General features: G+C 72.5%; 58 protein-coding genes (1 of these 58 cut by a window edge). 27 read left to right on the top strand and 31 right to left on the bottom strand.

The window, feature by feature from the left end; genetic code table 11:
* On the bottom strand, positions 1-1,056 hold the 5' portion of the coding sequence (locus AB0H81_RS08860; protein WP_358371241.1) for an MFS transporter. Its footprint begins 153 nt before the window's first position; 1,056 of the gene's 1,209 nt are visible here — the first part of the coding sequence; the start codon lies at positions 1,054-1,056; its stop codon lies beyond the left edge, outside the window.
* A gap of 65 nt (positions 1,057-1,121) precedes the next feature.
* On the opposite strand from AB0H81_RS08860, the gene AB0H81_RS08855 reads away from it, so the two are divergent.
* The 5 genes from AB0H81_RS08855 (at position 1,122) to AB0H81_RS08835 (ending at position 4,563) form a co-directional block, all read left to right on the top strand.
* Complete coding sequence (locus AB0H81_RS08855) at positions 1,122-1,493, top strand: MerR family transcriptional regulator (protein ID WP_358371238.1); 372 nt, start codon at positions 1,122-1,124, stop codon at positions 1,491-1,493.
* 63 nt (positions 1,494-1,556) lie between these two features.
* Positions 1,557-2,321, top strand: a complete 765-nt coding sequence (locus tag AB0H81_RS08850) for a protein kinase (RefSeq protein ID WP_358371235.1) — start codon at positions 1,557-1,559, stop codon at positions 2,319-2,321.
* A gap of 66 nt (positions 2,322-2,387) precedes the next feature.
* Entirely contained in the window at positions 2,388-2,606 is a 219-nt protein-coding gene (locus tag AB0H81_RS08845) for a hypothetical protein (protein WP_358371232.1), read from the top strand.
* A gap of 66 nt (positions 2,607-2,672) precedes the next feature.
* A complete protein-coding gene (locus tag AB0H81_RS08840; protein ID WP_358371229.1) occupies positions 2,673-3,443 on the top strand; it encodes an alpha/beta hydrolase in 771 nt (256 codons plus the stop codon).
* A 106-nt stretch (positions 3,444-3,549) separates the two neighbouring features.
* Positions 3,550-4,563 (top strand): zinc-binding alcohol dehydrogenase family protein, encoded by a 1,014-nt coding sequence (locus AB0H81_RS08835; protein ID WP_358371226.1) that lies wholly within the window; start codon positions 3,550-3,552, stop codon positions 4,561-4,563.
* 45 nt (positions 4,564-4,608) lie between these two features.
* Here the strand turns inward: AB0H81_RS08835 and AB0H81_RS08830 are convergent, their stop codons facing one another.
* The 3 genes from AB0H81_RS08830 to AB0H81_RS08820 all read right to left on the bottom strand — a co-directional run bounded on the left by AB0H81_RS08830 (position 4,609) and on the right by AB0H81_RS08820 (position 6,804).
* Positions 4,609-5,703 (bottom strand): YbdK family carboxylate-amine ligase, encoded by a 1,095-nt coding sequence (locus tag AB0H81_RS08830; RefSeq protein WP_358371223.1) that lies wholly within the window; start codon positions 5,701-5,703, stop codon positions 4,609-4,611.
* Positions 5,704-5,848: 145 nt separating this feature from the next.
* Entirely contained in the window at positions 5,849-6,103 is a 255-nt protein-coding gene (locus tag AB0H81_RS08825) for a hypothetical protein (protein WP_358371220.1), read from the bottom strand.
* A gap of 89 nt (positions 6,104-6,192) precedes the next feature.
* Positions 6,193-6,804, bottom strand: coding sequence for a DUF305 domain-containing protein (locus tag AB0H81_RS08820; protein ID WP_358371217.1), 612 nt, complete (start codon positions 6,802-6,804; stop codon positions 6,193-6,195).
* A 183-nt stretch (positions 6,805-6,987) separates the two neighbouring features.
* Here AB0H81_RS08820 and AB0H81_RS08815 point away from each other — a divergent pair, with 183 nt between their 5' ends.
* Positions 6,988-8,661 carry a VanW family protein gene (locus tag AB0H81_RS08815; protein ID WP_358371214.1) on the top strand — a complete coding sequence of 558 codons (1,674 nt, stop codon included), beginning with the start codon at positions 6,988-6,990 and terminating at the stop codon, positions 8,659-8,661.
* 80 nt (positions 8,662-8,741) lie between these two features.
* On the opposite strand, the gene AB0H81_RS08810 is transcribed toward AB0H81_RS08815, so the two are convergent.
* The 4 genes from AB0H81_RS08810 to AB0H81_RS08795 are packed head-to-tail and all read right to left on the bottom strand — an operon-like array spanning position 8,742 to position 12,594.
* A complete protein-coding gene (locus tag AB0H81_RS08810) occupies positions 8,742-11,015 on the bottom strand; it encodes a heavy metal translocating P-type ATPase (protein ID WP_358371211.1) in 2,274 nt (757 codons plus the stop codon).
* A gap of 27 nt (positions 11,016-11,042) precedes the next feature.
* Positions 11,043-12,050 carry a hypothetical protein gene (locus AB0H81_RS08805; protein ID WP_358371208.1) on the bottom strand — a complete coding sequence of 336 codons (1,008 nt, stop codon included), beginning with the start codon at positions 12,048-12,050 and terminating at the stop codon, positions 11,043-11,045.
* Positions 12,047-12,262: a cation transporter gene (locus tag AB0H81_RS08800; RefSeq protein ID WP_358371205.1), complete on the bottom strand. Its 216-nt coding sequence runs from the start codon at positions 12,260-12,262 to the stop codon at positions 12,047-12,049. The genes AB0H81_RS08805 and AB0H81_RS08800 overlap by 4 nt, the downstream gene beginning before the upstream one ends.
* A gap of 50 nt (positions 12,263-12,312) precedes the next feature.
* Complete coding sequence (locus AB0H81_RS08795; RefSeq protein ID WP_358371202.1) at positions 12,313-12,594, bottom strand: metal-sensitive transcriptional regulator; 282 nt, start codon at positions 12,592-12,594, stop codon at positions 12,313-12,315.
* A 161-nt stretch (positions 12,595-12,755) separates the two neighbouring features.
* On the opposite strand from AB0H81_RS08795, the gene AB0H81_RS08790 reads away from it, so the two are divergent.
* Genes AB0H81_RS08790 through crcB form a run of 3 tightly spaced genes read left to right on the top strand, consistent with a single transcriptional unit; the run spans position 12,756 to position 14,019 of the window.
* A complete protein-coding gene (locus tag AB0H81_RS08790) occupies positions 12,756-13,262 on the top strand; it encodes a CrcB family protein (RefSeq protein WP_358371199.1) in 507 nt (168 codons plus the stop codon).
* On the top strand, positions 13,259-13,660 hold the full coding sequence (locus tag AB0H81_RS08785) for a DUF190 domain-containing protein (protein ID WP_358371196.1): 402 nt from the start codon (positions 13,259-13,261) through the stop codon (positions 13,658-13,660). The genes AB0H81_RS08790 and AB0H81_RS08785 overlap by 4 nt, the downstream gene beginning before the upstream one ends.
* On the top strand, positions 13,657-14,019 hold the full coding sequence (gene crcB, locus AB0H81_RS08780; protein ID WP_358371192.1) for a fluoride efflux transporter CrcB: 363 nt from the start codon (positions 13,657-13,659) through the stop codon (positions 14,017-14,019). Before AB0H81_RS08785 ends, crcB begins: the two co-directional genes overlap by 4 nt.
* Before the next feature lie 9 nt (positions 14,020-14,028).
* Here crcB and AB0H81_RS08775 read toward each other — a convergent pair whose 3' ends face one another.
* The 3 genes from AB0H81_RS08775 to AB0H81_RS08765 all read right to left on the bottom strand — a co-directional run bounded on the left by AB0H81_RS08775 (position 14,029) and on the right by AB0H81_RS08765 (position 15,210).
* Positions 14,029-14,454, bottom strand: coding sequence for a hypothetical protein (locus tag AB0H81_RS08775; RefSeq protein ID WP_358371189.1), 426 nt, complete (start codon positions 14,452-14,454; stop codon positions 14,029-14,031).
* A gap of 136 nt (positions 14,455-14,590) precedes the next feature.
* On the bottom strand, positions 14,591-14,830 hold the full coding sequence (locus AB0H81_RS08770; RefSeq protein WP_358371186.1) for a TetR/AcrR family transcriptional regulator C-terminal ligand-binding domain-containing protein: 240 nt from the start codon (positions 14,828-14,830) through the stop codon (positions 14,591-14,593).
* Entirely contained in the window at positions 14,830-15,210 is a 381-nt protein-coding gene (locus tag AB0H81_RS08765) for a hypothetical protein (RefSeq protein WP_358371183.1), read from the bottom strand. The genes AB0H81_RS08770 and AB0H81_RS08765 overlap by 1 nt, the downstream gene beginning before the upstream one ends.
* 74 nt (positions 15,211-15,284) lie before the next feature.
* Here AB0H81_RS08765 and AB0H81_RS08760 point away from each other — a divergent pair, with 74 nt between their 5' ends.
* Complete coding sequence (locus AB0H81_RS08760; protein ID WP_358371180.1) at positions 15,285-16,853, top strand: hypothetical protein; 1,569 nt, start codon at positions 15,285-15,287, stop codon at positions 16,851-16,853.
* 32 nt (positions 16,854-16,885) lie between these two features.
* Here AB0H81_RS08760 and AB0H81_RS08755 read toward each other — a convergent pair whose 3' ends face one another.
* The 5 genes from AB0H81_RS08755 to AB0H81_RS08735 all read right to left on the bottom strand — a co-directional run bounded on the left by AB0H81_RS08755 (position 16,886) and on the right by AB0H81_RS08735 (position 23,267).
* Positions 16,886-18,034: a hypothetical protein gene (locus tag AB0H81_RS08755; protein ID WP_358371177.1), complete on the bottom strand. Its 1,149-nt coding sequence runs from the start codon at positions 18,032-18,034 to the stop codon at positions 16,886-16,888.
* 139 nt (positions 18,035-18,173) lie between these two features.
* A complete protein-coding gene (locus tag AB0H81_RS08750) occupies positions 18,174-20,153 on the bottom strand; it encodes a beta-galactosidase (RefSeq protein WP_358371174.1) in 1,980 nt (659 codons plus the stop codon).
* A gap of 23 nt (positions 20,154-20,176) precedes the next feature.
* Positions 20,177-21,058 carry a carbohydrate ABC transporter permease gene (locus AB0H81_RS08745; protein WP_358371171.1) on the bottom strand — a complete coding sequence of 294 codons (882 nt, stop codon included), beginning with the start codon at positions 21,056-21,058 and terminating at the stop codon, positions 20,177-20,179.
* Positions 21,058-21,954, bottom strand: coding sequence for a sugar ABC transporter permease (locus tag AB0H81_RS08740; protein WP_358371168.1), 897 nt, complete (start codon positions 21,952-21,954; stop codon positions 21,058-21,060). The genes AB0H81_RS08745 and AB0H81_RS08740 overlap by 1 nt, the downstream gene beginning before the upstream one ends.
* The gene (locus tag AB0H81_RS08735) at positions 21,951-23,267 is read right to left on the bottom strand and encodes an extracellular solute-binding protein (protein WP_358371165.1); all 1,317 of its coding nucleotides are present in this window, start codon (positions 23,265-23,267) and stop codon (positions 21,951-21,953) included. Before AB0H81_RS08735 ends, AB0H81_RS08740 begins: the two co-directional genes overlap by 4 nt.
* Positions 23,268-23,444: 177 nt before the next feature.
* On the opposite strand from AB0H81_RS08735, the gene AB0H81_RS08730 reads away from it, so the two are divergent.
* Together AB0H81_RS08730 and AB0H81_RS08725 are read left to right on the top strand one after the other, a co-directional pair.
* Positions 23,445-24,443, top strand: coding sequence for a LacI family DNA-binding transcriptional regulator (locus AB0H81_RS08730; protein WP_358371162.1), 999 nt, complete (start codon positions 23,445-23,447; stop codon positions 24,441-24,443).
* Positions 24,444-24,843: 400 nt separating this feature from the next.
* On the top strand, positions 24,844-25,239 hold the full coding sequence (locus AB0H81_RS08725; protein WP_358371159.1) for a hypothetical protein: 396 nt from the start codon (positions 24,844-24,846) through the stop codon (positions 25,237-25,239).
* 42 nt (positions 25,240-25,281) lie between these two features.
* Here the strand turns inward: AB0H81_RS08725 and AB0H81_RS08720 are convergent, their stop codons facing one another.
* Positions 25,282-27,165, bottom strand: a complete 1,884-nt coding sequence (locus AB0H81_RS08720; RefSeq protein WP_358371156.1) for an alkyl sulfatase dimerization domain-containing protein — start codon at positions 27,163-27,165, stop codon at positions 25,282-25,284.
* 147 nt (positions 27,166-27,312) lie between these two features.
* On the opposite strand from AB0H81_RS08720, the gene AB0H81_RS08715 reads away from it, so the two are divergent.
* The 4 genes from AB0H81_RS08715 (at position 27,313) to prs (ending at position 31,129) form a co-directional block, all read left to right on the top strand.
* Entirely contained in the window at positions 27,313-27,942 is a 630-nt protein-coding gene (locus AB0H81_RS08715) for an HAD family phosphatase (RefSeq protein WP_358371152.1), read from the top strand.
* A 61-nt stretch (positions 27,943-28,003) separates the two neighbouring features.
* A complete protein-coding gene (locus AB0H81_RS08710; RefSeq protein ID WP_358371150.1) occupies positions 28,004-29,449 on the top strand; it encodes a serine hydrolase in 1,446 nt (481 codons plus the stop codon).
* Positions 29,450-29,647: 198 nt separating this feature from the next.
* A complete protein-coding gene (locus AB0H81_RS08705) occupies positions 29,648-30,151 on the top strand; it encodes a GNAT family N-acetyltransferase (RefSeq protein WP_358371147.1) in 504 nt (167 codons plus the stop codon).
* Positions 30,152-30,190: 39 nt separating this feature from the next.
* Positions 30,191-31,129, top strand: a complete 939-nt coding sequence (gene prs / locus AB0H81_RS08700) for a ribose-phosphate diphosphokinase (protein WP_358371144.1) — start codon at positions 30,191-30,193, stop codon at positions 31,127-31,129.
* Between the two features lie 25 nt (positions 31,130-31,154).
* On the opposite strand, the gene add is transcribed toward prs, so the two are convergent.
* Together add and AB0H81_RS08690 are read right to left on the bottom strand one after the other, a co-directional pair.
* Positions 31,155-32,141, bottom strand: a complete 987-nt coding sequence (gene add, locus AB0H81_RS08695) for an adenosine deaminase (protein ID WP_358371141.1) — start codon at positions 32,139-32,141, stop codon at positions 31,155-31,157.
* Positions 32,138-33,124, bottom strand: a complete 987-nt coding sequence (locus tag AB0H81_RS08690; RefSeq protein ID WP_358371138.1) for a nucleoside hydrolase — start codon at positions 33,122-33,124, stop codon at positions 32,138-32,140. The genes add and AB0H81_RS08690 overlap by 4 nt, the downstream gene beginning before the upstream one ends.
* Before the next feature lie 80 nt (positions 33,125-33,204).
* Here AB0H81_RS08690 and AB0H81_RS08685 point away from each other — a divergent pair, with 80 nt between their 5' ends.
* Both AB0H81_RS08685 and AB0H81_RS08680 read left to right on the top strand, forming a co-directional pair.
* A complete protein-coding gene (locus AB0H81_RS08685; protein ID WP_358371135.1) occupies positions 33,205-34,209 on the top strand; it encodes a LacI family DNA-binding transcriptional regulator in 1,005 nt (334 codons plus the stop codon).
* Positions 34,210-34,250: 41 nt separating this feature from the next.
* Positions 34,251-35,030, top strand: coding sequence for an SDR family oxidoreductase (locus AB0H81_RS08680; RefSeq protein WP_358371132.1), 780 nt, complete (start codon positions 34,251-34,253; stop codon positions 35,028-35,030).
* A 78-nt stretch (positions 35,031-35,108) separates the two neighbouring features.
* Here the strand turns inward: AB0H81_RS08680 and AB0H81_RS08675 are convergent, their stop codons facing one another.
* Positions 35,109-35,477, bottom strand: coding sequence for a hypothetical protein (locus AB0H81_RS08675; protein ID WP_358371130.1), 369 nt, complete (start codon positions 35,475-35,477; stop codon positions 35,109-35,111).
* 117 nt (positions 35,478-35,594) lie between these two features.
* Here AB0H81_RS08675 and sigJ point away from each other — a divergent pair, with 117 nt between their 5' ends.
* Entirely contained in the window at positions 35,595-36,623 is a 1,029-nt protein-coding gene (gene sigJ, locus AB0H81_RS08670; protein ID WP_358371127.1) for an RNA polymerase sigma factor SigJ, read from the top strand.
* 22 nt (positions 36,624-36,645) lie between these two features.
* Here sigJ and AB0H81_RS08665 read toward each other — a convergent pair whose 3' ends face one another.
* Positions 36,646-37,191 carry a helix-turn-helix domain-containing protein gene (locus tag AB0H81_RS08665; protein WP_358371125.1) on the bottom strand — a complete coding sequence of 182 codons (546 nt, stop codon included), beginning with the start codon at positions 37,189-37,191 and terminating at the stop codon, positions 36,646-36,648.
* 79 nt (positions 37,192-37,270) lie between these two features.
* On the opposite strand from AB0H81_RS08665, the gene AB0H81_RS08660 reads away from it, so the two are divergent.
* The 4 genes from AB0H81_RS08660 to AB0H81_RS08645 are packed head-to-tail and all read left to right on the top strand — an operon-like array spanning position 37,271 to position 39,582.
* A complete protein-coding gene (locus AB0H81_RS08660; protein ID WP_358371122.1) occupies positions 37,271-38,008 on the top strand; it encodes an NAD(P)H-dependent oxidoreductase in 738 nt (245 codons plus the stop codon).
* On the top strand, positions 38,005-38,319 hold the full coding sequence (locus AB0H81_RS08655; RefSeq protein ID WP_358371119.1) for a multidrug efflux SMR transporter: 315 nt from the start codon (positions 38,005-38,007) through the stop codon (positions 38,317-38,319). Before AB0H81_RS08660 ends, AB0H81_RS08655 begins: the two co-directional genes overlap by 4 nt.
* A gap of 20 nt (positions 38,320-38,339) precedes the next feature.
* Positions 38,340-38,999, top strand: coding sequence for a maleylpyruvate isomerase N-terminal domain-containing protein (locus AB0H81_RS08650; RefSeq protein WP_358371116.1), 660 nt, complete (start codon positions 38,340-38,342; stop codon positions 38,997-38,999).
* A 58-nt stretch (positions 39,000-39,057) separates the two neighbouring features.
* Positions 39,058-39,582, top strand: a complete 525-nt coding sequence (locus tag AB0H81_RS08645) for an NUDIX hydrolase (protein WP_358371113.1) — start codon at positions 39,058-39,060, stop codon at positions 39,580-39,582.
* A gap of 72 nt (positions 39,583-39,654) precedes the next feature.
* Here the strand turns inward: AB0H81_RS08645 and AB0H81_RS08640 are convergent, their stop codons facing one another.
* Positions 39,655-40,029 carry a GrpB family protein gene (locus tag AB0H81_RS08640; protein WP_358371110.1) on the bottom strand — a complete coding sequence of 125 codons (375 nt, stop codon included), beginning with the start codon at positions 40,027-40,029 and terminating at the stop codon, positions 39,655-39,657.
* Between the two features lie 440 nt (positions 40,030-40,469).
* Here AB0H81_RS08640 and AB0H81_RS08635 point away from each other — a divergent pair, with 440 nt between their 5' ends.
* Positions 40,470-42,173, top strand: a complete 1,704-nt coding sequence (locus tag AB0H81_RS08635) for an ABC transporter ATP-binding protein (RefSeq protein WP_358371107.1) — start codon at positions 40,470-40,472, stop codon at positions 42,171-42,173.
* Entirely contained in the window at positions 42,170-43,885 is a 1,716-nt protein-coding gene (locus tag AB0H81_RS08630) for an ABC transporter ATP-binding protein (protein ID WP_358371104.1), read from the top strand. The genes AB0H81_RS08635 and AB0H81_RS08630 overlap by 4 nt, the downstream gene beginning before the upstream one ends.
* A 238-nt stretch (positions 43,886-44,123) precedes the next feature.
* On the opposite strand, the gene AB0H81_RS08625 is transcribed toward AB0H81_RS08630, so the two are convergent.
* The 5 genes from AB0H81_RS08625 to AB0H81_RS08605 form a co-directional block, all read right to left on the bottom strand.
* The gene (locus AB0H81_RS08625; RefSeq protein WP_358371101.1) at positions 44,124-44,516 is read right to left on the bottom strand and encodes a hypothetical protein; all 393 of its coding nucleotides are present in this window, start codon (positions 44,514-44,516) and stop codon (positions 44,124-44,126) included.
* Between the two features lie 39 nt (positions 44,517-44,555).
* On the bottom strand, positions 44,556-45,875 hold the full coding sequence (locus tag AB0H81_RS08620) for a hypothetical protein (protein WP_358371098.1): 1,320 nt from the start codon (positions 45,873-45,875) through the stop codon (positions 44,556-44,558).
* Positions 45,872-46,933 carry a hypothetical protein gene (locus AB0H81_RS08615; RefSeq protein ID WP_358371095.1) on the bottom strand — a complete coding sequence of 354 codons (1,062 nt, stop codon included), beginning with the start codon at positions 46,931-46,933 and terminating at the stop codon, positions 45,872-45,874. The genes AB0H81_RS08620 and AB0H81_RS08615 overlap by 4 nt, the downstream gene beginning before the upstream one ends.
* Before the next feature lie 294 nt (positions 46,934-47,227).
* Positions 47,228-47,767, bottom strand: coding sequence for a GNAT family N-acetyltransferase (locus tag AB0H81_RS08610; protein WP_358371092.1), 540 nt, complete (start codon positions 47,765-47,767; stop codon positions 47,228-47,230).
* 137 nt (positions 47,768-47,904) lie between these two features.
* The gene (locus AB0H81_RS08605; protein WP_358371089.1) at positions 47,905-48,471 is read right to left on the bottom strand and encodes a TetR/AcrR family transcriptional regulator; all 567 of its coding nucleotides are present in this window, start codon (positions 48,469-48,471) and stop codon (positions 47,905-47,907) included.
* A gap of 73 nt (positions 48,472-48,544) precedes the next feature.
* Here AB0H81_RS08605 and AB0H81_RS08600 point away from each other — a divergent pair, with 73 nt between their 5' ends.
* Entirely contained in the window at positions 48,545-49,744 is a 1,200-nt protein-coding gene (locus AB0H81_RS08600; RefSeq protein ID WP_358371086.1) for an FAD-dependent monooxygenase, read from the top strand.
* Between the two features lie 68 nt (positions 49,745-49,812).
* Positions 49,813-50,658: an NAD(P)H-binding protein gene (locus tag AB0H81_RS08595; protein WP_358371083.1), complete on the top strand. Its 846-nt coding sequence runs from the start codon at positions 49,813-49,815 to the stop codon at positions 50,656-50,658.
* Between the two features lie 16 nt (positions 50,659-50,674).
* Here the strand turns inward: AB0H81_RS08595 and AB0H81_RS08590 are convergent, their stop codons facing one another.
* From AB0H81_RS08590 to AB0H81_RS08575, 4 genes are all read right to left on the bottom strand, one after another.
* Positions 50,675-51,628: an ABC transporter ATP-binding protein gene (locus AB0H81_RS08590; RefSeq protein ID WP_358371393.1), complete on the bottom strand. Its 954-nt coding sequence runs from the start codon at positions 51,626-51,628 to the stop codon at positions 50,675-50,677.
* Positions 51,629-51,704: 76 nt separating this feature from the next.
* Positions 51,705-52,703, bottom strand: coding sequence for an ABC transporter ATP-binding protein (locus tag AB0H81_RS08585; protein ID WP_358371080.1), 999 nt, complete (start codon positions 52,701-52,703; stop codon positions 51,705-51,707).
* Positions 52,703-53,599: an ABC transporter permease gene (locus tag AB0H81_RS08580; RefSeq protein ID WP_358371077.1), complete on the bottom strand. Its 897-nt coding sequence runs from the start codon at positions 53,597-53,599 to the stop codon at positions 52,703-52,705. Before AB0H81_RS08580 ends, AB0H81_RS08585 begins: the two co-directional genes overlap by 1 nt.
* Positions 53,596-54,661 (bottom strand): ABC transporter permease (locus AB0H81_RS08575; protein ID WP_358371074.1); only part of this gene is annotated, 1,066 nt, incomplete at its 5' end. The genes AB0H81_RS08580 and AB0H81_RS08575, both read right to left, overlap by 4 nt.

Here is a 54,661-nt window from a genome sequence, read left to right as displayed (position 1 = left end):
GGCGTTCCACAGTGTGACCAGCGCCGCCTGCGCCGTGTCGGCCGCCTCCCCGCCCGCGTCGCCCGCCGCGGTCTGGAGGAGCGTGGGGACTCCGCCCCAGCCGAGCCCCCACAGTCCCGCCGCCGCGTACACCAGCACGGGGTTGCGCGCGGCCACCGCCAGCACGGCCGCCGCCACGGCGACGAGGACGACGGCGGCGATCGTCAGGGGGCGCAGGCGGCGGTCGATGTGCGCCCCGACGAGCCAGATGCTCGCCAGCGAGGCGACGCCGAAGATCAGCAGGACGAGGTCGACGGCCTCGCCCATGCCGTTCGCGTTCAGGAGCGTCGCGACGTACGTGTAGAGGATCGTCTGCGCCAGCACGAACAGCAGGGTCACGAGCAGCACCGGCGCGACGCCCGGCACGGTGAGCGTGCGCAGCAGCGGGGGACGGCCCCCGGCCCGCTGACCGGGATGGTCGGGGACGAGCGCGGCGATCCAGGCGAGCAGGACGGCGGCGATCGCCGTCATGGCCCAGAACGTCACCCGCCACCCGAGTGCCCCGCCCGCGAACGTGCCCGCCGGCACACCCAGCGACAGCGCCGCCGGTATGCCCGCCATGACGATCGCCATGGCCTTGCCCTGGAGGTGGGCGGGGGCCAGGCGGCGGGCGTACCCGGCGAGCAGCGCCCAGACGACCCCGGCGGCCACCCCGGCGACGAACCGCGCCACGAGCGTCAGCGGGAAGGACGCCGACACGGCCGTGACGGTGTTGGCAACGGCGAACCCCGCCACGCCGCTCAGCAGCAGGCGCTTGCGCGGCCAGCCCGCCGTGGCGGCGGACAGGGGGATGGCGGAGACGGCGGTGCCGATCGCGTAGACGGTCACGAGCTGTCCGGTCGCGGACTCGCTCACGCCTAGTCCGGCGCTCATGGCGGGCAGGACGCCGGCGGGCAGGGTCTCGGTCAGTACGGTGATGAAGGCGGCCGTGGCCAGCGCCAGCAGCGCTCCCAGGGGCAGGCGCTCCCCGGGGATCGCGGTGCGGGGCGGGACGGGCCGCGTGGTGCGGTCGCTCATGCTGCGTATGCTCGAACCATCACATAGATGTGAGGGTCAAAGCGACGAGGTGTGAGGTCGGTCACGTGCGGATCGGAGAGCTGTCGGAGCGCACCGGCACGCCGCGGCGGCTGCTGCGCTACTACGAGGAGCAGGCGCTGATCACGCCCACCCGGTGCGCGAACGGCTACCGCGACTACGACGAGCGGTTCGTGGACCGGGTCGTGCAGATCCGGGGCCTGCTCGACGCCGGGCTGCCCACGCGGATCATCAGACAGATCCTGCCCTGCCTGGACAAGCCCCATGTGATCCACTTCCCGGACGCCACCCCGGAGATGCTCGCCACCCTGGAGGGTGAGCTGGACCGCATGAACCACCGCATCGCCTGCCTGACCCGCAACCGCGACGCGATCGAGGACTATCTGGAGGTCGTGCGGCAGGCCAAGGCTCCGGCCTAGGCGGGCGCGCGAACGCGCGATCACGCCTGCGGAACCGGCGCGGCATCCGGCACAATCGGATCCATGCCGCCGCTGCGACCGCTCCGGTCCACGGACCCTCGCGAGATCGCCGGGTACGTGCTGCACGGCCGGCTGGGCGAGGGCGGGCAGGGCACCGTGTTCTTCGGCACGTCGCCGGCCGGGGTGAAGGTGGCCGTCAAGCTGCTGCACGACGGGTTCGGGTCCGGCTCCGACGTGCGGCGTTTCTTCGACCGGGAGCTCGCGGCGCTCCAGCGGGTGGCGCCGTTCTGCACGGCCCGCGTCCTGGCCGCCGATCCGGGCGCCGATCCGCCGTACGTGGTCAGCGAGTACGTCGAGGGGCCGTCGGTGCTGCAGGCCGTGCGCGAGCGGGGCGTGCTGACGGGGGCCGACCTCGACCGGCTGGCCATCGCGACGGCCACGGCGCTGGGCGCCATCCACGCGGCCGGCGTGGTGCACCGCGACTTCAAGCCCGCGAACGTGCTGCTCGCCGCCGACGGCGGCAAGGTCGCCGACCACCCCTGTTTCCGGCCGGGCACCGGTATCGCCGACTACGAGTACGGCTCCGGCCGGCTGTACCTGAACAACGAGGGCCACAACTATCTGGTCGGCACCCGCGTCTCCCACCAGTCCGGCACCCAGGACAAGGTCTTCGTCTCCCGGTTCTTCCGCGACCAGGTGGACACGGCGGTGGCGGACCAGCGGCGGGACGTCTACCTGACCGTGTTCCGCGACCTCGACGGCGACGGGACGTTCAAGCGGGCCGGCGAGGGCGAGTACGAGTACCTGATTCTGCATTTCCCCACCTGACGCGCGTGCGCCGTCGTGTCCGGGGTAGCGGGGCGGCATGCCGCGAGTGGACAGGATCGCCGAGCCGTGGGCCACGCGCACGCCGTACGGCGCCGGGGAGACGTGGCCGGTACGCCTGGACCGCTTCCTCCAGGAGAGCCGGCGGGCGAGTCCACGGCGGCCGAGCGGGTCCGGGAGAAGGCCGCCGAGTGGCTGGCCGAGCGGTGCCATCCGCAGACGCTGCGGCAGGTGCGGTGGGCGAACGTCCGGCTGAAGGAGTCGGCCACCCAGGCCCTCGTGAGCTGAGCAGGTGGGGAACGGCCGGTTCGGCCCCGGCGTTGACAGGAGGAAGGACGGGACACGGACGAGTGGGTGAAGGCTTTGGGGCGGGTACACGTGGACGAGCGCTGGGACGGCGCCGGCGGGCCGCGGGTGCGCAGCCTCGAAACGGGACGGGAGAACCCCGACCGCCGGACCGTCGTCCTCGTCCCCGGGTTGGGCGCCCTCGGCTACCTGTTCGACACGCTGGCCGGGTGCGGCCCGTGGGCGCGCTCGTTCCTGCTGGACGTGCCGGGGTTCGGGCGCCGCGCGCCGTGGTCGTGCGCGCCTGAGCTGCCCGCCGTCACCGCGCTGGTCACCCGGTGGCTGGAGTCCGTGCCGGCCGGGCCGGTGGTGCTGGCCGGGCACTCCACCGGGGCGCAGGTCGCGCTCCGGGTGGCGGCCGAGCGGCCCGACCTCGTCCGGGCGCTGGTCCTGCTCGGGCCGACGTTCCCGCCGAGGCTGCGCACGGATTCAGCCCTGCTGGCCTCGTACGTCCGGACGACCGTGCACGAACCCGCTGGCCTGCTCACCTCGACGCTGCCGTACTACCGGCGGGCGGGGCTGAAGACGCTGACCCGTTTCGTGCGGACGGCGCAGGAGGACGAGCCGGAGAAGCTGGCGCCGGCTGTGTCGTGCCCGATGCTCGTCGCCCGGGGTGTCCACGACGCGGTCGCCACCCAGTCGTGGGCCGACCGGCTGGCCGCGTCGGCCGCCGACGGGCGTTCGGTGACCGTGCCGGGGGCGCACGCGTTCCCGTACCGGCACGGCGGCCTGACCGCCGCGCTCATCAACGGGGCGGCCAGGCGGGCAGGAATCCTCTGAACTCGGGCGGCACGTGGCGGTGGAAGCCCGCCCCTGCGGAGGCTCCTTCCTCGTGACGTCGGCACCGCGCAGTGAGGCGCGGGGCCGGGCGTGTGACCATGGGGGGATGGCGGAGACGATGACGGCGTGGGTGGTGGCGCGGCCGGGGCCCATGGCCGGTGACCCCCTGGAACGGGTGCGCCTCCCCGTCCCCGAGCCCGGCCCCGGCGAGGTGCTGGTCAAGGTCGAGGTGTGCGCCGTCTGCCGTACCGATCTCCACCTGGCGGAGGGCGACCTGACCCCGCGCCGGCCCCGCACCGTCCCCGGGCACGAGGTCGTGGGCCGGGTCGCGGGCCGCGGCCCCGGCGCGGACCTGCCCGACGGCGCCCGCGTCGGCGTGGCGTGGCTCCGCTCGACCTGCGGCGTCTGCCGCTACTGCCGCCGCGGCGCCGAGAACCTGTGCCCGGACTCCCGCTACACCGGCTGGGACGCCGACGGCGGCTACGCCGAGTACCTGACCGTCCCTCAGGACTTCGTCCACCCGCTGCCCGCCGATCCGCCGGCCGAGAAGCTGGCGCCGCTGCTCTGCGCGGGCATCATCGGCTACCGGGCGCTGCTCCGCGCCGAGCTGCCGCCGGGCGGGCGCCTCGGCGTGTACGGGTTCGGCGCCTCGGCGCACCTGACCGCCCAGGTGGCCATCGCCCAGGGCGCGACCGTGCACGTGCTGACCCGCGCCCCGGAGGCCCGGCGGCTGGCGCTCGACCTGGGCGCCGCCTCGGCGGGCGACGCCTACGACGCCCCGCCGGAGCCGCTGGACGCCGCCATCCTGTTCGCGCCCGTGGGCGACCTCGTGCCGGTGGCGCTGGCCGCCCTGGACCGGGGCGGCACGCTGGCCGTGGCCGGGATCCACCTGACCGACGTCCCGTCCCTGAACTACCGGCAGCACCTGTTCCAGGAGCGCACGCTGCGCAGCGTCACCGCCAACACGCGCGCCGACGGCCGCGCCCTGCTGGAGCACGCCGCCCGCAGCCCGCTGCGCGTCACGACCGTGCCGTACGGGCTGGACGAGGCCGGGCAGGCCCTGGCCGACCTGGCCGCCGACCGGATCACCGGCGCGGCCGTCCTGCACATGGACGCCTGACACATGGACGCCTGAGCACGCCGGTCCCGCGAGGCTCGGCGGGGCTCACGAGACCGTTGCCTCCGCCAGCAGGCGGGCGAACTCCTGAGGCGTCTCGGCCGCCGCCCACAGCACCCGCTGCCGCGCGGCGCCCGTCCCCCGTTCCCGGGCGCGCTGGAGCAGTCCCGCGATCAGGTCGGCGTCCGGGGCGCGGTCCAGCAGCGTGGCCAGCATCCGCTCGTGGTTCACCACCCGGCCCGTGTACGGGTCGCGGGTGGGGGCGGCCAGGCCGTGGTGGGCGGCGGCGTTCAGCGCGGCGGCCACCCGTACGTCGCCGATGCGCCTGATCGGCACGCCGGCCCGCAGCTCGGCGATGGCCAGCCCCACCACGGCCCGCGCCAGGCTGGTGATCAGGACGGTGTCGTCCACGGACAGGCAGGCGTCCATGATGCGCAGCTCGATCGTCGGGTAGCGGGACGACAGCCGGGCGTGGAAGTACACGCCGCGCTCGTCGATCGCGTGCCCCCGGCGGATCAGCCTGCTCACGGCCGCGTCGTAGTCGCCGACCGACCGCCACGCCCGGGGAGCCGTGGCCGAGGGCCAGCGGGCCCAGCGCCGGTACCGCTTGCTCTGCCACCCGCTGTCGCGGCCGTTCGCGATCGGCGAGTTGGCGCTGACGGCGAGCAGCGTGGCCAGCCACGGCCGCACCCGCGTCAGCACCTGGACGCCCAGCTCGCGCGAGGGCATGCCGACGTGGACGTGACAGCCGCAGGTGCCGGTGCAGGCCAGCAGCGGGCCGAAGCGCCTGGCCAGCTCCCGGTAGCGGGGGTCGGGTGTCACGGCGTCCGCGCCGGGCATGCGGTGCGGGGCGACGCCGGAGGCGACGAGGTGGCAGCCGTTCTCGGCCGCGGCCTGGGCCGCCCGGCGGCGGAGCGCCCGGAGCTGGCTCCCCGCCTCCTCCGGGCATCCGCACACGCAGGTGACGGTCTCCAGCTGGTAGCGCATGGCCTCGGGCTTGACATGGTCGTCGCCCATGAGGTCGATGAGCTGGGGCGCTGTCAGCGCCAGTTCGCCGTCGGCGCGGTTCATGAGGAGGAACTCCTCCTCCACGCCCACGGTGAGCGTCCGGCCCGCGGCCTGGACCGCCGCGCTGGTGACCATGGCGCCACCTCCTCGCCCGTCACGTCCGATGCGCCGGAGGGAGCGCCCGCCTGTGGTAACTACCCTCTCCGGCGGCTTCTCACGCGACGTTTTCGCAGGTCATCCCCGGGACGACGGGCTTTCGAGCGGCTGGCCGCCGGGTGCGTCACGACGCGACGACCCGTACGGACGTGACGGCCGGGTCCACGGAGTCCGGGACGACCATGCCCGCGTCCACCCCCGAACGCAGGTACTTCAGCACCTCGTACGTCAGCCGCTCCCCCGGCACCACGGCCGGGATGCCCGGCGGGTACGGCGTGAGCATCTCCGCCGAGATCCGTCCGGACGCCTGCTCCACCGGCACCTGCTCCGTCTCGGCGAAGAACGCGTCGCGGGGCGGCATGACTTGCTCCAGATCCATCCTCAACGGCTCCTCCCAGTGGTCCCTCGACGCCGGGCGGTCCTCTTTCCGGGCCGTCAACGGCCACACCACAGGTCAGCGGTGGAGAGTCAGAGGCGGTCGAGGATGCGCCCCATCTGGTCGATCTCGTCCCGCTGCGACGTCTCGATGCTCTTGGCGAGCCCTTTGGCCTCGGCGCTCTCCCCCTCCCGCTGCTCCCTCTGGGCCATCGCGACCGCCCCCTCGTGGTGGTCGATCATCATCCGGGTGAACTGCTTGTCGAAGATGTCGCCGCTGAACGCTTCGAGATCCGCCATGTCGTCGGCGGACAGCGTGCCGGGCATGCCGTGCCTCATGTGCCCGCGCGTGGACTCGGGCGCTCCCCACGCCTTGAGCCAGCCGCGCATGGCGGCGATCTCCGGCTCCTGAGCCGCCCTGATGCGCTCGGCCAGCTTCTTCACCTCGGGGTCCTCGGCGCGCGTGGCGGCCAGTTCGGCCATCTCGACGGCCTGGAGGTGGTGCGGGATCATCATCCGCGCGAACAGGACGTCGGCGTCGTTGTGCGCGCCCGGGGGCTGGGCCTCCGTCTGGCGTACGGCGGGGGCGTCGGGCATCTCGCCGGTGGCCGGGACATCGCCACCGGTCCCGCCGCAGGCGGTGAGCAGGCCGAGGACCCCGGCAGCGGCGATCATGATGCGGGCGGTCGTACGGTGCGCGAGCATGATGATGTGACTCCTGGTGACGGTACGGGTGTTGACCGTAATCGTGGAATCGACCGGCCCGCGCGCGCGTCACCGACACGCGGGCCCCTGCGGCGGGCTGCTGATTCGGCCGCCGGCGGGCCCGCCCGCGTATCTCCCATCGGCGCCGGCACAGGGGCGGCGCCCCGGGCAGGAGGCACACGCATGGTCGCACGGCGCAGGATCGGTCGCCCCAGGGCGGGCCGGCGGTGGTACGCCGTCCTCGCCGCCGTCCCTCTCCTCGCGTACGGGGTGCCGGCGGTGGTGCTGGCCGGCGAGGTGCCGCCGCGCACGACGGCCGCGGGCGTGGACATCGGCGGGCTCTCCCCGGCGCGGGCGCGGGCCCGGCTGGAGGAGGCGTTCGCCCGCACGGGCCGGATCGCGCTGGCCGCGGCGGGCAGGACCGTCACCATGGCGCCCGCCGACCTGGGCCTCACGCTCGACGCCGCGGCCACGGTCGCGGCCGCCATGGACGGCGTCACCACGCCCGCCGGGGTGGCCCGCGGCCTGCTCGGCAGCCGCGTGCTGGCTCCGCGGGCCCGGGTGGACGAGGGGCTGCTGACCCGGAAGGTCGCGGCTCTGGCCCGGGCCGTGGACCGCGCGCCGCGGGAGGGCGGCGTCCGCTACGAAGGGCTGGAGCCGCGGCCGGTGCTGCCCGGGGCTGGACGCTCTCTCGACCGGGCCGCGGCGGCGCGGGCGATCCGCGACGCCTTCCTCGCCCGCCGGGCGAGGGTCACGCTGCCGGTCCGGCCGCTCGCCCCGTCGGTGACGGCGGAGAAGACGCGCGCCGCCGCCCGCTCCACCGCCCGCGCGGCCGTGGCGGCGCCGCTGACGCTGACGGCGGGCGGGCGGCGGGCCACCCTGTCACGGTCGCGGCTGGCGGCCCACCTGCGGTTCGTGGCGGACGGCCGGGGCGGGCTGCGGCCGTCGTTCGACGCCCGCGAGGTCGCGGCCGAGCTGCGGGACGAGCTGGTCCCGGCCGCGGAACGCCCCGAGGACGCCGGGTTCACGATCGCCAAGGGCCGCCCCGCGGTCGTGCCGGGCCGGACGGGCAGCGGCCTCGCCCCCACCGCGGTGAGCGCCGCCGTGTCGGCCGCCCTCACGTCGGGGACCCGTACGGCCGGGATCGCCCTCACGCGGGTCGAGCCGGCCCTGACCACCGAGCGGGCGCGCGCGCTGGGCATCAGGGAGAAGGTCAGCTCCTTCACCACGCGGCACCCGTGCTGCGCGCCCCGCGTCACGAACATCCACCGCATCGCCGACCTGGTGGACGGCCACGTGGTCCGGCCGGGCGCGACGTTCTCGCTCAACGGCCTGGTGGGCCGGCGCGACCGGGAGCGCGGCTTCGTGGAGGCGCCGATGATCCTGAACGGCCGGTTCGTCAACGACGTGGGCGGAGGCGTGTCGCAGTTCGCGACCACGATGTTCAACGCGGTGTTCTTCGGCGGGTTCGAGGACGTGCGGCACACGCCGCACCAGTTCTTCATCTCCCGGTATGCGGCGGGCCGCGAGTCCACGGTGTCGTTCCCACAGCCGGACTTCCGCTGGCGCAACGACTCGCCGTACGGGGTGCTGATCAGGACGTCGTACACGAAGACGTCCGTCACGGTCGAGTTCTGGAGCACCAGGCGGTACGACGTCGAATCCCGCAGCTCCGCCCGCTACGCCGTCAAGGACTTCCCCACGCTGACGGACTCGGGCCCGGACTGCCTGCCGATGGGCGGAGTGGAGGGCTTCGCGATCGACGTGTGGCGGATCTTCAGGAAGGACGGCGAGGTGGTCCGCAGGCAGAGGTTCCACACCGTGTACGCCCCCGAGCCGCGCCTCACCTGCGCCTGAGCGGGAGACGAAGGAGCCGAGGCGGCCGGGACCCTCTCGTCACCGGCCGCCTCGGCCGCTCTCGGGCGGCTGCGCGCGGATCACTTGAACCCGCGCAGCCGCAGGCTGTTGCTGACCACGAAGACGCTGGAGAACGCCATCGCGGCACCGGCGATCATGGGGTTGAGCAGCCCCATGGCGGCCAGCGGCAGGGCGGCCACGTTGTAGGCGAACGCCCAGAACAGGTTCCCCTTGATCGTACGCAACGTCCGGCGCGACAGGCGGATGGCGTCGGCCGCCACGCGGAGGTCACCCCGCACGAGCGTCAGGTCGGACGCCTCGATGGCCACGTCGGTGCCGGTGCCCATGGCCAGGCCCAGGTCGGCCTGGGCGAGCGCGGCGGCGTCGTTGACCCCGTCGCCGACCATGGCCACCGACCTGCCCTCGGACTGGAGCCGCTTGACCACGTCCACCTTGTCCTGGGGCAGCACCTCGGCGATCACCTCGTCGATGCCGACCTCGGCGGCCACGCTCCGGGCGACCGCCTCGTTGTCGCCGGTGAGCAGCACCGGGGTCAGGCCGAGCGCGCGCAGCCGCCGGATGGCCTCGGCCGAGGTGGGCTTGACCACGTCGGCCACGACCAGCACGGCGCGGGCCTCGCCGTCCCAGCCGACGGCGACGGCCGTGCGGCCGGCGTTCTGCGCCTCGTCCAGCGCCCGCTCCAGGTCGGCGGGCAGGTGCTGCGACCACTCGGCCAGCAGCTTGGGCCGGCCGACGAGCACCGCGTGCCCGTCCACGACGCCCTGCACGCCGAGCCCTTCGACGTTGGCGAAGTCCTCGGGCGTGGGCAGCTCGCCGGCCCGCTCGGCCGCGCCGCGGGCGACGGCCCGGGCGATGGGGTGCTCGGAGGCGTTCTCCAGGGCCCCGGCCAGGCGCAGCACCTCGACGGGGTCCTCGCCCTCGGCCACGTGCGTCTCGACCAGCGTCATGCGGCCCTCGGTGACGGTGCCGGTCTTGTCCAGCACGACGGTGTCCACCCGGCGGGTCGACTCCAGCACCTCCGGCCCCTTGATGAGGATGCCGAGCTGGGCGCCGCGGCCCGTGCCGACCAGCAGCGCGGTGGGCGTGGCCAGGCCGAGCGCGCAGGGGCAGGCGATGATGAGCACGGCCACCGCGGCGGTGAAGGCCGCCGCCGGGCCCGCGCCCGCGCCGAGCCAGAAGCCGAGCGTGCCCAGCGACAGCGCGATCACGATGGGCACGAACACACCCGAGATCCGGTCGGCCAGCCGCTGCACCTGCGCCTTGCCGGTCTGCGCCTCCTCCACGAGCCTGGCCATCTGGGCGAGCTGCGTGTCGGAGCCGACGCGGGTGGCGCGTACGACCAGCCGGCCGCCCGCGTTGACGGTGGCGCCGGTGACCGCGTCGCCCGGCCGCACCTCGACCGGCACGGACTCGCCCGTCAGCATCGAGGCGTCGACCGCGGAGGTGCCCTCCTCGACCACGCCGTCCGTGGCGATCTTCTCGCCGGGCCGGACGACGAACCGGTCGCCCACGGCCAGCCGGGAGATCGGCACGCGGACCTCGGCGCCGTCACGCAGGACGGCGACGTCCTTGGCGCCCAGCTCCATCAGCGCCCGCAGGGCCGCGCCCGCCCGCCGCTTGGAGCGGGCCTCGAAGTAGCGTCCGGCCAGGATGAACGCGGTCACTCCGGCGGCGGCCTCCAGGTAGATGTTGCCCGAGCCGTCCGTGCGGGCGATCGTCAGCTCGAACGGGTGGGTCATGCCGGGCGTGCCGGCCGTGCCGAGGAACAGCGCCCACAGCGACCAGCCGAGCGCGGCGATCGTGCCGAGCGAGACCAGCGTGTCCATGGTCGCCGCGCCGTGGCGCAGGTTGGTCCAGGCGGCCTTGTGGAACGGCCATCCGGCGTAGACCACGACCGGCGCGGCCAGCGTGAGCGACAGCCACTGCCAGGACGTGAACTGCAGCGCCGGCACCATCGCCATCGCGATCACCGGGACGCTCAGCACCACGGCCGTGATCAGCCGGGAGCGCAGCGGCCCCAGCTCGTCCGGCCCCTCCCCGCGCTCGCCACGCTCGTCCCCGGGCTCCCGCTCGGGCGCGGGCGGCTCGGGCAGGGCGGCGCTGTAGCCGGCCTTCTCGACCTCGGTGACCAGAACCAGCGGGTCGAGCCCCTCGGGGAAGGTCACCTTGGCCTTCTCCGTGGCGTAGTTGACGGTGGCCGTGACGCCGTCGAGCTTGTTCAGCTTGCGCTCGATGCGGTTGGCGCAGGACGCGCAGGTCATGCCGCCGATCGCCAGCTCGACCGCGCCGTGCGGCCTCTCACCGGCGACGGTGGTCTCCTTGATGGGGGACATCACCTCTCCTTTCGTCGCGTCCCGCGATCAGTGGGCGTGCGCGCCCTGATCGTCGTGACCACCGGGCTCGGCGCTCGGTGTGCCGGCGGGCGTGCCGCTCGGCACCGGCGTCGCGCCGGGCGAGCCGGCGTGGACGGTGAAGGCGGCGGTGCGGACCTTCCCCTGGTGCTGGAAGTCCAGGAAGAGACGGTAGTCGCCGCCGCTCGGCGCCTCGGCGTAGAAGACGATCTCGGGACCGGCCGTGGTGACGCCGTCGCCGGGCGTGCCGTCCGGGTGGACGTGCAGGTACGCCAGGTCGCCGCCGCGCAGGGCGACGAGGTGCCCGTACGCACCGAGATACGGCTGCAGGTCGGTGACCGGTTCGCCGTCCTTGCTCACCTTGAGCGCCAGACGGCTCGACCGGCCGGGGACGAGGTCGCCGTCCAGCTCGACCGTGTAGCCGTCCACGCTCGCCGTGCGGGCGGCCACGGGCAGCGGGCGGGGGGTGTAGCCGCCCGCGACGAGCACGTCGGCCCCGAGCGTCAGCGCGGGACCGCCGGTCGCCGCGAAGTCGGCGAAGGCCCGGTAGGCGCCCGCCTCGGGCAGCGTCAGCCTGACCGTCCATACGCCGTCGGCGGACATCTCCGGGTGGACGTGCTGGAACGTCGTCAGGTCGCGCGAGGTGAGAATGAGGTGGAGCTTCTTGTCATGACGGGTCTGGAAATCGGTGATGTTGCCCCCGCCTGGGCCGGTCACGGCGAAGCGGAAGTCGGCGGGCTCACCGGGCTTGATCGCGCCGGTGAGCGGGACGAACGTGTAGTCGTTCTCTGACACCTGGAGCCCCCCCGGGGTATCTTCGGAGCCGACCTGTGCCGCGTCGCCGTGGCTCTGGGTGGCCTGCTCGGTGTGGGTGCCGGACGTCGCGTGGGCGCCGGGAGCCTTGGTCCCGGCGATCACCGCGCCGCTGTCGCCCAGCGCGTTGCCGGCGCCGAGCGCCCCGCCGAACACCACGGCCAGCCCCAGGGCGTACAGCCCGAGCCTGCCTGCCGTGTTCACGACGCGCTCTCCACGGTGTAACCGGCCTCCTCGACGGCGGCCACGATCCGCGCCTGCTCGACCGGCTGCTCGCTGGCGACGGTCAGCAACCCGCTCTGCAGGTCGACCTCGACGCCGGTGACGCCCGGCACCTCGCCGACCTCCTCCTTCACGGAGCTGACGCAGTGGCCGCAGGTCATGCCCTTGACGGTGTAGGTAGCGGTGGTGGCCATACCGATCACTCCTCGAAACAGCGTTAACGGAACGGAACTCAAAGCGGGGGTCACGAGCGCACGAGCCGCGCGATCGCGTCGGAGGCCTCCTTGACCTTGGCCTGCGCCTCGGGCCCGCCCTCGCGGGCGGCCTCGGCGACGCAGTGGGCCAGGTGCTCCTCCAGCAGGGACAGGGCGAACGACTGCAGGGCGCTGGTGGCCGCCGACACCTGGGTCAGGACGTCGATGCAGTACTTGTCGTCCTCGATCATGCGCTCGAGCCCGCGGACCTGCCCCTCGATCCGGCGCAGCCGGCGGCTGTGGTCGTCCTTGCGTGCGGAGTATCCCGCCATCGCCGACCTCCTCTCCCTTGCCGTGTACCCACCCTAACACGGTACCCCCCTACGGTATTTCCGACCCGCCGGATTTTTCCGGGCGAGCGCCCGGGCCGGGGCGGGACCGCAGGCCGGGGCGGGGTAGCGTCGCTATCAGAGGCACCGCCGGTAGGAGGGACATGTCCGACGCCCGCCGCACGTCCAGCGCGCGCCGCCCGGCCGGCCCGGACGCGGGCCCGCGCTCCGCGCCGCCGCGCGAGCCGTGGGTGCGGCGCGTCCCCTGGGCCACGCTGGGCGCGATCTCCCTCGGCGGGGCGCTGGGCGCGCTGGCCCGCTACGGCGTCACGCTGGCCCTCCCTCACCCGCCGGGCGGGTTCGCCTGGGCCACATGGCTGGTCAACGTGACGGGGTGCCTGCTGATCGGCCTGCTCATGGTCGCCGTCACCGAGGCGTGGCAGGTCCACCGGCTGGTGCGGCCCTTCCTCGGCATCGGCGTGCTCGGCGGCTACACCACGTTCTCGACGTACGTGGTGGACGCGCAGAAGGCGCTGGAGGCGGGCGCGGCGCGCACGGCGCTGGCCTACCTGGGGGGCACGCTGGTCGCCGCGCTGCTGGCGACCCACGCGGGTGAGCGCCTGGGCCGCCTGGTGTTCATCACCTGGCGCTCGCGGGGGGAGGAACGATGAGACTCAAGGGCCCGGCCCTGCGCCTGACCGTCTACGTCGAGGAGGACGCGGCCTGGCGCCACAAGCCGCTCTACCACGAGATCGTGCACCGCGCCCGGCAGGCGGGACTGGCGGGGGCGAGCGTGATCCGGGGCATCGAGGGCTACGGCGCCTCCAGCGAGATCCACACCACCCGGATCCTGTCGCTGTCGGAGGACCTGCCGCTGGCGATCGTGATCGTGGACACGGCGGAGCGGGTCCGCGCCTTCCTGCCGCAGCTCGACGAGCTGGTCACCGAGGGGCTGGTGATGGTCGACGAGGTCGAGGTGATCCGCTACGCGGGCCGCACCGCCGGGGACTCCGCCCCAGGCGGTGCGGACGACGCCGGGCCGGTCGACGCGGGCGGGCGCGACTCGTGACCGTGCTGCTCGTCGTGCTCGGGGCCGCCGTGGGGGCTCCGCTGCGCTACCTGGTCGACCGGCTCGTGCAGGCGCGGCACGACTCCGTGTTCCCCTGGGGCACGATGACGGTCAACGTGATCGGCTCGGCGGTCCTGGGTTTCCTCGCCGCCGCGGCCGTGTCCGGGCCGGTCATGACCCTGCTGGGCACCGGCTTCTGCGGCGCGCTGACCACGTACTCGACGTTCGGGTACGAGACCGTGCGGCTGGCCCGTACCGGCGCCACGACGTACGCGCTGCTCAACGCGCTGGGCAGCGTGGCGGCCGGGCTGGGCGCGGCGTGGTGCGGCATGGCCGTCGCGCTGGCCCTGACACCGTGACCGCCGGCCTCACATGAAGGCGTAGCACTCCACCTCGGAACGCCGGTAGGTCAGCCCGTTGGCGACCGAGTCCCGGACGCAGGCGCGTTCGGAGGTGCTCAGCATGAGCCTCCCGCACACGGTCACACCGGAGTAGGCGCGGCAGTCGAGCGACGGGTCGGCGGCGCCGATGCGGTAGGTCTGCCTGACATCGGTGCGGCACCGTGTGCGCGCGGCGACCGTGTTCGCGTACGAGCACTGGTGGAGCAGGATGCGGTACTGGCGTCTGCTGACGTCCTGGCCATCGCCGCCGGCGCCCGCCGAGGCCGGGCCGCGGTTGTCGCCGTCGGCGCTCGCCGACCCCAGATCGCGCAGGTCACCGTCGGCCCGCGCCGAGGAGGCGCACAGGCCCAGCATGACCACCACCCCGAGACCAGCGGCAACGATCTTGTTCATGGCTACCCCCACAAGCGGGATACCGCCCGCAATACCCCCCAAAACCCCACATTTCGCCTTCCCCGAAGGGGCTCGGCGTGTCGCGCCGCGAGCCTACCGGGCGGGCCGGGGAGCGCAGGGAACGATGGTGCCCCTGTTACGCCCGGGGCCGGTAGCCGGTCTGGCGGAGCATGGCGACCAGGTAGGACTTGACCTCTCCGGCGGTCACCGTGTCCGGAAAGGCCCCGAGGTGATGCAGGACGGCTCCCCCGAGGATCTGCTGGAGGGCGTCGAGGTCGGCCTCGGCAGGCAGCTCGCCGCGCTCGCGCGAGCGGTCCAGCGCGGCCCGCTCGGCCGCCGCCCGGCGCGCCCCGTGCGACTCGCGGTACGCGCGCATCAGCTCCGGATGGGCGACCCCCGCGTCGTGCCCGACCTGATCGCCAAGACCGAGGCGACGGTCGAGGAGCTGCGCCGGGGCCTGGCCGGCACGTCGGGCGACGCGCTGTTCGCGTACATCCTGAAGGACCGCGACGTCATCGCCGACCTCACTTTCGACCCGCGCAGCGTGGCGGCGGCGCTCATCGGCATCCAGTCGGTGAACTGGGTCAACAAGCACATGGCGGAGTGGCTGGGCGTCCAGAACGCGGCCGACGCCGTCTCGCAGTCCGCCGACCACAACGTGGTGGCCGCGACGGGCCTCGACCTGCTGGCGGTCTCCGACGTGGTCCGGAAGCACCCGGCCGTGGTCGCGTACCTGGAGACGGCCGGGCGCGACACGTTCTTCTCCGGGCTCGCCGGGGTGGCCGGCGGCGAGGTGGTCCGCCGGCGAGGACTACCTGCGCGCGTACGGCATGCACGGCCAGGGCGACATCGACATCACCCGGACGCGGTGGAGCGAGGACCCCACGCTGCTCGTCCCGCTGACCCTGACCAACGTCCGGACCCTCGCCCCCGGCGAGCGCGAGCGCAAGGCCGAGCGGGGACGCGCCGAGGCCGAACGCGCGATGAACGACCTGCTGGAGCGGATCAGGAAGCTGCCCGGAGGCGGCCGCAAGGCCAGGCGGGCGGCCCGCAGGATGCGCCTGATCCGGCACTTCATCGGCTACCGCGAGTACTCCAAGCACGCCCTGCTCCAGCGCTACGAGCTGTACAAGGGGGCGATGCTCGCCGAGGCCGGTCGGCTGGCCCGGCAGGGCGTGATCAAGGAGCCCGAGGACGTGTACTTCCTGTCCTTCGAGGAGCTGCGGCAGGTCGTGAACACCGGGCGACTACACGATCATCACCGAGCGGCGCGACGCGCACGAGACGTACCGGAAGATGACGCCGCCCCGCGTCATCACCTCCGAAGGCGAGCTGATCGACGGCGGGCGCGACCCGGCGCATCCGCGACGGCCGGCGCATCCGCGTCAACGGCTCCGAGGGATATGTGGAGGTGTTGCCTGACGAGGCGTGAGGCGGGCAGGGTGGAGCGTGTGAGCAGCGATGAGACGCGCGACGGTGTGCCGCTGACCAACCTGGACCAGCCGTTGTTCGACGGGTCCGGCACGACGAAACGGAACCTGGTCGACTACCTCGACGCCGTGAGCGACCGCGTCCTGCCCGTCCTGCGCGAGCGTCCGCTGTCGGTCGTGCGGGTCCGCCCCGGCCAGCCGGCCTTCATGCAGAAGAACGTGCCCAAGTACGCCCCGTCGTGGGTGCGCACGGTCTCCGTCTGGGCCGAGGCGTCACGCCGGCAGGTGTCGTACGCGCTGTGCGACGACCGCCGCACGCTGCTGTGGTTCGCCAACCAGCGGGCGGTCGAGTACCACCCGGCGCTGGCCCCCGCCGGCGGCGACCCCACCCACCTGGTGCTCGACCTCGACCCGCCCGAGGGCGGGTCGTTCGACCTCGCCGTGCGGGCGGCCCTGCTCGTACGGCGGGCGCTCGGCGACGCCGGCCTGGCCGGGGCGGTCAAGACCAGCGGCGCCAAGGGCACGCACGTGTTCGTGCCCGTGGAGCCGGGCGTCCCGGTCGAGGACCTGGCGGCGGCCACCCGCGCCCTCGGCGCCCGGGCCGCCCGCCTCGATCCCGGCCTCGCGACGACGGCGTTCATCCGGGAGGACCGCGAGGGCAAGGTGTTCATCGACTCGACCCGGGCGGGCGGGGCGACGGTGGTGGCGGCCTACAGCCCGCGGGTCCGGCCGGGCGTGCCGGTGTCGTTCCCCGTGGCGTGGGACGACCTCGGCGCGGTGAGCCCGGGCGACTTCACCGTCCACACCGTGCCGGCGCTGCTGGACGGCCGCGACCCGTGGGCGGAGCTGATGCCGCCGCCGCAGCGGCTGCCCGCCGACCTGGTCGAGGAGGGGCACACGATCCCGGTGGCGCGGGTGCAGGCCATGCACGAGGGCAAGCGCCGGGCCCGCGCCCGCCGCGGCGAGTAGGTCTCCGCGGCGGGCGATGCCGGAACCCGGACCTACTGGAGCCGCTCGAACGGGGTCGGGGTCTGGCCGGTCCAGCGGTGGAGCTGGGCGACGCCGGTCTGCTTGGTCACTCCGCCCTCCGTGATCTTGCCGTCCTTGGCCAGGTAGAAACGGCCGTCGTCGAGCGAGACCAGGCCGTACTGGCCGCTCGACTCCCAGCCCCAGACGTCGGTCGCGTCGTGGTGCAGGCCCTGGCGGAGCAGCGGCAGCAGGGTGCCCCGCTCCGGCTGCGGCTGCCCCTCGACCGGGCCCTCGACCGGCCGGGCGGAGCCGTCCACGACGAACAGCGAGTAGTTCGGGAACTGCGGCTTGACGCCCTTGTAGACGGCCATCAGCCAGTTGCCCGACCGCTTGTCGTACTCAAGGTTCTGCACGCCGTAGGTGGTGTTGCCGGTGCGGACGAAGTACTTGCCGGACGCCTTGTCCGGGCCGGCCGTGTGCGGCTGGGACTGGGTGAGCGGGCGCTCGTACTTGCGCCAGTCGCGGATGTCGTACTGCAGGAGGACCTGGTGGTCGTTGTCCGTCCGGGTGGCGTTGGCGTAGACGCCGTAGGCGACGGTCAGCTTCTGCTGTCCGCCGCGCCGGCCGAACGCCGGGCCGAAGGCGACGCCGTCGATGCCGCTGCAGCCGTAGCGGTGATCGGGGGTGTTGGCGACGTTGCCGTCGAAGACGCCGTCGCCGTTCATGTCGGCGACGTAGTCGTCCACCACGTCCTTGAGGTAGACGGCGGTCACCACGTCCGACCCCTCGGCGTTCATGTCGAGGCTGGTGATCCGGCCGACGTCGAAGATCGCGATGTAGAACGCCTTCGCGTCCTTGTACTCCAGGGAGCCGTAGACGCGGCCGTCCTTCTCGTTGAAGTCGAGGTCGCCCAGGTGACCGGTGAACCCGGTGACCGAGCCCACCGGGTTGCCCTTGAGGTCGGTCTTGACGAGGAGGTTGGTGAAGGAGAAGTACATGTACCCCTTCTTCCGGTCCAGGGCCATGCCCTGCACGTGGCCCGACGGCCAGGCGCCGCCGTTCACCTCCGCGGGGAGGTCGACCGGCCTCGTCTCCGCCCGCGCCATGGCGGGGCCGGAGCCGGGAGCGATGGTGAGGCCAGTGGTGAGAGCGGCCGTGAGCAGTACGTGTGCGACCCGCATGTTCTTCCGTGTGCCTTCCGAGGGGGAAAAGGTACTCCGGAAGATCCTTACAGAGGTTGTCCGGCGCGTCCATGGACGGCGGTCAAACGCCGCGCGACGCGCGCCGGAACGATTCGGCCACCCTTCAGAGGGTCTCCTCTCAGAACGTCTCCTCGCGGACGACCGCGACGCCGCCGCCGGGCACCTCGCCGGTGAAGGGGGCACCGGTCAGCAGGTCGGCGCCGCTCACCCCAGGCACGGACACCGGACCGGGGCCGTGGTTGATGAGGAAGACGTGCGCGCCCCGCCGTACGAGCTCCAGGGTGTCGGGCAGGTCGCGCGGCCGGGTGACGCCCGCGAGGTCGGCCAGCCCGGCGAGCAGCGGGCGCAGGCCGGCCGCGGACAGCCCGGCGGACAGGTACCGGGCGGTGCCGCCGCCGAAGGCGTTGACGGTGTAGGCGGGGTGCCCGGCGTCGGGCCCGTCGGCGAAGCGCAGCTCGGCGCGGGCCCGCTCCAGGATCACCCGCTCGGACCAGATCCGGCCGCTCGCCCCGCCGGTCAGGGTCACGCTCTCGTGCTCGCGCAGCGGGTGGAACTCCTCCACGCGCAGGCCGAGCAGCTCGCGCAGCGCGCCCGGGCAGGGCCCGTCGTGGACGGTGTCGTTCTCGTCCACGACGCCGGAGAAGTACGACACGAGCAGGTGGCCGCCCGCCTCGACGTAGCGCTGGAGGTTCTTGGCCGACGCCTCGGTCAGCAGGTACGAGCTGGGCAGCACCACCAGCTTGTACGCCGACAGGTCGGCCGACGGGTGGACCAGGTCGGTGGTGACGTGCTCCCGCCACAGCGCCTCGTAGAAGGCGTCGACCCGCTCGCGGAACGCCAGGTCGCCCGAGGGCCGCCACTCCAGCTCCAGCGCCCAGTACGCCTCCCAGTCCCAGGCGATCGCCACCTCGGCGGCCACCCGCGCGCCCCGGACCGGGGCCAGGCGGCGCACGTCCCGCCCCAGCGCCACCACGTCGCTCCACATCTGGGAGCCGGTGCCGGCGTGCGGCACCATCGCCGAGTGCCACTTCTCCGCGCCGTGCCGGGAGGCCCGCCACTGGAAGAACAGCACCGCGTCGGCGCCCCTGGCCACGTGGGCGAGGCTGTTGCGGCGCATCTCGCCGGGCCGCTTGGCGATGCCGCGCCGCTGCCAGCTCGTCGCGCCGGTCGAGTGCTCCATGAGCATCCACGGCGCGCCGCCCGCCAGCGAGCGGCTGAGGTCGGCGGACATGGACAGGCGGATGTGGTTGGCCGGGTCCTCGGCGTCCAGGTAGTGGTCGTTGGCGACCACGTCCAGCTCGGGGGCCCAGCGCCACAGGTCCATGGACTTGCAGTTGACGGTGCCGGCGAAGTTGGTGGTGACCGGCTTGCCGGTGCGGCGCAGGACGTCGCGTTGCAGCCGGTAGTGCCCGAGGTGCTCCTCGTTGGCGAAGCGGGCGTAGTCGAGGCGCTGGGCCGGGTTGACGGCCGTGTGACTCCAGCGGGGCGCGTCGATCTCCTCCCACTCGCCGTACGTCTGCCCCCAGAACGTGGTGCCCCAGGCGGCGTTGAGCGCGTCGAGGCTGCCGTGGCGCCGCCGCAGCCACTCGCGCCAGGCGGCCGTGCTGGCCGGGCAGTAGCACTCGCCGAGCGGGGCGCCGTACTCGTTGTGGACGTGCCACATGACCACGGCCGGGTGGTCGCCGTACCGCTCGGCCAGCCGCTCCACCAGGCGGGCGCTCGCCGCGCGGAAGGCGGGGTGGCTGGAGCAGGCGTGCTGGCGGCCGCCCGCGCCGACGCGCACGCCCTCGCGCGTCACGGGGAAGGCGTCCGGGTACGCCCGGGAGAACCAGGGCGGCGGGGCGGCGGTCGGGGTGCCGAGGTCCACCGCGATGCCCGCGCGGTGCAGCCGGTCCAGCACCGCGTCCAGCCAGCCGAACTCGTACACCCCCTCGCGCGGCTCCAGCAGGGCCCAGGCGAACACGCCGACGGTGACCAGGTTGACCCCGGCCTCCCGCATGAGGCGGACGTCCTCCTCCTGGACCTCGGCGGGCCACTGCTCGGGGTTGTAGTCCCCGCCGAACGCAAGACCCTCCGGCAGCGCCGGGTAACGACTCACGGACTCTCCCTCGTAGTGATCGATCATGCCTTCACGGCCCCGCTGGTGAGATCCGTGCGCCAGAACCGCTGCATCGTCAGGAACAGCGCGACCAGCGGGATGAGCGCCACGAACGCGCCGATGAGGATGAGGTTGTACAGGCTCGGGTTGTTCGCCCCGGCCGACAGCATGGTGAACAGGCCGACCGTCAGCGGGAACCTGTGGTCGTCGCCGAGCATGATGAACGGCAGCAGGAAGTTGTTCCAGATGGCGACGAACTGGAACAGGAAGATGGTCACCAGGCCGGGGGCCATCAACGGCAGCGCGACCCGGGTCAGCAGCGTCACGTGCGAGGCCCCGTCGATGCGGCCGGCCTCCAGCAGCGAGTCGGGCACGGCCGCCCCGGCGTAGACGCGGGCCAGGTAGATGCTGTACGGGTGCAGGATCTGCGGCAGCAGGACCGACCAGTACGTGTCGGCCAGGCCCGCCTTGCTGAACAGCAGGTACTGCGGGACCGCCAGCACCACCGCGGGCACGAGGATGCCGCCGATCAGCACGTTGAAGACCAGGTTCCGGCCGGGGAAGCGGTACTTGGCCAGGGTGTAGCCCGAGACGGCCGAGACCGCGGTCGACAGCAGCGCCCCTCCCCCCGCGTACAGCAGGGTGTTGAGCATCCACAGCCAGAACACCCCGTCGCGGTAGGCCGCGAGGTCGGCCAGGTTCTGGAAGAAGCCGGTGCCGAACGCGAACGTGCCGGTGGAGAACAACTCGCCGGACGTCTTGGTGGCGGCGACCACCACCCAGCTCACCGGGAACAGGCAGTAGATCGCGCCGAGCAGCAGCACCCCGGTCGGCACCAGCCCGAGAGGAGGCCGGGCGGGCGCGGCGGCGCGCCGTCCCACCCGGCCGGACGCCGTAGTCGCCATCACGCCTCCGCCTCGCCGAACGCGCGGTTCCTGACCACGCGCAGGAACCCGAACGACAACACCAGCGAGATCACGGCGATCACCATGGCCGTCGCGGCGGCCGAGTACAGGTCGCCGGTCACGAAGGCGTCCCGGTAGACCTTCATCAGGGGGCTCCAGGTCGAGCTGATCGTGTTGGACAGGGGCCGCAGGGTGGACGGCTCCGTGAACACCTGGACGGTGGCGATCACCGAGAAGACGGTCGTCAGGATGATCGCCGGAGCCAGGATCGGGATCTTGATGCGGAGCGCGATCTGCAGCTCCGAGGCGCCGTCGATGCGGGCCGCCTGGTAGAGGTCCTGCGGCACGGCCCGCAGGTTCGTGTAGAGGACGAGCATGTTGAAGCCGGTGCCGCCCCAGACCGCCACGTTGGCCATCGAGTAGACCACGGCGGCGGGGCTCAGCAGGTCCACGCCGAAGATCTGGTGGAACGGGCTGAGGCTCGGCAGGTAGAGGAACCCCCACATGAGGCTCGCCACGACACCCGGCACCGCGTACGGCAGGAAGATGGCCACCCGGGTGAACCTCCCGAGGCGCACCCGTGCCGCGTCCAGCATCAGCGCGAAGACCAGCGCCAGCCCCAGCATCACGGCCAGCACCAGCGTCCCGTACCCGAGGACGCGCAGCCAGCCCGCCCACAGCTCGGCGTCGCCGACGGCCGCGGCGTAGTTGTCGAGGCCGACGAACACCTCCTTGCGCGACCCCTTGCCGAGACCCAGGCCCGAGACCTTGGTCCGGCGCAGGCTCAGGTAGGCCGTGTAGCCGATCGGCAGCGCCATGAACAGCGTGAACAGCGTCACGGCAGGCAGGAGGAACAGGTAGGGCGCGATCGGGCCCCGGCTTCTCGACCCGGTCACTGGACGAGCCGGAACCCGGCCTTGGTCATGTCGGCGACCGTGGCGTCCTGGACCTTCCGCAGCGCGTCACTGAAGGACGTCTTGTCGGCGGCGGCCTTGTCGAAGGCGTCCTTGAAGGCGTTGTAGGCGACGTTCACGTTCGGCCCGAAGGTGAAGCCGCGGGCGCCCGCGCCGTACGTGGCGGCCTGCTTCCAGAAGTCGGGGACGTTGGCGAAGAAGGCCGGCGGCTCGGTCAGCAGCGCGGCGCCCTTGGTCGCGGCCGGGTATATCGCCCCCTCCTTGACCAGCAGCTTCAGCGCCTCGGCGTCGGTGTTGAGCCAGGCGGCGAACTTCGCCGCGGCCTCCTGGTGCTTGGAGGCCGCCGCGACGGCGACGGCCGAGCCGCCCCAGAAACCGCTGACGTTCTCCCCGGCGTTCCACTGCGGGAGCGGCGCGACGGACCACTTGCCCTTGCTCTTGGGCGCGTTGCTGGCCAGCGGTCCGGGCGCCCAGATCGCGGACGGCCAGGTGAGCAGCTTGCCGTCGTTGAGGGCCTTGTTCCACTCCGGGGTGAAGTACGGGGTGGTGCCGATCACGCCCTCCTTGACCAGGCCGCCCCAGTAGTCGGCGAGCTTCGTCGTGGGCTGGTCGTCGACGCCGACCTTCCACGCCTCGCCGCTGATCGACCACCACTGGCCGCCGGCCTGCTGCGCGAGACCGGCGAAGCTGCCCGGGTCCTTGCTGGAGAACGTGCCGAGGAGCACCTTCGGGTCCTTGCGGTGCACGGTCCTGGCCGCCTCGGCGTACTCGTCCCAGGTCTTCGGGACGGCGATGCCGTACTTGTCGAACAGGTCGGAGCGGTAGTAGAGCAGCATGGGGCCGCTGTCCTGCGGGATGCCGTAGACGGCGTCGGTGCCGAGCGTCACCAGGCCCCAGATGCCCTCCCCGAACTCCTGCTTGACCGGGTCGGCGGCGGCCTTGATGTCGGCCACGGCCTCGGCCGCCACGAACGACGGCAGCGCCTGGTACTCGGCCTGCATGAGGTCCGGCGGGTTGCCGGCCTTGGCGGCCGTGAGGAACTTGGTGGCCGCGTCGTCGCCGCCGGCCTGGGTGCTGGAGGTGACCTGGATGTCGGGGTGGGCGGCGTTCCAGGCGGCGACGACCTTGTCCATGCCGGGCACCCAGTTCCAGAAGGTCAGCGTGACCTTCCCGGCCTGGCTCGGCTGCCCGGCGCTCTGTGGTGCGGAGGTGGTGCCCGAGCCGGAGCCTGAGCTGGAGCAGCCCGCCACGAGGGCGGTGGCGAGGGCGGCGACGGCGAGCCTGGTCATGCGCATGGGGGCCTCGGCAGGGGGTGACGACGTCTGTGAACGTTCACAGGCTCGTTGTGACTCCGGCCACTGTCAAGAGGACGTTACCGTCTCGTTAAACCGGACGAAATTCGCAGTAGCGCCCTTCAGGGCCTCTGTGTACGCTCACAGAATCATGAAACCGAGCCATGAGATGCTGGATCCGTGAAGAGGCCGACCATTCACGACGTCGCCAGAGCGGCCGGGATCTCGCGCGGCACGGTCTCACGCGTGCTCAACGGCGACCGCTACGTCAGCCCCGCCGCCCGCGTCGCCATCGAGCGTGCCATCGCCGAGACCGGCTACGTCGTCAACCGCAACGCCCGCAACCTGGTCAGGCAGCGCGCCGGATCCGTGGTCATGGTCCTGTCGGAGCCCCACGAGAAGCTGTTCGAGGACCCCAACTACAGCACCACCATCCGCACCGCCATCCGCCGCCTCGGCGAGCGCGACCTGTCGCTCGTCATGATGATCGCCGGCGACGACCGCGACCGCGAGCAGGTCCTGCGCTACGTGCGCGGCGGCCACGCCGACGGAGTGCTGCTCATGTCCACGCACTCCGGAGACCCGCTGGTCGACGCGCTGCACGCGTCCCGCCTGCCCGCCGTCTCGTGCGGCGCCGTCATCGGCAAGGAGTCCGTGATCCCGTACGCGGCCTGCGACGAACGGGGCGGCGCCCGCCAGATGGCCGAATACCTCGTCTCCCAGGGCCGCCGCCGCATCGCCATGATCACCGGCCCGATGGACACGCCGGGCGGCATCCAGCGGCTGGAGGGCTTCGCCGACGTCCTCGGCCGCAAGGCGTCCCAGCGGCTCATCGAGCATGGCGACTGGACCCACGCCAGCGGCGAGCAGGCCATGACCCGGCTGCTGGAGCGAGTGCCCGACATCGACGCGGTCTTCTGCGCCTCGGACGTCATGGCCTCCGGCGCCCTGCACACCCTGCGGCAGGCCGGCCGCCGGGTGCCGGACGACGTGGCCGTGGGCGGGTTCGACGACTCGTCGGTGGCCATCTCCACGCACCCGCCGCTGACCACGGTCCGGCAGCCGCTGGCGGAGGTGGCGCAGGAGACGGTCCGTCTGCTGCTGGAGCTCCTCGACGGGGCCGACCACGTGGACCCGGTCACGCTGCCCACGGAACTCATCGTCCGCGCCTCCGCCTGACACGGCGCGGACGCCGTGCTCGTGACGCACGAACGCACCGATCACATCGACGTCCTCCGCCTGGCCGGGCTCGGCGTGCCGGTGTACGCCCCGGCTGGAGCGGACATCCCCCGGCGACTCGCTCCACGTGCCCGGCCAGCCGATCGAGACACTTGTCCGCAGGCCGCCCCGCCCCGTCACGTGGTCGCGTCGCCGGCGGTTCGCTCGCCGGAGGGCCGGCTCCCACACGACCGCGGTCCTCCCTCGTACGACCGCGGTCCTCCCACACCACGCGTACGCGCGCGACGACAAGAAGACGAGAAGAAGACGCGACAAGCAGGGCGAAAGGGAGAGAGGCGACAGGACTCGCGGGGGCCGGTGAGTGCCTGGCGAGCCTGCGACGATTACCGTGGGTGAGCCTATGAGTCGATTCCTGTTCACGGTGCGGCCGGGCGCGCTCCGGTGGGTGTCCCACGGCGCGTTCGGGCTGCTGCTGGTGTCCGCCCTGGCCGCGACCGCCCGCGACGGCGGCACGGCCGCGGCCGCCGGGGGCGCGCTGCTCGGCGGCCTGTACGTCGCCTGGGCGCTCCTCGAAGGCGAGCTGGTCCCGGCCCGGCCCGGGCTCGCGCTGTTGTGCCTGCTCCCTGTCGTGCTGACGTGGGCCGTGCTCGCAGCGGTCGCGCAGCCGTTCGTCTGGCTGGTGCTCCCGATCGCCCTCGCCTGTGCCCGGGCGCTGCCACCGTGGGCCGGGGCGTTCACCGCGAGCGTGCTGGCCTGCGCCTCGGCCATGCTGCTGATCAGCCACGCCGGCCTGTGAGATCCCGTCAGGACGCGACCATGAGGACCCCGGCGCAGTCCCTCAGGGCGTGACCACGGGGAAGTCCGGCATGGCGTCGTCCAGGAGGGCCACCAGGCGGCGCAGCGCCCCGACGTCGCCCTCCCGCTCGACCCCCTCCGCGCCCCTGCCACAGAACAGCGCGATGAGCTGCTGCCTGGTAAGCCGCAGCGTGAGGTCCACCGGCCCGTCCGGCGGGTCCTGCTGCTGGACGAGCGCGCCGTTCGACAGCGTCGTGCGGTGGCGCTCCCCCAGGTCGGTCAGGTGCCAGTCGATCGACAGGCTCTCGTTCCAGGCGCGCGGCCCGTGGAGCCGGATGGCGACCGAGTCGAAGACGCGGTCCACGGGGAGCACGGCGACCAGGTCCGGGCACGGCGCGGCGGGCACCGCCGGCACGATCCCGTCGGCCAGCTCCAGCGCCCCCGTCAGGTAGACGTTGCGCCACGTGGCGTTCTCCGCCCCGCGCCCGAGCCGGGTGTAGACCTCGGCGAGCAGGTCACGCGCCTCCTTGTTGCCCTCGTCGGCGAAGACGGCGTGGTTGAGGAGTTGCGCCGCGAAGCGCAGGTCGCCCTGGGCGATGTAGTTTCGCGCGAACTCCACCACGGCGCCCCCTCCTCCCAGGCACTTGACGTACCGGATGGCGCTCTCGCGCGGCGGGTGCTCCCACAGGTGCGCCGGGTTGCCGTCGAACCAGCCGAGATAGCGCTGGTAGACGGCCCTGACGTGCTGGCTGAGCGCGCCGTGGTAGCCGCGCGCGTGCCACGCCTCCTCCAGTTCCGGGGGCAGCGGCAGCGTCTCGGCGATCTCGGACGCGGTGAGCCCCTTGTTCATCAGGCGCAACGTCTGGTCGTGCAGGTACGTGTGCAGGTCCCGCTGCCGGGTCAGCAGCCGGACGACGCCGTCCGTCCCCCGGACGGGCCAGTGGTGCGAGGCGAGCGCGACGTCGGCCCGGCCGGCGAACAGCGTGATCGTCCCGGTCAGGTGGCGGGCCCAGGCCCGGGGGTCGCGGACCGCCGCCCCGTGCAGCGGCAGCAGGTCGTGCTGGTCGCGGGTGACGTTCTCGGCCAGGAAGAGGGCGCGGCGGCCGGGGAGGAGGAACGTCATCTGCGCGGGATCACCCGTCCCCGCCATGAGCTGGAACTCCATCGGCACGCCGTCCACGACCTCCTCCTGGCCCGTGCGGGTGACGGCGAGCGTGGGCGGGATCAGCGAGATCGTGCCCGTGGAGGCGGCCAGGCCGAGCCCCGCGCCGATCTGGCCGAGCGGGGAGCGTTCGAGCGCCTGGCCGTAGGTGTAGACGGAGCGGCGCGTCACGGCGGAGCGGGCGTGGACGTGCTCGGAGACCGCGTGGTCCATGAACCCGGCCGGTGCGAGGATCGGCACGCCGCCGCCCGTGACGCCGCGCACGCCGCCGAAGTGGTCCACGTGGGGGTGCGTGTAGACGACGCCGGTGACGGGCCGGTCGCCGCGATGCGCCCGGTACAGGCCGAGCGCCGCCGCCGCGCACTCGACCGAGCCGAGCGGGTCGACGACCACGACGCCGGCGTCGCCCTCGACGAGGGTCATGTTCGACAGGTCGAGCCCGCGCACCTGGTAGACGCCCTCGGCCACCTCGTACAACCCCTGGCGGGCGCAGAGCCGGCTCTCGTGCCACAGGCCGGGATGCGCGGTGCCGGGGCATTCCTCCTGGAGGAAGGCATAGGAATCGCCGTCCCAGACGACCCGGCCGTCGGCGTTCCTGATCACCGCCGGGTCGAGCCTCGCGACGAAGCCGCGGTCGGCGTCCCCGTGGTCGGCGTCCCCGTGGTCGGCGGCTTCGTGCTCGCCGGGGGTGGGGGCGTCGTGACCGTCGTGGTCGTGCTCTTGGGTGTGATCGTGGGCGTGATCATGGAGTGGAAGGTTGGACATGCTCCCGGGCATGCCCGCCATCCGGTACGGACACGGTCAACAGAGTCTGGCAATACGGACAACCCCTACCGGCGACGGGGCTGCGCGGCGCGATGTGATTGGCTGGAGGCCGCCTGATCGTCTGGGGGTTTTGCGGTGGAAGCGTGCGTGTTCGACCTCGACGGCGTGCTCGTCGACTCCGAACCGGTATGGGAGGAGGTGCGCCGGGCCTACGTCGCGGACCACGGCGGCACCTGGCGCCCGGAGACGCAGTCCCGGCTCATGGGCATGAGCACCCAGGAGTGGGCCACGTACCTGCACGAGCTCGGCGTCCCCCTGCCGCCGGAGGAGATCGCCCGGCAGGTGGTGGACGCCATGGCCGCGCGCTACCGCGAGGCCATCCCGCTCATGCCCGGCGCGTGCGAGGCCGTCCGCCGGCTGGCCGAGCGTCACACCCTCGGGCTGGCCAGTTCCTCACCCCGCAGGCTGATCGACGTCGTCCTGGACGCCGCCGGTCTGACCGGCAGCTTCGCCGCCACGGTCTCCACCGAGGAGGTCCCCCGGGGCAAGCCCGCCCCCGACGGCTACCTGGAGGCGGCCTCGCGCCTCGACGTCGATCCCCGCGCGTGCGTGGCCGTGGAGGACTCCAGCAACGGGCTGCGCTCGGCGTACGCGGCCGGGATGCGGGTCGTCGCGGTGCCGCACCCGCGCTACCCGCCCGCGCCCGACGCCCTCGAACTCGCCTGGCTCGTCCTCCACGACCTGGGCGAACTCACCCCGGAGACCCTGGAGCAATGATCCGCCCCAGCCCGGCCACGATCCTGAGCCGTTAGTTGATCATCCTGACTAGAATGATCCGGTGACTTTACCTAGATCCACAAATCGGGGAAGGCGTGCTCTCTCCGGCCTCGCCGCCGCGGCCGTGCTGCTGGGCGGCCTCGTGGCGCCGCCCCAGGCGAACGCGGAGGTGGACAACGGCTCCGTGAGCACGCTCGCCGGCTTCCTGCGGCGGGCACTCGACGATCAGCAGTTCGAGCAGGTCCTGGACACCAATCCGCCGACGAGCACGGCCGAGCTGAACGCACTGCGGCAGGACGGCGCCGGCAAGGAGGCGAGGCAGCTTCCGCAGCAGGCGGACCTGCGCGCAGCCGCTGCGGTGGCCGAGCCGATCACGCAGCAGCCCCAGATCGACCTGACCGTCATCGAGCTGAACAGGCTCGGCCGCCCCGTCTCCTCGGGCACCGTGCTGATGAGCCCGCAGTACCCGGACGGCAAGGCCGTGCCGGTGGACCACAACCTGCACACCACGGACGTCCGCTGGAGGCAGTGGGACGACGCCGGCTGGTACGCCAACCGCGGCCAGGGCAGCATCGACATCGTGCCGGGCCGTGAGAACGCGCCCATCGACTTCATGAGCCCCTACCCCGCGTCCGTGCTGAAGCTGATGGTGGCCTTCGGGGTGCTGCGGCTGGTGGACCAGGGCCAGATCTCGCTCGACGACACCTACGCCTACCAGCCGGTCACGGTCAGCTCGCTGTGCGGCCCGGCCGGCAGCGACACGGTCCGCAACTACCTCGACGCCGCGCTCACCTGGTCGTCCAACGCCGGAGCCTGCGCCATGGTCAAGCTGCTGCACGACAAGGGCGCGGTCGACGGCCTCAACCAGACCTTCCAGGATCTCGGCCTGGAGACGCTGCAGCTCAAGAACACCAACCCCGGCAACGGCGCGCGGTGGGGCAACCCCGTCACCATGAGCTCGCTCGACACGGCGAAGCTGCTGATGCTCGTCAACGGCGGGGTCGGCACCCTGTGGAAGACTCCGGCCGGCACCAGAATCACCGCCGACGTCCTGAGCGACGCCTCCCGCTCGTTCTTCAGGAGCAGGCTGGCCGAGCAGGGCATGAACGTCACCCTCTCCACCACCAACTGGTGCGGCGCCGACTACCCCGCCCCCGGCATCCCGCAGCTCACGCCCTCGCGGTGGATCGGCGCCGACGGCACCGTGACGATTCCCGGCCACGGCATCTCGTACGGCCGCGACGTGCGGCCGTGCAACCAGAAGGCCGAGGTGACGTACGCCCACAAGAACGGCTGGGTGAACAACTCCGGCGCCGACGCGGGCATCGTGAAGGCCCTGCCCGGCAAGGGCGGCCGCACCTACATCGTCGCCATGTTCTCCAACCTCGGCTACCAGTACGTCGACTCCAACCGGCCGCCGGCAGGCGCGGAGAACGTGTGGTTCACCGAGCGGCTGGCGAAGCTCGGCAAGGTCATCGACGAGTACGAGAAGCGACGCTCCTCCTGACCTCCGCCGCCCGGCCGGGCCGAGCAGGCAGGCGGGGCGGCTCTCCGGTCACGAATCTGGACCGGGTGGGCGTGGAGACGGGCCTCGACCAGGAGCCCTCGCTAGACTCCCTCACTCACCCCGGAGACCTGGAGCAATGACCCGTCCCTCTCCAGACCTCGCACCGACCGTGACCCGCGCCTCGGAGGCCTCCCGCTCATGACGCGTTCCCCGGCCCTGGTCCGTCCCAGGACCGACGACGACCTCCCCGCGTGCGTGCGCGCGCTGGCCGAGGTGCACGCCGCCGACCGCTACCCCGTGGACTGGCCCGCCGACCCGTCCGGCTGGCTCACGCCCGACGACCTCGCCCAGGCGTGGGTGGCCGTGGACGACGACGGGCGGACCGTGCTCGGCCACGTCGGGCTCACCCGGCCGGATCCGCACGTCACGCGGCTCGTCGGCGTCACCGTCAGCGCCGTCGTGTCGCGCCTGTTCGTCGTCCCGCGCGCCCGCGGCCGGAGCGTCGCCGCGGGCCTGCTCGCCGCCGCCCGCGCCGCGCACCCCGCCGACGGCCCGCCTCTGACGCTGGAGGTCTCCAGCGAGGGCCGCGCCGCGATCGCCTTCTACGAGCGGAACGGCTGGCGGCGGGTGAGCAGCAGCCGGGGCGACTGGCTGAACGCCGCCGGCGAGCCCGCCCTGCTCCACCACTACGTGAGCCCCTGAGGACGCCCACGCGAACCCTGGGGATATCCTCTGGGAATCGTGCGTGACATCACGGTTTTCAGCGGCTCCGCCCACCCGCAGCTCGCCGAGGAGATCTGCGCCCACCTCGGGACACCGCTCCATCCGGTGGCGATCAACCGCTTCGCGAACGACGTGCTGGAGGTCCAGCTCCAGGCCAACTGCCGCGAACGGGACGTCTTCCTCATCCAGCCGCTCGTGCCGCCGGTGCAGGAGCACCTGGTCGAGCTGCTGCTGATGCTCGACGCCGCCCGCGGCGCCTCGGCCGCCCGCACCACTGTGGTCCTCCCGCACTACGCCTACGCGCGCAGCGACAAGAAGGACGCCCCCCGCATCTCGATCGGGGCGCGGCTCGTCGCCGACCTCATGGTGGCGGCGGGCGCGAGCAGGGTGCTCGCGATGACCCTCCACTCGCCGCAGGTCCACGGCTTCTTCAGCGTGCCCGTCGACCACCTGCACGCGCTGCGGGAGCTGGCGACCCACTTCCGGCAGCACGACCTGTCCAACACCGTCGTCGTCTCCCCCGACCTGGGCAACGCCAAGGAGGCCGCGGCCTTCGCCCGGCTGCTCGGCACCGGGGTCGCGATGGGCGCCAAGCAGCGCTTCAGCGACGACCGCGTGGTGATCAGCTCGGTCATCGGCGACGTCGCCGGCAAGGACGTGATCATCCTGGACGACGAGATCGCCAAGGGCAGCACGGTCATCGAGCTGCTCGACCGGCTCCGGGAACGCGGTGTCAACTCGGTGCGCGTGGCCTGCACGCACGGCCTGTTCTCGGGCGAGGCGATCGAGCGGCTGAGCGCGATGCCCGAGGTCGCGGAGATCGTCTGCACCAACACCGTCCCGCCGCCCAGGCCGAGCGACAAGCTCACGGTCCTGTCGATCGCGCCGGCCCTGGCCGAGGCCATGCGCCGCATCCACGACGGCGAGTCGGTGAGCGCCCTGTTCAGCACGTCCTGACGCCGGCCGCGGGCCCCGCAATCGATCACGGCGCCCGGTCGTGCGGCCGGGTGGCCGTGGCGAGCGGGTCCGCGAACGCCGCGCCGGCCGCGTGGGCCTGCGCCAGCCGCTCCTGCCCGGCGGACCACCGCAGGCTCGCGAACTCCCGGGCGAGGGTGGTCGCCGAGGTGGTGCGGGTGTCGGTGCTGATGGTGACCGCGAGCCCCGCGGCCAGGAGCCGGGTGGCGGGGTGGTTCTCCAGGCCGGGGACCGCGCCGGTCTGGACGTTGCTGGTCGGGCACATCTCCAGGGCGATCCTGTCGCGCCGTAGCCGCTCCAGCAGCGCGCCGTCGCCCGCGCATCGTACGCCGTGGCCGATCCGGCGCGCCCCGAGCACGTCGACCGCCTCCCACACGCCGGCGGGCCCCGCCGCCTCGCCGGCGTGGACGGTGCAGGGAAGGCCCGCCCCGTGGGCGAGGTCGAACGCGGGGCGGTGCGGCTCGGCCGGGTGGAGCCGCTCGTCGCCGGCGAGGTCGAGCCCGGCCACCTCGTCGCGGTGCCGCAGCGCCACCTCGGCCACGGCGAGGCTCTCGTCAGGCGTCTGGTGGCGCAGGCAGCACAGCAGCAGCCCGGTGCGCACGCCGGTGATCCGCCGTCCGGCCGCCAGCCCGTGGGAGACCGCCTCAACCGCCTCGTCGAGACTCATGCCCCGGCGGGTGTGGAGCTGGGGGGCGAAGCGGGCTTCCCCGTACACCACGCCGTCGGCGTTCCAGTCCTCGACCAGTTCGCGGGCCGCCCGGTGGAGGGCGTCGGGCGTCTGGAGCACCTGGAGCGGCACGTCGATGTAGGTGAGGAACCGGCTGAGGCTGCCGCAGCGGGGCGGTGCGGTGACCAGGCGCTCGACCGGCAGGTCCAGGGTGACGCCCTGCTCACGGGCCAGGTCGGCGACCGTGCCGGGCCGCACCGAGCCGTCGAGATGGCAGTGCAGCTCGTAACGCGGCACGGGTGACGGGGCGGGTCGCGCGCCGCTCATCGCGGCCTCTCCTCGTGGGAGCCGGATGGCGCCAGAGGTTCCGGTGTACGGGCGCAGGTGTCGAAGAGCAGCCGCTTGAAGTCGCTCTCGCTGACCCGCCGGACCAGCGTCAGGTTGGGCGCGGGAGCCGAGCGCCGGCGGTCGATGATCAGCTGACCGCGGGTCTCCTCCCCCAGGACGACGTCCACGTACGCCCGCTCCCGCTCCACGACCAGGTCGGGACGCAGTGCCACCGCCATGGCGACGGCGTCGGGCAGGTCGTAGCCGGGCAGGCCGGTGACGTCGCGGGCCCAGTCGGCGACGGTCCGGTTGACGCGGTGGGCGAAGGTCGCCATGGGCGTACCGAGCCGCTCCAGCCGGAGCTGGTCCTCGGGCGTCATGACGGCGTCCTTGCGGGAGACGTCCCATCCGATCCAGGTCACCCTGTCCGGCTCGGCCGCCTCCAGGACCACCCGGGCGGCCTCGGGGTCGGCCCAGACGTTGTACTCGGCCGTGGGCGAGATGTTGCCGCGCAGGTCCGCGGCTCCGGCCATGCAGTACACGTGCCGGTACCGGGACAGCAGGTCGCGGTCGCGGAGCAGGGCGGCGGCGACGTTGGTGAGCGGGCCCAGCGTGACCAGCGTCAGCTCGCCGGGATGCCGGCGGGGACGGGACAACAGGACCTCGACCGCGTGCTCCGGCTCGGCGGATCCCCGCGGGTCGGGCAGCCCGATGTCGCCCATCCCGTCCTGGCCGTGCACGTGCTGGGCGGTGGACGCCGTACGCGTCAGCGGGCGGTCGCAGCCGGGGTGGACCGGGACGTCCCGGCGCCCGGCGATCTCCAGCGTGACGAGCGCGTTGCGGGTGGCGGTCGCCACGGGCACGTTGCCCGCCACCGTGGTCACGGCGCGCACGTCGCCGAGGCCACCGGCGGCGGCCAGGAGCAGCGCCACCGCGTCGTCGGAACCGGTGTCGGCGTCGACGACCAGGGCAAGATCCGGCACGCGATCACCTCCTCCTCTCACTGATCTAATCGTTTAGACGCCACCTATCTAAACGATTAGATGCAATGATGTAAACCGCCATGACGAAACGCGCGGACAAGCAGCCCACTCTCGCCGACGTGGCCCGCAGGGCGGGAACCTCCACGGCGGTGGTGAGCTATGTGATCAACAACGGGCCGCGTCCCGTCGCCGCCGCGACCCGCGAGCGCGTCCTCGCAGCGGCGGCCGAGCTCGACTACCGTCCCAACCGCATCGCCCGGGCGCTGCGCTCCCGCACCACGGGCGTGGTCGGCCTGGTGCTGGCCGACGCCTCCAACCCGTACTTCGCCGCCCTGGCGCGGCACGTCGAGCAGGCACTGGAGAGGCGTGACCGGCTCACGCTCATCGGCAACGCCGGCTACTCGGCGGACCGTCAGCGAGACCTCGTGGACCGCTTCCTGGCCGCCCAGGTCGACGGGCTGGTGATCGTCTCCGCGGAGGGCGGCGACGACGTGACCGACCGGGCGCGGGCCGCCGGCGTGCCCGCCGTGTACGTCCATCACGGCCCGTCCGACGGGCGCGCGCGGGTCGTCGCCGCCGACAACCACGACGCCGTACGGGAGGCGGTCGCCCACCTGCGCGGGCACGGGCACCGGCGCATCGCCTTCCTGACCGGCCCGCACGACGCGGGTCCGGTGGCCGCACGGCGGGCGGCGTGGGAGGCGGCCGTCGCCGGCGACTTCGGGGCCGTGCTCCTGCGCTGCGACTACTCGCGCGCCGCCGCCGCCCACCTGACCCGCCGCCTCGCCGCCGCCGACGCGCTGCCGAATGCCCTGATCACCGCCACCGACGAGCAGGCCATCGGGGTGTTGTCCGGGGCGGGGGCCCGCGGGGTCGCCGTCCCCGGCCGGATCGCCGTGATCAGCCTCGACGGCACCCCCGAGAGCGCCCACACCGCCCCGGCCCTGACGGTCACCCGGCAGCCGCTGGAGGCCATGGCCGAGCAGGCGGTCGAGCTGCTGTCCGGCCGGGATCCCGGTGTGCCCGGCGCGCGCGCACCCCTGGTGATCAGGCGTAGCTGCGGCTGCGACGGCGAGCAGGACTGACCTCCCACCGCGCGGGCCGGCCGCTCTGGGATGCTGGCGGGATGATCGACACGGGACTCGACGGTCACGTCGTGCTGGTCACCGGGGCCGGGCGCGGCATCGGGGCGGCCATCGCCCGCGCCTTCGCGAAGGAGGGCGCTCGGGTGGCCGTCCACGGGTTCGCCGGGGCCGCGCCGCCCCCGGGCGTCACCTGGGAGCACATCACCCCGCCCCTGGACGAGATCGAGGAGCTGGCGGCCGAGCTGGGCGGCGGCGCGATCGCCGTGCGCGCCGACCTCGCGGAGCCGGACGCCGCCGGGCGGCTGTTCGACCAGGTGGAGGGCCGGCTCGGGCCCGTGGACGTCCTCGTGAACAACGCCGCCCACTGTGAGAGCCCCGACACGTTCGAGACGGTGACGGCCGCCGGGCTGGGGCGCGCGTACCAGGTGAACGCGGTCGCGCCCGCCCTGCTCATCGCCGAGCTGGCGCGCCGCCGGCCGCCCGGCCGTTCGCCCGGCGTGGTCAACGTCTCCACCGACGCGGCCCGCGCGTTCCCCGGACAGGTCGGGTACGGCACGTCGAAGGCTGCGCTGGAGGCGCTGACCCGGGCGGCGGCGCTCGACCTGGCCGGCGCTGGGATCAGGGTCAACGCGGTGGCGCCGGGACCGGTGCAGACGGGCTGGATGGACGCCGGCCTGGAGGAGCACGTCCGGTCGATCGTGCCGCTGGGACGGGCGGGCGAGCCGGCCGACATCGCCGACGCGGTGGTGTTCCTGGCCTCGCGGCAGGCCCGGTGGATCACCGGCCAGGTCCTCCAGGTCGCCGGCGGCCACGCCCTCTGAACGGGTGTTCGCGGGCGCGTCGTCGCCCCGTCCGGCTCACCGGTGAACAGGCTCATCGGTGATCAGGCTCATCGGTGATCAGGACGAGACGGGCGCGACGTGAGCCCGGCGCCAGGCCGGGACCCGGCTGAGCTGAAGGACGCTCAGGCCGAACAACAGCGCGCCCAGGGGCACGTGCAGGGTCGTCACCTGCGCGATGCCCAGCGCTATCTGCGCCAGCGTGAGCCCGAAGAACCCGGCCGCGTACGCGATGGGCCTGGGCGAGCCGCCGCCCGGCCGCCACACCAGGATCGCGGCGATCAGGTGCAGCAGCGTCACGGTGAACACCCCGTACGCCGCGACACTGTGCAGGGTCCGTCCGTGGGGGGTGGACAACAACAGCCCGGCGGTGATCGGCGAGGCGAAGAGGGCCAGGGTCTGCAGGATGATCGTGACACGCAGGAACATAAGGGACTCCCAGGACTGCGAGAATGGCGGGGACGGCGACGACGACCAGCACGCTTTCCGGCGCGCCGGTGGTGTCTCCGGAGTCCGACGACGCACCCGCTCGGAATGTGAGGCGACATGCCGGCCTCACAGTCCGGCGCGCCGTCTCGTCGGCCCGGTGAGGGCAGCCGCACCAGCAGCCGCACCGAGGGAGCCGACGACACCGTGACCACCCCGTCCGAGCCAGGGACCGCCCAGCCCGATCCGAGCCTGAGCGCGATCATGAGCGAGCGGCGCCAGCTGATCAATCTCGCCTACCGGCTCCTCGGCACCCTGGCCGATGCCGAAGACGTCGTCCAGGAGACCTACGCCCGCTGGTACGCCATGTCCCAAGAGCAACAGGACGCCATCAAGTCCCCCGGCGCCTGGCTGACGACGGTCGCCAGCCGCATCTGCCTCGACGTGCTCGGCTCGGCACGGGCCCGGCGCGAGCGCTACGTGGGCGAATGGATCCCGGAGCCGCTGCCCGACCATACCGAGTGGGCCGGCGCGCGGCCCGGCGCGGACCCGGCCGACCGCGTCACGCTCGACGAGTCGGTCAACATGGCCTTCCTCGTCGTGCTCGAGTCGATGACCCCGGCCGAGCGCGTGGCGTTCATCCTGCACGACGTCTTCCGCTACGCCTTCGGCGAGGTGGCCGAGATCCTCGGCCGTTCGCCGGCGGCCTGCCGCCAGCTCGCCACGTCGGCCCGCCGCCGCATCCGCGCCGCGCAGGCTCCCGCGACTCCCGCGGCCCAGCGCGCCGACGTCGTCAGGAGTTTCAAGCAGGCTTGGGAGACCAAGGACATCCAAGCCCTCATCGGCCTCCTCGACCCCGACGCCACGGTGATCGCCGACGGCGGCGGCCTCGTCAGCACCGCGCTCCGCCCGGTCGAGGGCACCGAGCAGATCCTGCGCTACGCCATGACCATCGGCGGCCTCGCGCCCGACCTGACGATCCTGGAGCGTACGGTCAACGGTCAGCCCGGTCTGGTGGCACAGCGGAACGGCGTCACCGAAGCGGTGATGGCGTTCGACATCGCAGGCGACCGGATCAAGCACATCTGGGTCGTACGGAACCCCGACAAGCTCCGGCCCTGGACGGCGGAACAGCAGCACCAGGACTGAAGCAGGACGCGTACGTCCCGCGTCACAGGACGCGGGTGAGCCTGGTCAGCGCCTCGACGACCTCCTCCATGCCGAGGCCCAGGTCGGAGCGCTGGTAGACGTACACCTCGGGGGCGAGCGGCGCGAGCAGCGTGTCGACGAGCGCGTCCGGCCGCGGCGTGCCGGCGGCCACCAGCAGCGAGCGGACGTGCGCCCGCCAGAAACCGTACGCGCCGGTCTCGAACCGCGTGCGGCCGACCTCGCTGCCCAGCACCAGGTGGGCGTGATCCTCCAGCAGCCGCACCATGGCGGCGTAGAACGCGGCGAGCCGCTCGGCGGGCGGCGCGCCCGGACCGAGGGGCGGGTCGCCGCGCAGCAGGCGTTCCTGCAGCTCCCGCTCGTGCTCGTCGAGCAGCGCGACGGCGATGGACGCGCGGTCGGGATAGCGGCGATAGAGCGTGCCCCTGCCCACCCCGGCGGCCTTGGCGATGTCGTCCATCGTCACCTCGTGCGGCGAACGGGCGGCGAACAGCTCGGCAGCCGCCTCCAGGATCCGGGCGCGGTTGCGCGCGGCGTCGGCTCTCTCCATGCGCACCAGTGTAGGTGGACACATCGTCCGGATATGCTTAAATGGACGTTGTGTCCACTTATTGATCGGAGACCACCTCATGCTGCTCCACCTTGATGCCAGTGCCCGCCGCGCCTCGTTCTCCCGCGGACTGTCGAGGGCGTACGCCGACGCCTGGCGCGCCGCGCACCCCGGCGCCGGGTACGTCTACCGCGACCTGGCCGCCGACCCCGTCCCGCACATCGGCGAGGCGTGGACCGAGCTGTGCGACCACGTCCTCGAACACGGGATCACCGACATCGCCCGCTACGAGGAGGCCGTCCTCACCCCCGCCCGGCGGGAGGCGTGGGAGATCGTCAAGCCGCTGCTCGACGAGGTCGTCGCGGCCGACGTGGTGCTGATCGGCACACCGATGTACAACTTCTCGATCCCGTCGTCGCTGAAGGCGTGGATCGACCAGATCACGTTCCCGAAGATGTCGCTCAAGGGCCGGTCGTTCGTGGTGACCGGGGCCCGGGGCGGCGCGTACGGCCCGGGCACCCCGCGCGAGCCGTACGACCACGAGGAGCGCTACCTGCGCGACTTCTTCAAGGGCCACTTCGCGGTCGAGGACGTGACGTTCGTCCACGCCGAGCTGGTCAACGCGCGGCTCGACCCGGCGCTCCGGCACCTGCGCGACCGGCACGAGGAGTCGCTGACCGCCGCCCTGGAGGCGGCCTCGTCCCTCGGATCGGCGTCGCGCGGACCGGAGTCCTCCGGATCGCAGTCGTCGCGCGGACCGGAGCCGCGCGGACCGGAGTCGCGTGGACCGGAGTCGCGTGAGGAGATCCGGTCATGAGCTGGCTGATCCTGGTGCTGGCCGGGCTGGTGGAGGTGGCCTGGTCGCAGAGCATCAAGCCGACGCAGAACTTCACCCGCCCCCTGCCCACACTCATCTGCCTGGTCCTCATGGCCGCCGCCGTCTGGCTGCTGTCGCAGGCGATGAACACGCTGCCCGTCGGCACCGCGTACGCCGTCTTCACCGGCATCGGCGCGGTGGGCGCGATCACCCTGGGGATCGTGCTCGGGGGCGACCCCCTCTCGGTGGGGCGGATGGCGGCGTTGAGCCTGATCGTCGGAGGGATAGTCTTGGCCCGAATCACGACATAGACGGAAAGGGCCGGGTCCTCATGGGGGAAAGCAGAGAGTCCTACCTGGAAGTCAGAGAGTCCTACCTGACGGCCGCGGAGTCGGCGGTCGCCCTGCTGGGCGACCCCGCCGTCGCCGCCGCCTGGGACAAGCCGAGCGCGCTCACCGAGTTCAGCGTCGCGGGCCTGGCCGGGCACCTCGCCCACCAGCTCGTACGGGTGGACAGGCTGCTGGCCGCCGAGGCCGCCCCCGGCGCCGAGCCGATCGGTCTCCTGGAGCACTACGCCAGGTCCCCCTGGGTCGAGGCCGGCCTCGACCACGAGATCAACGTCGGCATCAGGCGCGCCGGCGAGGAGTCCGCCGCCGCGGGCCCGGCCGCACTGGCCTCCACCACCGCCGAGCTGCTGGACCGCCAGCGCGCCACCCTGCCCGCCGAGCCGGCCGGCCGGGTCCTGGACCTGCCCTCGGGCTGGTCGCTGCTGCTGGACGACTTCCTCATGACCCGCGTGATCGAGCTGGTCGTCCACTCCGACGACCTGGCGGCGAGCGTGGGCGTGGGAACCCCGGCCCTGCCCGCGCGGGTCGTGGACCCGGTGGTGGACCTCCTGGCCCGCCTCGCCGTCCACCGGCACGGCGCGACCGCGGTCATCCGCACCCTCAGCCGCGCCGAACGCGCCCCGGCGACGATCAGCGCGTTCTAGCCCCGGCTTGTAGCGTGGTGGTGCCGAGATCAGCCGTCCACGCCGGGAGCGAGCCGCGATGCGCTGGCAGATCCACTCCGAAGAACCGCTCTACACCGACCACTGGCTCGACATACGCGTGGCGGACGTGGAGCTGCCCGACGGCAGGCACCTGGACCATCGGCTGATGCGCATGCCGCCCGGAGCCGGAGCCGTCGTGCTCGACGACCGCCGGAGCGTCCTGCTGATCTGGCGGCACCGCTTCATCACCGACACGTGGACGTGGGAGATCCCCATCGGCCGGATCGAGAGCGGCGAGGAGCCGCGCGAGGCGGCGGCCCGCGAGGTCGAGGAGGAGACCGGCTGGCGTCCCGGCCCGCTGCGCCCCCTCCTCGACGTCCAGCCCAGCAACGGCATCTCGGACTCGCTCCACCACATCTTCCGCGCGGACGACGCCACCCACATCGGCCCGCCCACCGACACGTGCGAGGCCGAACGCGTCGCCTGGGTGCCGCTTACGGACGTGCGCGGGCTGATCGCCGAAGGGGCCATCGTCGGCGGCACCAGCATCGCCGCCCTCCTCTACGTCCTGACCGAGCCCTGATCGCCCGCGCCAGGGGCCGCCCCGCGTTGAGGGGCCTTTCGCCCACATGCCGAGAGTTCGCAGGGACGCGACTCACTTCTCCCAGACAGGGACCGACGGCAGGCCCCGCTCTCCGCGAGCTTGATCAGTCAGCTCCTGGACGAGCTCCGTCTTCGCACGCGCATAGTCACCGGGGGCGATGCCGGCAGCGGCGAGCGCCTGCTTGAGTTCGCCGTATCGTGTCGCGTCCTCTGGGTGTTCACGCAGATGGTCGCGCAAGATCCGCTGGTTGCGGGTCGGCCATCCCGCGAGCGCGACCACATGCAAGATGTGCGTGCGCGCACCGCCGGTCGACCGCACATACAGAAGACGGTCAGTCATGCCGTTGAAGTGGCGGTGATAGCCAAGGCCGGCAAGAGCCGTTCCGCACCGTTCGTCGACCAGCGCGAAGTCCTCCACCGCAGCCATCAGGTCGATGATCGTCGAGTTCCTCCGAGGCGCCCTCGCCGAGTGGCGGCCCCCGGCCGGCCGGCGACGCCGTATCGCGGGACTACTCCCGGCGTCGTAGTCCGGCCGGTCGCTGATCCCGACGTGGTAGCGGCAGATCACTCCGCTCGGGGGACGCCCCCGTACGGCGACCGGACGACGATTGCGGTCACGAGATCCCCAGACCCCGGGACATACGCCCATCGCCCCGACACCTGGGGCCAGGTCGCGACGAGCTGCACGAAGACGAGATTGACGAAGACGGGAGAGCGATGACGACCATCGACCTTGCCGAGGCGAAGGGGCGGTCCGCACCGCCGCCGGATGCCGGTTCCGCGGCGGGGCAAGGCGTGACGGGGGAAGACGTGGCGGGGCTGTTGCGCCCTCATCTCCGGAGTTTCGCCGTCGTCGTGATCCTTCAGGTGATCGGTGCTGTCGCGGGTCTGGCGCCGCTGCTGGCGGTCGTCGAACTGGGTCGTACCCTGCTGTCGCCCGGCCCGATCGATCACGATCATGTCTGGACCGTGGTGATCGCGGGTGCTGTCGGGTTGTTCGTCCGGCTGGTGTTCACGGCCGCGTCGTCCGGGATCGGGCATGTTATCGACGGCCAGGTGCAACTGACGTTGCGCCGGCAACTGGCCGCGCGGCTGGGGCGCGTGCCGATCGGCTGGTTCTCCCGGCGCCGGACCGGCGAGCTGGCCAAGGTGGTGGGCGAGGACGTGAGCGCCGTGCACCCGTTCATCGCCCACGCCCCCGGCGAGCTCGTCTCCGCGTTCGTGGTGCCGCTGGTGTCGCTGGTCTACCTGTTCACCGTCGACTGGCGGCTCACGCTGATCACGCTGGTCCCGGTGGTGATGGCGATGGCGCTGGTCCCGCTACTGATGCTCCCCGCCCGGACGCGCGAGCAGGAGGAGTTCGACGCGGCCATGGGACGGATCGCGAGTTCCGTCGTCGAGTTCGTGCAGGGGATCTCGGTGGTCAAGGCGTTCGGCGGGTCCGAGCGCGCCCACCGCTCGTTCCTGTCGGCCGCGGACGATTTCGTCAGCGTCTTCTTCCGGTGGGTGCGGGGCATGTCCGTGGTCGCCGCCGGGATGCAGCTGGTGCTGTCGCCGCCGTTCGTGCTGCTGGTCGTGTTGATCGGCGGTACGGCGCTGATCATCTCCGGTGGCCTGGCCCCCGCCGACCTGCTGCCGTTCCTGCTGCTCGGACTGGGCCTGACCGCTCCGGTGGCGGCCCTCGGCCACGGCTTCGACGACCTGCAGGCCGCCCGCCGCGCGGTCGGCCGGATCAAGGAAGTGCTCGAGGTACGGTCGCTGCCGGAGCCCGCGCACCCGGTCGCGCCACAGGGGCACCGGGTGGAACTGCGGGGCGTTCGATTCGCCTACGAAGGCGGCCACGAGGTGCTGCGCGGGATCGACCTGACGCTCGAACCGGGAACGGTCACCGCGATCGTCGGGCCGTCGGGAAGCGGGAAGTCCACGCTCGTTCAGCTGTTGCCGCGCTTCTTCGACCCGGACCACGGTTCGGTCGTCCTGGGCGGTGTCGATCTGCGCGAGCTCGGCAGCCAGGAGCTGTACCGGACGGTCTCCTTCGTCTTCCAGGACGTTCGCCTGCTGCGCGCGTCGGTCGCGGACAACATCGCGCTGGCCGTACCGCATGCCGGCCTCGACGACGTGATGCGCGCCGCCCGGCTGGCGAACATCCACGACCGGATTGTCGAGCTGCCCCGCGGCTACCAGTCGGTGATCGGTGAGGACGCCCGGCTGTCGGGTGGCGAGGCGCAGCGGATCTCGATCGCGCGCGCCCTGCTCGCCGACGCGCCCGTTCTGGTGCTCGACGAGGCGACCGCCTTCGCCGACCCGCAGACCGAGCAGGCGGTGCGCCGGGCCCTGGCGACACTGGGCGGCGATCGCACGATCGTGGTCATCGCCCACCGGCTGGAGACGATCGCCGACGCCGACACCGTAGTGATGCTGGAGAACGGGTCGATCGTCGAACGCGGCAGACCCGCCGAACTGCTGGCGCACAACGAGAAGTTCGCCGCGTTCTGGCAATCCCACCGATCGGCCGCCGCCGACGAGACCGAGCCCCGCAGTGGCGTGGCGCGAGGAGACGAGCCCCGATGATCCGAATGTTGCTGCGCGTTCTCGGAAACGAGTACGCCCAGGCGATGCGTCGCACCGTGGTCCTGATGACGGCGACCGCGGTGGCGGAGGGTTTGTCCTACGCGTTGCTGGTTCCGGTGCTGCGGGCACTGCTCGGGAGCACGCCCGCGGACGCCTGGCCCTGGCTGATCGCGTTCGGGGCCGCGGTCGGGGGCTACGCCGTGCTCCGCTACGTCAGCGACCTGTCCGGTATGCGGGTCGGGACCACGATGCTGCGCGGCATGTACCACCGGCTCGGCGAGCATCTGGCCCGGCTGCCCATCGGCTGGTACAGCGCCGGCCGGGTCGGTGAGGTGTCCGTCATGGCCAGCCGCGGCCTCCTGCAGGCGATGGGCGTGGCGGCGCACCTGCTGGCACCGTTCATCTCCGCCCTGGTGACTCCCCTGACGATCGTCGCCGTGATGATCGCCTTCAACTGGCAGCTGGGGCTGGCCGCGTTGGTCGCCGCGCCCGTCGTGGCGGCGATCCAGGCCTGGACGGCACGCTCGACGGCCGCCACCGACGCCGAACGCCACGAACGCGACAAGGAAGCCACCGGGCGCGTCATCGAATACCTCCAGGCCCAGCCGGTGCTGCGAGCCGGCGGCCGGACCGCCGAACGCTTCACGTTGCTCGACGACTCGCTGCGCGACGTCCAGCGCGCCTCCCGCCGTACCGTGCTGGCGACGCTGCCCGGCGCGGTGGGCCTGACGCTCACGGTGCAGGCGATCTTCACCGTGGTGTTGGTCCTCGGCGCCTACCTGGCGCTCGGCGGGACCGCCGGGGTGGCGGAGATCCTGGCGATCCTGGTGCTGGCCGCCCGCTGCGCCGACCCGCTGCTGTCGCTGTCGGACATCGGCGGCAAACTCCGCGGCGCGCGTTCCGAGCTGGACAGGCTCGACAAGGTCCTGCGCACCGAGCCGCTGCCGGAAGCCTCCGAGCCGATCCAGCCGGAACGCCATGACCTGGAGTTCGAGTCCGTCACCTTCCGGCACAACGACCGCACCGTGATCGACGACGTGTCGCTGTCCGTGCCTCAGGGACAAAGGCTCGCCGTCGTCGGACCGTCGGGAGCGGGGAAGAGCACCTTGCTGCAGCTGCTCGCGCGCTTCTACGACGTCGACCAGGGTGCGGCGCGCGTCGGAGGTGTGGACGTACGCGCGATCAGCACCGAGGTGCTGATGCAGCGGATCGCCATCGTCTTCCAGGACGTCTATCTCTTCGACGGCACGATCGAGGACAACGTGCGTCTCGGCCGTCCCGACGCCGACGAGGCCGAGGTCCGGGCAGCCGCGACCGCCGCGCGGCTGGACGAGGTGATCGAGCGGCTGCCCGGCGGATGGGCCGCGAACGTCGGCGAGGGCGGCGCGCTGCTGTCGGGCGGCGAACGCCAGCGCGTCTCGATCGCGCGAGCGCTGCTGAAGAACGCGCCCATCGTGCTGCTGGACGAGGTGACCTCCGCACTGGACCCCGTCAACGAGGCAGCCGTACACGAGGGCATCGAACGCCTGATGGCGGGCCGGACGGTGGTGATGGTCGCGCACCGGCTGCGAACCGTCCAGCGCGCCGATCGCATCGCCTTCCTGGACGGCGGCCGGATCGTGGAGGAGGGCAGCCACGACGAGCTGCTGCGCCGCGGCGGCCGCTACGCCGACTTCTGGAACATGTCGCTGACACCGGCGGTGAAGGATTGAGCCGGCAGGTCTCAGCTTCGGTGCTCCACCCACGTACGGCACGCCTCAGTCACCGGCACTGACGCTCGGGCTGTGACAATACGCGAACGAGCACGCCGGAGAGGCAGTACCGGTGATCGGTCCGCGATTCTCGGTGCTTGATTCCGAGGGTCGTCCGGCCGTCACGATCGAGCTCCTCGACGTGCGCGTCGTTCCCGAGCCGAGACTCCTCACGCACCCGAGCCTGATAAGTGCACATCTATTCTGTGATCAGCGTTTTGACGGCGAGTTGTTCCTCGCCCGCGGGGCCGTCGAGGCGGATCGACAACTCCCAGACGCCGCCCATCGGGAACAGCTCGCCCACGGCCACGAAGCGGCCGGGCTCACGCTTGGTGGCGGAGATCTCCGGTGTGGAGTGTCCCATCTCGGCCATCACCGCCGACAGGGCCACAGTGTCGGCGTCGCCCCTGCTCACCTTGATCTCCACGGTGACCTGGCCGGGAGCCGGATCCGCGATGAGGACGGTGGCGGCATAGCGGCTGCCCGTGGTGGTCAGGTCGATCGGTTCGGCGGCCGTGCTCCTGCTCACGACGAACAGCGCCACTGCTGCGGCCACGAGCGTGGCCGCGGCCACCGCGTGCCACCTCTTCATCGCTGGTCCTCCGACTTCATCACTGGCCCTCCGATGTCATCACTGGGCCCCCGATGCGGTCACGTTCACGGTGAAGGGTGCGGTCACGATGCGGTCGGCGGTGGCGTACTGGATCCAGGCGAGGTACCGGCCCGGTTGGGGGAAGCTGAAGGTGAAGCGCACCCGGGATCCCGGGGCGCCCATCTCGTGCACGTGGCCGAAGAATCCGCCGTCCTGGCTGCGTATGAGCAGGTGGCCGGCCATGTCGAGCCAGGTCCGCACGCCGGCGGGGGTGTCCAGCTCGATCATCGTGGGGCGGCCCGCGACGGGCACGGCGGGTTGCAGTCGCGGCGTGCCGGTCGTGCCGGTCGTGCCGGCCTGCGTGGGCGCGCCGGTTCCGCCGGGCTCCGTGATCGTGCCGGCCTTCTCCGATGCTTCGGCCGTCCCTTCGACGGTGAAATCCGCGGCAACGAGTTGCCCGCCTGAGTCCTCTCGTTCGAACTCGGCGTGCGCCAGGTACCGGCCGGGGCGGTCGGCGCTCAGCCTGACCTCCAGGCGCCCGGGTGCCGTGCGCAGGGGGTGCAGGTGGCGGAAGTAGCGTCCGTCCGCGCTGGTGACGACCAGGTGGGCGAGCGCCTCGTGGTGCGCGGTGAGGTCGTCCACGGGCCGCCCGGTGGAGCCGTCGACGAGATCGACTCGCAGGGTGAACGGTTCTCCCGCATCCGGCCGGGCCGGGACCGTCTCCATGCGGACCTGCGCGTACGGCCGCCCTGCCGCGGTCGATGTCGTGGGGGTGGGTGCCGCGCCGGCGGGTGTGGGCGCCGGCACCTGCGATTCGAACACGATGACCATGGCGGCGACCGTCACCCCGGCCGCGGCGCCCGCGACCAGCGCCATCGCCCGTCCCGGCCGGGCCGTCGCCCCGGTGAGCAGACCGCCCACCAGCAGGAGCCCGGCCACGAACAGCCCGCCGTAGATGAGGAGTTCGGCCGCCGATTCGCGTTCGACGAGGACGCGGAACGGGATGACCGCGGTCTCGTCCCCGGCGCTCAGTTTCAGCTCGTGGGGCCCGGTCCGCTCCACCCGGAGCTGCGTGTACTGGGGGTTCACCGTCGCCTGGGCCATGCCGGTCACCGTGTGGCCGTCCTCGACGGAGCGGACTTCGAGGCCGAGGCGCAGGCCGGGCACCGGCTGGTAGGCGACGACGCCGATCCGCAGCGGCCCCGGCACCCGGGTCGTTCCTTTGATCACCACTGTGACCTCGGCGCCGGCGATTGTCTGGGCGACCCGCAGGTCCGCCCCCGCCGTGACGTTGTGCGCCGCGGCGGGGGCGGCCAGCGCCAGTACGAGGGCGGCGGCGAGGCACAGGACTCGGATCATGCCCGCTCGGCGTCGGCCACGCTGGGCCGGACCGGCTCGGCAGTGACCGCATTGGGCAGCAGCAGCGCCCCGAGGGCCAGCCCGATCAGCCCGGCGATGACCGGCGCGCCGGTCCACAGTTCGGGGGTGGCGGGCAGGCCGCCCCCGGTGGCCGAGGCGACCCCGATGTACAGCGACCAGGTGGCGAAGGCCGACAGCCCGGCGAAGGCCCAGTAGGCGGCGCGCCGCTCACCCGACGGGCGCAGCCAGCGGATCAGCAGGTCGCTCACGAACCCACCGGCCACGAACGACAGCAGGATCGGCGCGTTGCGGAACTCCACCTGGGCGCCCGGCATGAGCACCATGATCGTGTACATGACGGTCACCGAGCCGAACGGCAACAGCCAGCGGCGCACCAGAAGCAGCACGGGGCTGAGCATGATGACGTTGGTGACGACCATCGCGATGGCCACCCGGTCGGCGCCCGGGCCCACCGGTCTGGGGCCGGCACTCGATTCCTCCATCAGGGAGAACGCCTGGACGATCCCCTCGGAGCGGTACTGCATGGCGTCGCCGTACGACAGGAACAGCGACACCAGCGTGGTGGCGAACGCGAGCCCGATCAGCGCGGGAAGCAGGCGCCCGAGCGACGGGTGGGCGCCGACGTCGGGGGCGTTCCACGCCGAGCGCACCGGTGTCGTGATGATGAGCATCATCGTCACGATGAGGCCGAGGTGTGACGGGCTGAAAAGAATGTCGATGGTCGTCTCGATGCCGAGGATGGTGTGCCACATCATGTCGGCGAATCCGAAGGCGGCGAAAGCGGGAATCGCCACCAGCCCGGCGAGATAACCGTTGGGGACGGCCGCCAGCCCTTGCCGCCCGGCGCGCACGTTCCGCCACACCTGCCAGATGATCCAGCCCGAGACCACGGCGAAGCCCGAGTAGAACACCGCGTGCCACGGAGTGAAGAAGGTCTCCAGTTCCGCCAGGTTGCTGTGCGCCCAGGCGTCGATCATCAGCCCGACCCCGAACCAGATTCCGAGCAGCGCCATCACCTGGTCTGTCCTGAGGGACACCCATCCGCGGGGCTCCCCGGAATCCGCCAATAATCGCCGAACGCCGGCGGGGGCAGTTGCCACGTCACGCTTCCTTTCCATCGGACCAGTTCTCCTCGGTTGGACGCCGGTGGGCCGGCGGCCCCGTCGGCGAACGCTCGTGCGGCCGACGGGCCGCGCCGTCACCGAGATCATCAACGCTATACAACGGGCGCCGGGGTGGCCGACCCTGTCCGTGTGCGCAGACCGACCGAACAGGAGGAGCAGAAGCTGCAGCAGATCGTGCGGCGGGGCAAACGATCCCAGCGGAGAACGTCAGTTCCTCGCACCACGGGCGATGCGGTACAGCACGTTCGGACGCAGTGGCCCTTCGGGCTCGGTGGGGTCGTCGAAGTCGTCGGCCGGGTCCCGGGTCATGCCGATCCTGCGCATCACCGCCTGGGAACGAAGGTTGGTGGCCGTTGTGACGGCGAGGATCTCAGGAAGCTCAAGAGCGTCGAAGCCGTGGGCCAGGACTGTCAGCGCCGCCTCGGTGGCGTAGCCCTGGCCCCAGGCCGAGCGGGCGAGCCGCCAGCCGATCTCCACTCCTGTGAACGGCATGTAGTCGTCCACTTCGTCCAGGCCTGCGAAGCCGATGAACTCGCCCGTGGCCTCCACCTCGACCGCCCACCACCCGTAGCCCCGCTGGTCGAACTCGGCCTGAAATCGCGCCACGGAGGCATCGCTCTGTTCGCGGGTGAGCAGGTCGCCCAAGTGCTCCCGGACCTCGGGATCGGCGTTCATCGCCGCCCACGGTTCAAGGTCGGAGTCACGCCATCGGCGCAGGATGAGGCGATCGGTACGCAGTTCAGCCATGCTGCCCAGCCAACATGAGCTCTGTCCCCGGAGGCAATCACTTTTCTTCTGCGTGACACCGCCACCCGGAAACACCGATCGCTCCCGGGGTGCACGAACCCAGCCCGAAGGTGAGCGAGGCTCCGGCCCACCGGAACTCAAGCAGTGACCAGGCGAAGCGCCTGGACGACCTCCGAGCCCCTGAGGGCCGTGGACGGGTCCAGGAGCCACTGGGACAGGAAGCCCGTCAGCATGGCCTGGTAGAGCGAGCCCACCATCCGGGCCCGTTCCGGGTCTTCCGCCGGGTCGATGCCCGCGAACAGCTCCGCCAGCCCGTCCCGCGCCGCGTGCAGACCTTGGACGAGGTGTTCGCGCACCTCCGGCAGGTGGTCGGTCTGCCCGATCAGTTCGAACTGCGTGATCCAGAGGGGCCGGAGCCGGTCGAACGACTCGACGACCCGGTCCCAGGCCACCTCGAAGCGTCGCAGCGGCGTGGCGTCGGGCTCGACGGAGCCGGCCAGCGTGGCCCCCAGTTCGTCGCCCCACTCCCTCATCGCCTCGAACAGCGCCTCGTTCATCAGCGCGTCCTTCGAGCGGAAGTGGTAGCCGATGCCCGCCAGGCTCACTCCCGAGGCGCTCGCGATGTCGCGGGCGGTGGTGCGGGAGTAGCCCTTCTCCATCAGGCAGCGCTTGGCCCCTGCGAGCAGATCCTCACGATTTCCCATGGCCCGAGGCTAGCACAATTGTCTCATACAATCGTTCTGGACAAGCGTCTGAAACAGATGTACCGTTCACGGCATGACGAACATCCTGATCTCAGGGGCGAGCATCGCCGGCACCACGACCGCCTACTGGCTGCGGCGTCACGGCTTCACGCCGACCGTCGTCGAGCGGGCGCCCGCCATCCGCAAGGGCGGCTACAAGGTGGACATCCGCGGCGTCGCACTCGACGTGATCGAGCGCATGGGCCTGCTGGAGGCGGTCCGCGCACGCGGCACCGACATGCGCCACGCGACCCACTACGACGCCGCGGGCCGTCCGGTCGCGACCATGGACGCCGACCTGTTCGGCGGGCGCACGGGCGACGACGCCGAGATCATGCGCGGCGACCTCAACGAGCTGCTGTACGACCTCACGCGCGACGACGTCGAGTACATCTTCGACGACACCATCACCGGCATCGCCGAGGACGGCACCGTGACGTTCGAGCGCTCCGCCCCGCGCCGGTTCGACCTGGTCATCGGGGCCGACGGGGTCCACTCCGTCACGAGGCGGCTCGCGTTCGGCCCGGAGGAGCGCTTCCGGCGCGACCTCGGCTGCCACATCTCGATCTCCACCGTCCCCAACCACCTCGCCCTCGACCGCGAGGAGGCCGTGCACGCCGCGCCCGGCAGGACCGCGAACGTCTACAGCACCCGGCAGGACCCGACCGCCAAGGCGCTGTTCATGTGGTCGTCGCCCTCCCTCTCCTACGACCACCGCGACCTGGCCCGGCAGAAGGAACTGCTGGCCGAGGCCATGGCGGGGGCCGGCTGGGAGGTGCCCACGCTGCTGGAGGCCGTGCGGCGCTCGGACGACTTCTACTTCGACTCGGTCAGCCAGATCCACATGGACCGCTGGTCGCGCGGGCGGGTCGTCCTGGTGGGCGACGCGGGCTACTGCGCCTCGCCGGCGTCCGGGCAGGGAACCAGTCTCGCGCTGGTCGGCGCGTACGTGCTCGCGGGCGAGCTCGCCCGAACGCACGGTGCGAGCTTCGAGGGCGCGTTCGACCGGTACGAGAGCGTGATGCGGCCGTTCGTCGAGGCCAACCAGAAGCTCGGCCCGGCCAACCTCAAGGGCATGGTGATGGGGTCACGGTTCGCCATCCGCTTCCAGCTCTTCATGATCAGGCTGCTTCCCCACCTGCCCGGCCGCGATCGCATGGTCGAGCGGGTGGCCGGCGCCATCCACCGCGCCGCCAACGCCATCACGCTGGAGGAGTACAGAACAGTGGAATGAATCGTTCCGTTCTGCTAAGCTGTTCTAAGAACAGAGCGTTCCGTTCCCAACAAATAAGGGAGTCCGCCATGACGATCCTCGTGACCGGTGCCACCGGAACCGTCGGCCGCCTCGTCGTCGACGAACTCGTCCAGGCCGGCCACCAGGTCCGCGCCCTGACCCGGAACCCGTCCCACGCCTCCGAAGTGCTGCCCGCCGGGGTCGAGGTGGTGGCCGGCGACCTCGCGGACCCCGACAGCCTCGTCCAGGCCTTCGACGGCGTCACCGCCGCGCACCTCATCACGTTCGCGGGCGACGACTACGCCCCGCTGAGCCGCGGCGACGAGATCGTGGAGCTGGTCGTCAAGGCCGGCGTGCGCCGGGTGACCGTGCTGGGCGGCCGGGCGGACGGGCCGCTGGAGCAGGCCCTCGCCGCCGCGACAGAGCAGGCCACCGGGCTGGAGTGGACGCTGTTGGAGCCGGTCGAGTTCATGTCCAACACGCTGCGCTGGTGGGCCGGCTCGGTGAAGGCCCACGGCGTGGTGCGCGAGCCCTTCGGCGACCGGTTGAGCGCCCTGGTCCACGAGGCGGACATCGCGGCCGTCGCGGCGGCGGTGCTGACCGGGGAGGGACACGGCGGCCGCACGTACACGCTGACCGGTCCCGAGGCGCTGACCACCAGGGAGAAGGTGCGCGTCCTGGCCGAGGCGACCGGCGTGGGCATCACCTTCACCGAGCTCACCGAGCAGGAGGCCAGGACGGAGTGGCGCTCCTACGGGATGGGTGAGGAGACCATCGAGTTCCTCGTCCAGGCCCTCGGCAACACGCCCGAGGTGGGCTACACCGTGGTGCCGACCGTCGAGCAGGTCACCGGGCGGCCGGCGCGCTCCTTCGCCCAGTGGGCCGCCGAGCACGCCGCCGCCTTCCGCCCGTAGGAAAGTCGGACGACCCTCAGCCGGCGGCCGCCGCGTAGTGGCAGGCCGCCTGGGCTGTGGGCACCGCCGGGAGCACGGCCAGCGGCTCCGACCGGCACCTGCCGTCCACTCCTGCCTCGGCCGCCCGCCCCGAGGCCAGCACCTGGCAGCGGGCGTGGAAGCGGCATCCGCCCGGGATGCGCGTCGGGTCCGGCGGCTCGCCCGTGAGCACGACGCGTTCGGGCGACTCGGGCAGCACCGAAAGCAGGGCCTGCGTGTACGGGTGCCGGGGCGCGGTGAGCACCTGTTCCACGGGGCCCGACTCGACGATCCGGCCCAGGTACATGACCGCCACCCGGTCCGCGATGTTCCAGGCGAGGCCCAGGTCGTGGGTGACGACCAGCGCCGACAGCCCCAGTTCGTCGCGCAGCCGGAGCAGCAGCGCGAGGATCTCGCCCCGCACCGAGGCGTCCAGCGAGGCCACCGGCTCGTCGGCGATCAGCACCTTGGGGTCCAGCGCGAGCGCTCCGGCGATGACCACGCGCTGGCGCTGGCCGCCGGACAGCTCGTGCGGGTAGCGCAGGAAGAACCGCTCCGGCGGCCGGAGCCCGGCCCGGGCCAGCGCCGAGGCGACGATCTCCTGCTCGCCGGCCAGGCCGTGGATGCGCGGCCCCTCGGCGACGGCCTCGTAGACGGTCTGGCGCGGGTTGAGCGAGCCCATCGGGTCCTGGAGGACGAGCTGCACCTCCCGGCGATACGCCTTGAGCGCCTTGGAGCCGTACTCCAGGGCCGTGCCGCCGTACAGAACGGAGCCGGAGGAGGGGCGTTCGAGGCCGAGCAGCGTGCGGGCGAGGGTGGTCTTGCCGCAGCCGGACTCGCCGACGAGCGCCACGATCTCGCCCTCACCGATCGCGAGGTCGACCCCGTCGACGGCGCGGGCGCGCCGGCCGCGCGAGGGGAACTCCACGTGCAGGTCGCGCGCCTCCAGCAGGGTGGGCCGGACCGTGCCGACCGCCTCCGCGGGCGCTTGGGTCTCGGTCACGAAACCTCCATGGCTTGCGTCTCGATCACGACACCTCCAGGGTGGTCTCCGCGGGCTCGGCCTTCTCCGGCCGTACGTGCACGCACGCGGCGCGGCGCTCGGGACCGGCGGGCCACAGCGCCACGTCCAGCGTGGGGCACTCGTCCAGCGCGACCGGGCAGCGCGGGTGGAAGGAGCAGCCCGGCGGCAGGTCCATGGGGTCGGGCGGGTCGCCGCCGAGGCCCTTCGGCGCGAGCCGCGAGACCGGGTCGCCCACCGTCGGGAAGGCGGCGGCCAGCGCGGCGCTGTAGGGGTGCTTGGGGCCGTGGAACACCTCGCGCGAGGGGCCGTGCTCGACCACCCGCCCCGCGTACATGACCGCGAGCCGGTCGCAGACGTCGGCGAGCACCGACAGGTCGTGCGAGATCATGATCAGCGAGATGCCGCGCTCGGCGAGCAGCTCCTTGATCAGCGTCAGGACCTGGGCCTGGACCATCACGTCGAGGGCGGTCGTGGGCTCGTCGGCGATGATCAGCCGGGGCGAGCAGGCGAGCGCCATCGCGATCATGATGCGCTGCCGCTGCCCGCCGGACAGCTCGTGCGGGTAGCTGCGGGCCCGCCAGGCGGGCAGCCCGACCTGCTCCAGCAGCTCGGCGACGCGTCCCCGGGCACCGTCGGGCTTGGCCAGGCCGTGGACGAGCAGCGGCTCGGCGATCTGGTCGCCGATGCGCTGCACCGGGTTGAGCCCGTGCTGGGCGCCCTGGAAGACGATCGAGGCCTCGGCCCAGCGGACGGCGCGCAGCCGGCCCCACTTCATGGCCAGGACGTCCTCGCCGTCGAGCAGGATCCGGCCGCCCACGCGGGCGTCGCGCGGCAGCAGCCGCAGCAGCGCCATGGCCAGCGTCGACTTGCCGGACCCCGACTCGCCGGCGACCCCGAGCGCCGTCCCCGCGTCGAGCGTGAGCGACACCCCGCGTACGGCCGGCACCTCGCCCGCCGCGATGCGGTAGGTGACGGAGACGTCGTCCAGTTCGAGCAGAGCCATCAGCCCGCCTTCCTGAGTCGCGGGTTGAGCACGGCCTCCAGCGCCCGGCCGCACAGCGTGAACGCCATGACGACGGCCAGGATGCACAGGCCGGGGATGATGATGTACCACCACGCGCCCTGCGTCGCCGCGCCGTAGTCGTAGGAGGCGCGCAGCATCGTGCCCCACGAGGTCTTGTTGGCGCTGACGCCGAGGAAGGCCAGCGTGGACTCGGTGACGATGGCGCTGGCGACCTCCAGCGTGGTGCTGGCCAGCAGCAGCGGCGCGACGTTGGGCAGCACGTGGCGGGTGGTGATGTGCCAGTGGCCGCCGCCGAGCGCCTTGGAGCGCTCGATGTACGGCCGGGCCTCCACGGCGAGGGTCTGCGCGCGGATGAGCCGGGCCGTGGTGGCCCAGGTGGTCACGCCGATCGCCACGATGATGGTGAACGTGCTGCCGCCCAGGATGGCGGCCAGCACCATGGCGGTGATCAGCGAGGGCAGCACCAGGAACCAGTCGGTGATCCGCATGAGCGTGGCGCCCAGCCAGCCCCGGAAGTGCCCGGCGGCGATGCCGACGACCATGCCGATGACGATGCTGAGCAGCGCGGCGAGGAAGCCGATGAGCAGCGAGGTGCGCGAGCCCCACCAGACCATGAGCAGGATGGAGCGGCCGGACTCGTCGGTCCCGAACGGCGCGGCGAGGCTGGGCGGCGCGAACTTGGCCCCGGTGCCGGACACCACGCTCGTCACGCTCTGGTCGATGAACAGCGGCGCGACCAGCGCCAGCACCACGGCCACGACCAGCGCCAGCAGGCCGACCATACCGCCCCGGTGCTGCCGGAAGTCCCGCCAGAACCGGCCGAACGCCAGCCGCCTGCGGCTCCAGGCCACCGATCCCGTCGCGACGGCGCTCACGCGGACCTCACCCTCGGGTCGAGCAGGCGGTAGACCACGTCGGCCAGCGTGTTCATGAGGATCACCGCGACGGTGATGAGCATGAACGTGCCCTGCATGAGCGTGAAGTCCGGCACCCTGATCGCCTCGTAGAAGAGCTGCCCGAGCCCGGGCCAGCTGTAGATGGTCTCCACGGTGACCGCGCCGCCGACGACGAAGCCGATGCGCATGAACACCAGCGTCACCGTGGGCAGCAGCGCGTTGGGCACCGCGTGGCGGCGCCGTACCTCGTCGTCGCGCAGGCCCTTGGCGCGGGCCACCGTCACGTAGTCCTGGCTGACCTCCTCCAGCAGGGAGGAGCGCATGACCAGCAGGTACTGGGCGTAGACGACGGCCACCAGCGTCAGGCACGGCAGCACCATGTGCGAGGCCACGTCCAGCACGTACGCGAACCCGTCGGGCGCGTCCACGCTCTCGATGCCCCGCGTCGGGAAGATCCCCGGGATCGGCCCGATGCCCACGCCGAACACCATGAGCAGCAGCAGGCCGAGCCAGAACGTCGGCACCGACCACAGCACCAGCGAGACGCCGGTCGAGACCTTGTCGAAGCGGGAGTTGTGCCGCCAGCCGGCCCGCGTGCCCTGCCAGAGGCCGAGGCTGACCGCGATGACCAGGCCCGCGCCGGCCAGCAGCAGGGTCGGCCCGAGCCGCTCGCCGATCAGGTCGAGGACGGGCCGCTTGTACTCGTACGACGTGCCGAGGTCGAAGCGGAGCGTCTTGCCCACGAAGTCGGCGAACTGGTCGATCAGCGGCTTGTCCAGGCCCAGCCGGTGGCGTTCCAGGGCGAGCTGGGTCGGGGTCATGTTCCGGCCCTGCGCGAGGTTGCGCACGGGGTCGCCGGGCAGCAGCCGGAACACGAAGAACGTGCCGATGATCACCATGGCGATGCTGAACAAAGCCCCACCCGCCTTCGACAGCGCGTACTGCAGCGTGCCGCGGTGGGTGGGGCGTTCGTCACCGGGGCCCGCGCGCCCCCCGGCGGGGGCGGGGGGGGGGCGGGGGGGGCGCGGGGGGGGGGATGAG

The sequence above is a fragment of the Nonomuraea sp. NPDC050691 genome, assembly GCF_040654455.1.
In the GTDB taxonomy this organism is placed as follows: domain Bacteria; phylum Actinomycetota; class Actinomycetes; order Streptosporangiales; family Streptosporangiaceae; genus Nonomuraea.
This window is presented reverse-complemented; position numbering and strand designations above follow the sequence as displayed.

Coding starts and splice junctions, on each gene's coding strand:
- AB0H81_RS08665 (WP_358371125.1), bottom strand. CDS start 37,191: ATGGAGAGAGCCGACGCCGCGCGCAACCGCGCCCGGATCCTGGAGGCG.
- AB0H81_RS08785 (WP_358371196.1), top strand. CDS start 13,259: ATGAGACTCAAGGGCCCGGCCCTGCGCCTGACCGTCTACGTCGAGGAG.
- AB0H81_RS08685 (WP_358371135.1), top strand. CDS start 33,205: ATGACGAAACGCGCGGACAAGCAGCCCACTCTCGCCGACGTGGCCCGC.
- AB0H81_RS08620 (WP_358371098.1), bottom strand. CDS start 45,875: ATGATCCGAGTCCTGTGCCTCGCCGCCGCCCTCGTACTGGCGCTGGCC.
- AB0H81_RS08660 (WP_358371122.1), top strand. CDS start 37,271: ATGCTGCTCCACCTTGATGCCAGTGCCCGCCGCGCCTCGTTCTCCCGC.
- AB0H81_RS08630 (WP_358371104.1), top strand. CDS start 42,170: ATGATCCGAATGTTGCTGCGCGTTCTCGGAAACGAGTACGCCCAGGCG.
- AB0H81_RS08640 (WP_358371110.1), bottom strand. CDS start 40,029: ATGGCTGCGGTGGAGGACTTCGCGCTGGTCGACGAACGGTGCGGAACG.
- AB0H81_RS08800 (WP_358371205.1), bottom strand. CDS start 12,262: ATGGCCACCACCGCTACCTACACCGTCAAGGGCATGACCTGCGGCCAC.
- AB0H81_RS08760 (WP_358371180.1), top strand. CDS start 15,285: ATGCACGGCCAGGGCGACATCGACATCACCCGGACGCGGTGGAGCGAG.
- AB0H81_RS08600 (WP_358371086.1), top strand. CDS start 48,545: ATGACGAACATCCTGATCTCAGGGGCGAGCATCGCCGGCACCACGACC.
- AB0H81_RS08645 (WP_358371113.1), top strand. CDS start 39,058: ATGCGCTGGCAGATCCACTCCGAAGAACCGCTCTACACCGACCACTGG.
- add (WP_358371141.1), bottom strand. CDS start 32,141: ATGAGCGGCGCGCGACCCGCCCCGTCACCCGTGCCGCGTTACGAGCTG.
- AB0H81_RS08680 (WP_358371132.1), top strand. CDS start 34,251: ATGATCGACACGGGACTCGACGGTCACGTCGTGCTGGTCACCGGGGCC.
- AB0H81_RS08595 (WP_358371083.1), top strand. CDS start 49,813: ATGACGATCCTCGTGACCGGTGCCACCGGAACCGTCGGCCGCCTCGTC.
- AB0H81_RS08605 (WP_358371089.1), bottom strand. CDS start 48,471: ATGGGAAATCGTGAGGATCTGCTCGCAGGGGCCAAGCGCTGCCTGATG.
- AB0H81_RS08655 (WP_358371119.1), top strand. CDS start 38,005: ATGAGCTGGCTGATCCTGGTGCTGGCCGGGCTGGTGGAGGTGGCCTGG.
- AB0H81_RS08650 (WP_358371116.1), top strand. CDS start 38,340: ATGGGGGAAAGCAGAGAGTCCTACCTGGAAGTCAGAGAGTCCTACCTG.
- AB0H81_RS08850 (WP_358371235.1), top strand. CDS start 1,557: ATGCCGCCGCTGCGACCGCTCCGGTCCACGGACCCTCGCGAGATCGCC.
- AB0H81_RS08735 (WP_358371165.1), bottom strand. CDS start 23,267: ATGCGCATGACCAGGCTCGCCGTCGCCGCCCTCGCCACCGCCCTCGTG.
- AB0H81_RS08755 (WP_358371177.1), bottom strand. CDS start 18,034: ATGCGGGTCGCACACGTACTGCTCACGGCCGCTCTCACCACTGGCCTC.
- AB0H81_RS08790 (WP_358371199.1), top strand. CDS start 12,756: ATGTCCGACGCCCGCCGCACGTCCAGCGCGCGCCGCCCGGCCGGCCCG.
- AB0H81_RS08820 (WP_358371217.1), bottom strand. CDS start 6,804: ATGCTCGCGCACCGTACGACCGCCCGCATCATGATCGCCGCTGCCGGG.
- AB0H81_RS08830 (WP_358371223.1), bottom strand. CDS start 5,703: ATGGTCACCAGCGCGGCGGTCCAGGCCGCGGGCCGGACGCTCACCGTG.
- AB0H81_RS08770 (WP_358371186.1), bottom strand. CDS start 14,830: ATGCGCGCGTACCGCGAGTCGCACGGGGCGCGCCGGGCGGCGGCCGAG.
- sigJ (WP_358371127.1), top strand. CDS start 35,595: ATGCCGGCCTCACAGTCCGGCGCGCCGTCTCGTCGGCCCGGTGAGGGC.
- AB0H81_RS08795 (WP_358371202.1), bottom strand. CDS start 12,594: ATGGCGGGATACTCCGCACGCAAGGACGACCACAGCCGCCGGCTGCGC.
- AB0H81_RS08585 (WP_358371080.1), bottom strand. CDS start 52,703: ATGGCTCTGCTCGAACTGGACGACGTCTCCGTCACCTACCGCATCGCG.
- AB0H81_RS08705 (WP_358371147.1), top strand. CDS start 29,648: ATGACGCGTTCCCCGGCCCTGGTCCGTCCCAGGACCGACGACGACCTC.
- AB0H81_RS08625 (WP_358371101.1), bottom strand. CDS start 44,516: ATGAAGAGGTGGCACGCGGTGGCCGCGGCCACGCTCGTGGCCGCAGCA.
- AB0H81_RS08825 (WP_358371220.1), bottom strand. CDS start 6,103: ATGGATCTGGAGCAAGTCATGCCGCCCCGCGACGCGTTCTTCGCCGAG.
- AB0H81_RS08775 (WP_358371189.1), bottom strand. CDS start 14,454: ATGAACAAGATCGTTGCCGCTGGTCTCGGGGTGGTGGTCATGCTGGGC.
- AB0H81_RS08835 (WP_358371226.1), top strand. CDS start 3,550: ATGGCGGAGACGATGACGGCGTGGGTGGTGGCGCGGCCGGGGCCCATG.
- AB0H81_RS08810 (WP_358371211.1), bottom strand. CDS start 11,015: ATGTCCCCCATCAAGGAGACCACCGTCGCCGGTGAGAGGCCGCACGGC.
- AB0H81_RS08720 (WP_358371156.1), bottom strand. CDS start 27,165: ATGTCCAACCTTCCACTCCATGATCACGCCCACGATCACACCCAAGAG.
- AB0H81_RS08815 (WP_358371214.1), top strand. CDS start 6,988: ATGGTCGCACGGCGCAGGATCGGTCGCCCCAGGGCGGGCCGGCGGTGG.
- AB0H81_RS08745 (WP_358371171.1), bottom strand. CDS start 21,058: ATGGCGACTACGGCGTCCGGCCGGGTGGGACGGCGCGCCGCCGCGCCC.
- AB0H81_RS08725 (WP_358371159.1), top strand. CDS start 24,844: ATGAGTCGATTCCTGTTCACGGTGCGGCCGGGCGCGCTCCGGTGGGTG.
- AB0H81_RS08610 (WP_358371092.1), bottom strand. CDS start 47,767: ATGGCTGAACTGCGTACCGATCGCCTCATCCTGCGCCGATGGCGTGAC.
- AB0H81_RS08675 (WP_358371130.1), bottom strand. CDS start 35,477: ATGTTCCTGCGTGTCACGATCATCCTGCAGACCCTGGCCCTCTTCGCC.